Origin of the sequence: Alistipes sp. DJF_B185 (genome assembly GCF_964250025.1) — a bacterium.
Classification (GTDB): Bacteria; Bacteroidota; Bacteroidia; order Bacteroidales; family Rikenellaceae; genus Alistipes; species Alistipes finegoldii.
In genome coordinates, this window is sequence record NZ_CAXUDY010000003.1 from 57,672 (window position 1) to 114,197 (window position 56,526).

52 protein-coding genes and 1 tRNA gene (2 of these 53 running past the window's edge) are annotated in these 56,526 nt (G+C 59.0%); 34 read left to right on the plus strand and 19 right to left on the minus strand.

Features of this window, described 5'->3' with window-relative positions:
* A protein-coding gene (locus tag ACESTR_RS05350; protein WP_373178948.1) for a family 20 glycosylhydrolase crosses the window boundary here: on the plus strand, positions 1 to 22 show its 3' end. Its footprint begins 2,273 nt before the window's first position; only the last 22 of its 2,295 coding nucleotides appear in the window; the start codon falls outside the window, past its left edge; the stop codon is at positions 20 to 22.
* A 111-nt stretch (positions 23 to 133) separates the two neighbouring features.
* Here the strand turns inward: ACESTR_RS05350 and ACESTR_RS05355 are convergent.
* Positions 134 to 207 (minus strand) — tRNA-Ala (locus tag ACESTR_RS05355).
* A 596-nt stretch (positions 208 to 803) separates the two neighbouring features.
* Between ACESTR_RS05355 and ACESTR_RS05360 the strand changes: the two genes are divergently transcribed.
* Positions 804 to 1,163 (plus strand): thioredoxin family protein, encoded by a 360-nt coding sequence (locus ACESTR_RS05360; protein ID WP_278713811.1) that lies wholly within the window; start codon positions 804 to 806, stop codon positions 1,161 to 1,163.
* 536 nt (positions 1,164 to 1,699) lie between these two features.
* Here ACESTR_RS05360 and ACESTR_RS05365 read toward each other — a convergent pair.
* From ACESTR_RS05365 to ACESTR_RS05380, 4 genes are all read right to left on the minus strand, one after another.
* The gene (locus ACESTR_RS05365; protein WP_009596266.1) at positions 1,700 to 2,731 is read right to left on the minus strand and encodes a 2-oxoacid:ferredoxin oxidoreductase subunit beta; all 1,032 of its coding nucleotides are present in this window, start codon (positions 2,729 to 2,731) and stop codon (positions 1,700 to 1,702) included.
* A 4-nt stretch (positions 2,732 to 2,735) separates the two neighbouring features.
* A complete protein-coding gene (locus ACESTR_RS05370) occupies positions 2,736 to 4,580 on the minus strand; it encodes a 2-oxoacid:acceptor oxidoreductase subunit alpha (RefSeq protein ID WP_302575347.1) in 1,845 nt (614 codons plus the stop codon).
* Positions 4,581 to 5,078: 498 nt separating this feature from the next.
* Complete coding sequence (locus ACESTR_RS05375; protein WP_009596267.1) at positions 5,079 to 6,041, minus strand: NYN domain-containing protein; 963 nt, start codon at positions 6,039 to 6,041, stop codon at positions 5,079 to 5,081.
* Between the two features lie 363 nt (positions 6,042 to 6,404).
* Positions 6,405 to 7,076: an XRE family transcriptional regulator gene (locus ACESTR_RS05380; RefSeq protein ID WP_022043543.1), complete on the minus strand. Its 672-nt coding sequence runs from the start codon at positions 7,074 to 7,076 to the stop codon at positions 6,405 to 6,407.
* A gap of 143 nt (positions 7,077 to 7,219) precedes the next feature.
* Here ACESTR_RS05380 and ACESTR_RS05385 point away from each other — a divergent pair, with 143 nt between their 5' ends.
* Positions 7,220 to 7,504, plus strand: a complete 285-nt coding sequence (locus ACESTR_RS05385) for a hypothetical protein (protein ID WP_014774309.1) — start codon at positions 7,220 to 7,222, stop codon at positions 7,502 to 7,504.
* A 622-nt stretch (positions 7,505 to 8,126) separates the two neighbouring features.
* A complete protein-coding gene (terL, locus tag ACESTR_RS05390; RefSeq protein WP_373178951.1) occupies positions 8,127 to 9,581 on the plus strand; it encodes a phage terminase large subunit in 1,455 nt (484 codons plus the stop codon).
* Positions 9,582 to 9,603: 22 nt separating this feature from the next.
* Here terL and ACESTR_RS05395 read toward each other — a convergent pair whose 3' ends face one another.
* Complete coding sequence (locus ACESTR_RS05395) at positions 9,604 to 10,152, minus strand: outer membrane beta-barrel protein (protein WP_039939470.1); 549 nt, start codon at positions 10,150 to 10,152, stop codon at positions 9,604 to 9,606.
* Between the two features lie 17 nt (positions 10,153 to 10,169).
* Positions 10,170 to 10,391, minus strand: a complete 222-nt coding sequence (locus ACESTR_RS05400) for a hypothetical protein (RefSeq protein WP_130062973.1) — start codon at positions 10,389 to 10,391, stop codon at positions 10,170 to 10,172.
* 31 nt (positions 10,392 to 10,422) lie between these two features.
* On the opposite strand from ACESTR_RS05400, the gene ACESTR_RS05405 reads away from it, so the two are divergent.
* The 3 genes from ACESTR_RS05405 to ACESTR_RS05415 all read left to right on the plus strand — a co-directional run bounded on the left by ACESTR_RS05405 (position 10,423) and on the right by ACESTR_RS05415 (position 12,941).
* Positions 10,423 to 11,517 (plus strand): NAD(P)H-dependent flavin oxidoreductase, encoded by a 1,095-nt coding sequence (locus tag ACESTR_RS05405; protein WP_009596251.1) that lies wholly within the window; start codon positions 10,423 to 10,425, stop codon positions 11,515 to 11,517.
* Positions 11,518 to 11,790: 273 nt separating this feature from the next.
* Positions 11,791 to 11,979 carry a hypothetical protein gene (locus ACESTR_RS05410; RefSeq protein ID WP_373178954.1) on the plus strand — a complete coding sequence of 63 codons (189 nt, stop codon included), beginning with the start codon at positions 11,791 to 11,793 and terminating at the stop codon, positions 11,977 to 11,979.
* Complete coding sequence (locus ACESTR_RS05415; RefSeq protein WP_373179023.1) at positions 11,964 to 12,941, plus strand: Ig-like domain-containing protein; 978 nt, start codon at positions 11,964 to 11,966, stop codon at positions 12,939 to 12,941. The genes ACESTR_RS05410 and ACESTR_RS05415 overlap by 16 nt, the downstream gene beginning before the upstream one ends.
* A gap of 146 nt (positions 12,942 to 13,087) precedes the next feature.
* Here ACESTR_RS05415 and tsaD read toward each other — a convergent pair whose 3' ends face one another.
* A complete protein-coding gene (gene tsaD / locus ACESTR_RS05420) occupies positions 13,088 to 14,110 on the minus strand; it encodes a tRNA (adenosine(37)-N6)-threonylcarbamoyltransferase complex transferase subunit TsaD (RefSeq protein WP_373178956.1) in 1,023 nt (340 codons plus the stop codon).
* Positions 14,111 to 14,169: 59 nt separating this feature from the next.
* On the opposite strand from tsaD, the gene ACESTR_RS05425 reads away from it, so the two are divergent.
* The 8 genes from ACESTR_RS05425 to ACESTR_RS05460 all read left to right on the plus strand — a co-directional run bounded on the left by ACESTR_RS05425 (position 14,170) and on the right by ACESTR_RS05460 (position 24,175).
* Positions 14,170 to 18,753 carry a translocation/assembly module TamB domain-containing protein gene (locus ACESTR_RS05425; protein ID WP_410520970.1) on the plus strand — a complete coding sequence of 1,528 codons (4,584 nt, stop codon included), beginning with the start codon at positions 14,170 to 14,172 and terminating at the stop codon, positions 18,751 to 18,753.
* Between the two features lie 66 nt (positions 18,754 to 18,819).
* Positions 18,820 to 19,494 (plus strand): MotA/TolQ/ExbB proton channel family protein, encoded by a 675-nt coding sequence (locus ACESTR_RS05430; protein WP_039939472.1) that lies wholly within the window; start codon positions 18,820 to 18,822, stop codon positions 19,492 to 19,494.
* Between the two features lie 6 nt (positions 19,495 to 19,500).
* The gene (locus ACESTR_RS05435) at positions 19,501 to 19,908 is read left to right on the plus strand and encodes an ExbD/TolR family protein (RefSeq protein WP_009596235.1); all 408 of its coding nucleotides are present in this window, start codon (positions 19,501 to 19,503) and stop codon (positions 19,906 to 19,908) included.
* Positions 19,909 to 19,952: 44 nt separating this feature from the next.
* Complete coding sequence (locus tag ACESTR_RS05440; protein WP_279067215.1) at positions 19,953 to 20,642, plus strand: TonB family protein; 690 nt, start codon at positions 19,953 to 19,955, stop codon at positions 20,640 to 20,642.
* 18 nt (positions 20,643 to 20,660) lie between these two features.
* Positions 20,661 to 21,113, plus strand: coding sequence for a DUF1573 domain-containing protein (locus tag ACESTR_RS05445; RefSeq protein WP_276807603.1), 453 nt, complete (start codon positions 20,661 to 20,663; stop codon positions 21,111 to 21,113).
* Between the two features lie 247 nt (positions 21,114 to 21,360).
* Entirely contained in the window at positions 21,361 to 22,668 is a 1,308-nt protein-coding gene (locus ACESTR_RS05450) for an amidohydrolase (protein ID WP_278433164.1), read from the plus strand.
* Positions 22,669 to 22,678: 10 nt separating this feature from the next.
* Positions 22,679 to 23,128, plus strand: coding sequence for a GNAT family N-acetyltransferase (locus ACESTR_RS05455; RefSeq protein WP_279067025.1), 450 nt, complete (start codon positions 22,679 to 22,681; stop codon positions 23,126 to 23,128).
* Positions 23,129 to 23,149: 21 nt separating this feature from the next.
* On the plus strand, positions 23,150 to 24,175 hold the full coding sequence (locus tag ACESTR_RS05460; protein ID WP_302297913.1) for a Gfo/Idh/MocA family protein: 1,026 nt from the start codon (positions 23,150 to 23,152) through the stop codon (positions 24,173 to 24,175).
* A 55-nt stretch (positions 24,176 to 24,230) separates the two neighbouring features.
* Here ACESTR_RS05460 and ACESTR_RS05465 read toward each other — a convergent pair whose 3' ends face one another.
* Together ACESTR_RS05465 and ACESTR_RS05470 are read right to left on the minus strand one after the other, a co-directional pair.
* Positions 24,231 to 24,365 carry a hypothetical protein gene (locus ACESTR_RS05465; protein WP_262708619.1) on the minus strand — a complete coding sequence of 45 codons (135 nt, stop codon included), beginning with the start codon at positions 24,363 to 24,365 and terminating at the stop codon, positions 24,231 to 24,233.
* Positions 24,366 to 24,447: 82 nt separating this feature from the next.
* Entirely contained in the window at positions 24,448 to 26,511 is a 2,064-nt protein-coding gene (locus tag ACESTR_RS05470) for an alpha-amylase family glycosyl hydrolase (protein ID WP_373178960.1), read from the minus strand.
* Positions 26,512 to 26,608: 97 nt separating this feature from the next.
* Between ACESTR_RS05470 and ACESTR_RS05475 the strand changes: the two genes are divergently transcribed.
* The 10 genes from ACESTR_RS05475 (at position 26,609) to ACESTR_RS05520 (ending at position 39,323) form a co-directional block, all read left to right on the plus strand.
* Complete coding sequence (locus tag ACESTR_RS05475; protein ID WP_373178961.1) at positions 26,609 to 28,156, plus strand: peptide MFS transporter; 1,548 nt, start codon at positions 26,609 to 26,611, stop codon at positions 28,154 to 28,156.
* Between the two features lie 220 nt (positions 28,157 to 28,376).
* Positions 28,377 to 28,913: a hypothetical protein gene (locus ACESTR_RS05480; RefSeq protein ID WP_022044035.1), complete on the plus strand. Its 537-nt coding sequence runs from the start codon at positions 28,377 to 28,379 to the stop codon at positions 28,911 to 28,913.
* A gap of 3 nt (positions 28,914 to 28,916) precedes the next feature.
* Positions 28,917 to 30,428: a sensor histidine kinase gene (locus ACESTR_RS05485; protein ID WP_227042903.1), complete on the plus strand. Its 1,512-nt coding sequence runs from the start codon at positions 28,917 to 28,919 to the stop codon at positions 30,426 to 30,428.
* Positions 30,429 to 30,826: 398 nt separating this feature from the next.
* Positions 30,827 to 31,459: a TetR/AcrR family transcriptional regulator gene (locus ACESTR_RS05490; protein WP_009596261.1), complete on the plus strand. Its 633-nt coding sequence runs from the start codon at positions 30,827 to 30,829 to the stop codon at positions 31,457 to 31,459.
* A gap of 21 nt (positions 31,460 to 31,480) precedes the next feature.
* On the plus strand, positions 31,481 to 32,818 hold the full coding sequence (locus ACESTR_RS05495) for a TolC family protein (protein WP_175282382.1): 1,338 nt from the start codon (positions 31,481 to 31,483) through the stop codon (positions 32,816 to 32,818).
* A gap of 27 nt (positions 32,819 to 32,845) precedes the next feature.
* Complete coding sequence (locus tag ACESTR_RS05500; RefSeq protein ID WP_373178963.1) at positions 32,846 to 33,856, plus strand: efflux RND transporter periplasmic adaptor subunit; 1,011 nt, start codon at positions 32,846 to 32,848, stop codon at positions 33,854 to 33,856.
* A 14-nt stretch (positions 33,857 to 33,870) separates the two neighbouring features.
* A complete protein-coding gene (locus ACESTR_RS05505) occupies positions 33,871 to 37,011 on the plus strand; it encodes an efflux RND transporter permease subunit (RefSeq protein WP_195559230.1) in 3,141 nt (1,046 codons plus the stop codon).
* Positions 37,012 to 37,027: 16 nt separating this feature from the next.
* Positions 37,028 to 37,321 (plus strand): PG0541 family transporter-associated protein, encoded by a 294-nt coding sequence (locus tag ACESTR_RS05510; RefSeq protein ID WP_009596264.1) that lies wholly within the window; start codon positions 37,028 to 37,030, stop codon positions 37,319 to 37,321.
* A gap of 399 nt (positions 37,322 to 37,720) precedes the next feature.
* A complete protein-coding gene (locus ACESTR_RS05515; RefSeq protein WP_014776259.1) occupies positions 37,721 to 38,506 on the plus strand; it encodes an MBL fold metallo-hydrolase in 786 nt (261 codons plus the stop codon).
* 1 nt (position 38,507) lies between these two features.
* Positions 38,508 to 39,323, plus strand: a complete 816-nt coding sequence (locus ACESTR_RS05520; RefSeq protein WP_130062979.1) for an SDR family oxidoreductase — start codon at positions 38,508 to 38,510, stop codon at positions 39,321 to 39,323.
* Between the two features lie 112 nt (positions 39,324 to 39,435).
* On the opposite strand, the gene tatC is transcribed toward ACESTR_RS05520, so the two are convergent.
* From tatC to ACESTR_RS05545, 5 genes are all read right to left on the minus strand, one after another.
* On the minus strand, positions 39,436 to 40,272 hold the full coding sequence (gene tatC / locus ACESTR_RS05525; protein ID WP_278729302.1) for a twin-arginine translocase subunit TatC: 837 nt from the start codon (positions 40,270 to 40,272) through the stop codon (positions 39,436 to 39,438).
* A 6-nt stretch (positions 40,273 to 40,278) separates the two neighbouring features.
* A complete protein-coding gene (locus tag ACESTR_RS05530; RefSeq protein ID WP_130062981.1) occupies positions 40,279 to 40,521 on the minus strand; it encodes a twin-arginine translocase TatA/TatE family subunit in 243 nt (80 codons plus the stop codon).
* Positions 40,522 to 40,852: 331 nt separating this feature from the next.
* Positions 40,853 to 41,794 (minus strand): ribose-phosphate diphosphokinase, encoded by a 942-nt coding sequence (locus ACESTR_RS05535; RefSeq protein ID WP_014776260.1) that lies wholly within the window; start codon positions 41,792 to 41,794, stop codon positions 40,853 to 40,855.
* A gap of 83 nt (positions 41,795 to 41,877) precedes the next feature.
* Complete coding sequence (gene yihA / locus ACESTR_RS05540) at positions 41,878 to 42,471, minus strand: ribosome biogenesis GTP-binding protein YihA/YsxC (RefSeq protein WP_014776261.1); 594 nt, start codon at positions 42,469 to 42,471, stop codon at positions 41,878 to 41,880.
* Between the two features lie 274 nt (positions 42,472 to 42,745).
* Entirely contained in the window at positions 42,746 to 43,498 is a 753-nt protein-coding gene (locus ACESTR_RS05545; protein WP_278713799.1) for an endonuclease/exonuclease/phosphatase family protein, read from the minus strand.
* A gap of 412 nt (positions 43,499 to 43,910) precedes the next feature.
* Between ACESTR_RS05545 and ACESTR_RS05550 the strand changes: the two genes are divergently transcribed.
* The 3 genes from ACESTR_RS05550 (at position 43,911) to ACESTR_RS05560 (ending at position 45,813) form a co-directional block, all read left to right on the plus strand.
* Complete coding sequence (locus ACESTR_RS05550; RefSeq protein WP_175282383.1) at positions 43,911 to 44,954, plus strand: linear amide C-N hydrolase; 1,044 nt, start codon at positions 43,911 to 43,913, stop codon at positions 44,952 to 44,954.
* 95 nt (positions 44,955 to 45,049) lie between these two features.
* A complete protein-coding gene (locus tag ACESTR_RS05555; RefSeq protein WP_042494158.1) occupies positions 45,050 to 45,418 on the plus strand; it encodes a glycosyltransferase in 369 nt (122 codons plus the stop codon).
* Positions 45,419 to 45,447: 29 nt separating this feature from the next.
* On the plus strand, positions 45,448 to 45,813 hold the full coding sequence (locus tag ACESTR_RS05560) for a hypothetical protein (RefSeq protein WP_022044055.1): 366 nt from the start codon (positions 45,448 to 45,450) through the stop codon (positions 45,811 to 45,813).
* A gap of 115 nt (positions 45,814 to 45,928) precedes the next feature.
* Here ACESTR_RS05560 and ACESTR_RS05565 read toward each other — a convergent pair whose 3' ends face one another.
* The gene (locus tag ACESTR_RS05565; RefSeq protein ID WP_373178967.1) at positions 45,929 to 47,299 is read right to left on the minus strand and encodes an acyloxyacyl hydrolase; all 1,371 of its coding nucleotides are present in this window, start codon (positions 47,297 to 47,299) and stop codon (positions 45,929 to 45,931) included.
* A gap of 305 nt (positions 47,300 to 47,604) precedes the next feature.
* On the opposite strand from ACESTR_RS05565, the gene ACESTR_RS05570 reads away from it, so the two are divergent.
* Positions 47,605 to 49,191 carry an ATP-binding cassette domain-containing protein gene (locus ACESTR_RS05570; protein WP_373178968.1) on the plus strand — a complete coding sequence of 529 codons (1,587 nt, stop codon included), beginning with the start codon at positions 47,605 to 47,607 and terminating at the stop codon, positions 49,189 to 49,191.
* Positions 49,192 to 49,269: 78 nt separating this feature from the next.
* On the opposite strand, the gene ACESTR_RS05575 is transcribed toward ACESTR_RS05570, so the two are convergent.
* The 3 genes from ACESTR_RS05575 to ACESTR_RS05585 form a co-directional block, all read right to left on the minus strand.
* Entirely contained in the window at positions 49,270 to 49,812 is a 543-nt protein-coding gene (locus ACESTR_RS05575; RefSeq protein ID WP_130063211.1) for an acyloxyacyl hydrolase, read from the minus strand.
* Positions 49,813 to 51,315 carry a C10 family peptidase gene (locus ACESTR_RS05580; protein WP_130063209.1) on the minus strand — a complete coding sequence of 501 codons (1,503 nt, stop codon included), beginning with the start codon at positions 51,313 to 51,315 and terminating at the stop codon, positions 49,813 to 49,815.
* Between the two features lie 342 nt (positions 51,316 to 51,657).
* Positions 51,658 to 53,052, minus strand: coding sequence for a decarboxylase (locus ACESTR_RS05585; protein WP_009596543.1), 1,395 nt, complete (start codon positions 53,050 to 53,052; stop codon positions 51,658 to 51,660).
* A 193-nt stretch (positions 53,053 to 53,245) separates the two neighbouring features.
* Here ACESTR_RS05585 and ACESTR_RS05590 point away from each other — a divergent pair, with 193 nt between their 5' ends.
* The 5 genes from ACESTR_RS05590 to secG form a co-directional block, all read left to right on the plus strand.
* A complete protein-coding gene (locus tag ACESTR_RS05590) occupies positions 53,246 to 53,974 on the plus strand; it encodes a hypothetical protein (protein ID WP_227042388.1) in 729 nt (242 codons plus the stop codon).
* Complete coding sequence (locus tag ACESTR_RS05595) at positions 53,975 to 55,183, plus strand: sigma-54 interaction domain-containing protein (RefSeq protein ID WP_009596552.1); 1,209 nt, start codon at positions 53,975 to 53,977, stop codon at positions 55,181 to 55,183.
* A 78-nt stretch (positions 55,184 to 55,261) separates the two neighbouring features.
* Entirely contained in the window at positions 55,262 to 55,771 is a 510-nt protein-coding gene (locus tag ACESTR_RS05600; RefSeq protein ID WP_009596529.1) for an LptE family protein, read from the plus strand.
* Between the two features lie 12 nt (positions 55,772 to 55,783).
* Positions 55,784 to 56,272, plus strand: coding sequence for a hypothetical protein (locus tag ACESTR_RS05605; protein ID WP_302270130.1), 489 nt, complete (start codon positions 55,784 to 55,786; stop codon positions 56,270 to 56,272).
* 11 nt (positions 56,273 to 56,283) lie between these two features.
* Positions 56,284 to 56,526 carry the 5' portion of a preprotein translocase subunit SecG gene (gene secG / locus ACESTR_RS05610; protein WP_009596569.1) on the plus strand. It continues 123 nt past the right edge of the window, so 243 of the gene's 366 nt are visible here — the first part of the coding sequence; the start codon lies at positions 56,284 to 56,286; its stop codon lies off the right edge, out of view.

Below are 56,526 nucleotides of genomic sequence, written 5' to 3' on the forward strand. Positions count from 1 at the left end.
CCTGCTCCGCCACGATCCGTGAGGATTGTATTTTCGGTTTAAAGTCGTGTGATTGTCAATGCGTGTGCGAATTGTTTGCAGGAAGCTAAAAAACAAGGGGGCGCAATATTTTGCAACCCCTTGTTTACAATAGTGGAGAATACGAGAGTCGAACTCGTGACCTCTTGCATGCCATGCAAGCGCTCTAGCCAACTGAGCTAATCCCCCAATGCAGGTGCAAAGATAATCGGATTTTTTTATTTCTGCAATTTACGCTCGGAAAAAATCGCCGAAAATGAATTTTTACCGCAAAATCCGCCGCAGATCCGCATCTGGATCGTATCTGGACTGCGGGCAGAGCCGCTCTGGGCTGCATCAGGAGCGCATTCAGATGCGTTCATGACGGTATTCGGACCGCATACCGAGCCGCATCGACTGTGGCGGGACAGCTTCTGAACAGCATCCGAGCTGTAGCCGGCCTGTATACAGAGCTGCATTAACCGTAGCGAGACTGCATCCGAACTGTATCCGAACCGCATCCGAACCGCATCCAAATTGCATCCGATCTGTAGTCGGACTGCATGCAAAGCCGCATAGGGAGTGCCTTGACGGCTCTCGCCGGATATGTCGCCGAATATGTCGCCGGCTCATCGTTGACGGTCCCCGGCTGTCGCCGGGGCATATGAAATCTCCGATTTTTGCGTTATTGAATAGAGCCGGGGCCTGAAGACGATTCGGAAAGCAAGGATCGGAACGGCTGTTGCACTGATGCTCGGCATCGCAGCTTCGGCCGGCAGCCTGCGGCGACTGAAAAACAGCATACTATGAAAGCAATCGAACTGACGACAACGGAATTCCAGAAGCGGATTTATGACTTCCGGGCCAATCCGGATTGGAAATACGAGGGCGACCTGCCCGCCGTAATCGATTTTTACGCCCCGTGGTGCGGTCCCTGCAGGATGATGGGGGCGGTTATGGAGTCGCTGGCCGAAGAATATGCCGGGAAGGTCCGCATGTATAAGGTGAATGTGGACAAGGAAAAACGGCTTGCGGCGATATTCCGCGTGCGGAGCATTCCGACGTTCCTGTTTATTCCCGTGTCCGGTGAACCGAAGCACGCCAACGGAGCCATGGAGATCGCCCAAATGCGCCGGATCATCGACACCACGCTTCTCGAACACTGAATCGGCCCGCGGCTGCACGGACAAACGGCATGAAGACATGCGTCTTGCCCCTTATGACTTTGCGGAGAGGGGCAGGGGGCTGCAGCAGGCTGCGCCCGCTCTGCATAAAACCTCCGCCTTGTTGCGATGGATGCCGTTCGGACGCGGGACCTGTTCTTGCGAACGCTTCTCGAAGCCCTTTCACCCATATGCCTGCTGTCGGAACCAGCGTATGCGGCGCTTTGATTGCCGGAAACGGGAGATATGCTCTGAAATAAGAAACAGCCGGAATTTCCGGCTGTTTCTTGTTGAACTGTAACGAATTTTCAGGGACAGCATCCTTACGAGATCTTCCTGCGGACGTACCTGCTGCATCCCGCGATTTTCCGTGGTCCGGCCTTCCACCCTTGCGGTCTGTTGTCCCGCGATTTTCCGTGGCTCGGTCTTCCGTCTGCGCAGTTTGCCGTCTCGCTATTTTCCGTGGCTCGGTCTTCCGCCCTTGCGGCCTGCCGTCCCGCGATTTTAGTGGTCCGGTCTTCCGTCCTCGCTGTCTTCCGTTACTCGATCTCCCAAGTCGCGCCCGAATGCAGCAACTCGTCCACCGAGTGGATTTTGCTCTGGGCTTTGACCTCCTCGACCTGCCGGGCGACCTCGCGGTCGTAGACCGTGGCGTCCTCGACGGCCCGGATTACTCCCAAGGCGACGGGGTAGTCGGGGTACTTCATCGCCGCCAGCATCGAGTGGAGCGTCGTGTCGCGCTGGTGGGCGTCGTGCGTCAGCACGTCGTCCAGCGTGTAGCCGTCCTCACCGACGGTTACGACCTTCAGCTTCATGTTCTCGAAGACGATGCCTTTCTGCTTGTCGGCTCCGAACAGCATCTTCTCGCCGTGGCGCAGCGTTACGGTGCGCTCCGCACGCGTAGCCTTGTCGGCGGCGAACTCGCCGTGGGTCTTGTCGTTGAATATCACGCAGTTTTGCAGTACTTCGACTACCGACATGCCTTTGTGCATCGCGGCGGCCACCATGCACTCCTTCGAAAGTCCCACCTCCATGTCCACCGACCGGGCGAAGAACGTGCCCTTGGCGCCGATCACCAGTTCGCCGGGGTTGAACGGCTTCTCGACCGTGCCGTAAGGCGAGGTCTTGGTGATCTTGCCCAGCTTCGAAGTGGGGGAGTACTGGCCTTTGGTCAGACCGTAAATCTCGTTGTTGAACAGAATGACGTTGAGGTCCACGTTGCGGCGGATGGCGTGGATGAAGTGGTTGCCGCCGATGGCCAGCGAGTCGCCGTCGCCGGTGGTGACCCAGACGTTGAGCCGCGGGTTGGCGACCTTGACGCCCGTCGCCACGGCGTTTGCGCGGCCGTGTACGGAGTGGAACCCGTAGGTTTTCATGTAGTAGATGAAACGCGATGAGCATCCGATGCCCGACACGAACGTGAACATGTTGTGCGGCGTGTCTGTGGCGTCGGCTATTTCGGGCAGCGCGCGCTGCACGGCGTTGAGGATGGCGTGGTCACCGCATCCGGGGCACCAGCGTACCTCCTGATCGCTTTTGAAATCCGCTGGGGTGTATTTGTATTCTGCCATGGCGTTACTTCAATAAGGATTCGAATTTTTCTTTCAGTTCTACGACCGTGAAGGGCAGGCCCTCGCACTTGTTGTACTGTTCGTAGCGGAACTCCTGCAGGTTTTGGCGCAGGTAGTTGGCGAACTGACCTTCGTTCAGCTCGCAGACGACGATCCGGCGGAACTTCGCGAAGATGTCGCGCACGCCGTGCGGCAGCGGGTTGATGTAGTTGAAATGTGCGAGCGACACGCGTTTGCCTTCGGCGCGCATCTGATCGACGGCGTTCTGCAGGTGTCCGCGCGTTCCGCCCCATCCCACGACGAGCAGGTCGCCTTCCGGGTCGCCCCATACGGTTTGTGCGGGAATGTCGTCCGCGGCCTTGGCCACCTTTGCTGCGCGCGTCGAGACCATCTTCTGGTGGTTGGACGGGTCGTGCGAGATGCAGCCTTTCACGCAGTCTTTTTCCAGACCGCCCACGCGGTGCTCCAGTCCCACCTTGCCGGGGAACGCCCAGCCGCGGGCCAGCTTTTCGTCGCGCACGTAGGGCATGAATCCGCCTTCGGGCGCGTCGTCTACGATCGGCGGCTGGATTGCCGGGTAGTCCTTCATCGAGGGAATGCGCCACGGCTCCGAGCCGTTGGCGATGAAGCCGTCGGTGAGCAGGATCACGGGCGTCATGTGCTCCATCGCCAGCCGTCCGGCCTCGAACGCATAGTGGAAACAGTCGCTGGGCGACGATGCCGCCACGACGATCACCGGGCACTCTCCGTTGCGGCCGTAAAGGGCCTGCGAGAGGTCGCTCTGCTCGGTTTTGGTCGGCAGACCCGTCGAGGGGCCTCCGCGCTGTACGTCCACGACCACCAGCGGCAGCTCGGTCATCACGGCCAGTCCCAGCGCTTCGCTCTTGAGCGAGAGTCCGGGACCCGACGTGGTCGTCACCGCGAAATTGCCGGCGAATGCCGCGCCGATGGCGGTGCAGATGCCCGCGATCTCGTCTTCGGCCTGCACGGTCTTCACGCCGAGGTCCTTGCGCTTGGCGAGCTCTTCGAGAATGACCGTCGCCGGAGTGATCGGATACGAACCGCAGAAGAGCGGCAGCCCGGCTTTCTCGGCGGCGGCGCACAGGCCCCATGCCGTCGCCACGTTGCCGTTGACGGTGCGGTAGGTGCCCTTTTCGAGCGGCGCCGGGGCTACGGTGTAGGTGTTGGCGAACTGATGGGTGTTGGCCGCATAGTTATAGCCCGCGTCGATAGCCAGCTTGTTGGCTTGGGCCACGACCGGATTTTTCCGTGCGAATTTGGTCTCCAGATATTTGTATGCGTACGCTTCGGGGCGGTCGAAGAGGTAGAAGCAGATGCCCAGCGCGAACATGTTCTTGCACTTGACCACGGCCTTGTTGTCCAGTCCGGTCTCCTTGAGCGCTTCGCGCGTCATCGACGTGATGTCGGGGATGACGACGTTGTATTCGTCCAGTCCGAGCTCCGCGATCGGGTCGAGCGTGGCGAATCCCGCTTTCCTGAGATGCTCTTCGGTGATCGAATCGCCGTCGATGATCACCGTCGCGCCCTGCTTGAGCCATTTGCGGTTGGCTTTGAGCGCTGCGGGGTTCATGGCTACGAGCACGTCGCAGTAGTCGCCGGGGTTGAGTTCGCGGTGACTGCCGAAGTGTACCTGAAATCCCGATACGCCGGCCACGGTTCCCTGCGGCGCACGAATTTCGGCGGGGTAGTCCGGAAAGGTCGAGATGCCGTTTCCGAGCAGGGCCGAAGTGTCTGAAAAGAGCGTACCCGTGAGTTGCATGCCGTCTCCTGAGTCTCCTGAGAAGCGAATCACGACATCCTGCAACTCCCGTACATTGGTTTTCTCCATGTCTTGTTTCGGATTAGTAGGGTTTAGAAAAACAATATTGCAAATATATAAATTTATTGTCAGTTTGTTCCCCGGAGACGACTTTTTTCGGGGTTTTCCTGCGGCTTTTTGTGCGGGCGTTTTTGTTTTCGGTGATAATATGTGCGTAATTGGCGGATTCCGGCTTTTGTTTCGTTCGGAAAACGCCCGTTTCTGCATGAATTCGAAAGCGGGGAGTTTTTTAAATTTTTTTGGAATGCCGCCGTCCAGTGTCGAAGAACGGGAAGGCGTGATCCGTATGAATCATGCGAAGGCGCTTGCTGTCGCGTTGGACTGTTGATTTGTTTCGATACTCAGACCGCCGGGCTGTTTTGCCCGGCGGTTTGCGTATTATGGTCATGGCAGGGGCGGAACGGTTCCGGCTGGCGGAAAATCCCGCAACTTCTTTTTGCCGCGTAATTGTGCGGCTGGGGTTGAGGAGTATCCTTCCGCCGGACGGGTGGTCGGCGGAAGGAGCGTTTACCTTGTTCTGTTCCGGACGTAAATGAACTTCTGCTCTTTGTTTGCGGACAGTCGTTCTTCGGTTTCGATTGCCTCGGAGAGGGCTTTCACCAGCAGCGAAAGTTTTTTGTAACCGTAGTTGCGGGGGTCGAAGTCGGGCATTTTCTTGGTCAGGACACTGCCGACGATGCCGAGGAATGCCCAGCCGCTGTCGTCGGCGGCGTCTTCTATGGTATTGGCGAGCAGGTCTTTGAAATCGTCGTCTATCGGACGGATGATCGATTGGGACTGCGCAGGGTCCAGAGTCTGAGCCTGAACCGTAACCTGAGGCAGCTCCGAAGCGGGAACCACACCCGGAGTCTGTCCCGGAGCCGGAGCGGTTTTTTTGCCTGCGGCGGCTTCCGGCGTTCCGGGGGCCTGCGTGTCAGACGTCTGACGTCTTTTGGCGGATGTCTTTTTTTGTGCGGCTTTCGCTGCCGGGGCCTGTGTCGCAGCCGGAGCGGTACCCGGTGCAGGCGCAAGTGCCGGCGTCGGAGCGGCAGGCTGTCCGAGAATCTCGACGTAGATGAATTTGTCGCACGATTTGATGAACGGTTTCGGCGTTTTCTTTTCGCCGAAGCCCAGCACCTCGCGGCCCGATTCGCGGATGCGGCTCGCCAGACGCGTATAGTCGCTGTCACTCGATACGATGCAGAAACCGTTGACCGACTCCTTGTGCAGGATGTCCATCGCGTCGATTATCAGCGCCGAATCCGTTGCGTTCTTGCCTGTGGTGTAGGCATACTGCTGAATCGGGGTGATCGAGTTCTCCAGCAGAATGCTTTTCCATGCCGCGAATTTCGGATCGGTGAAGTCGCCGTAGATCCGCTTGATCGTCGGCGTTCCGTAATTGGCTATTTCGTCGAGTATGTCTTTGATTTTCCGGTGTGAGATATTGTCCGCATCGATCAGCACCGCGAATTTTTTATCGGAGAGTTCCATATTGGGTCGTCTTTGTTTCCGGCAAGATACGAATTTTTTCCTCAGGTTGTTGCTCCGGTTGGACCGTTCCGGTCTTTTCGGCTTGTGTTGCTCTGTTTGTTCTGCTCTGTTTTGTCCTGTTTTCCAGCCGCCGTTTCGCTGCCTTTTGGGCGGTTCTTCCGCATTTCCGCATCGTTCCCGTTCCGAATTTTCGTTCCCGGCCTTTTCGGATCCCGTCCCGGCTTCTCCCTGATCTGCCTCGATTCTTCTCTGATTCTTGCCCGGTCCTTTCCCGGCCCCACCCACACGAATGCCTCCCCCCCCCCTCGGATTTTTACGGCGTGAATTTTTTGCGGGCCTTCGGTGCCGGTCAGCGGGCCGCCGCTATCGGATCGAATTCATCCGGATGCTCGCCTTGACCAGCGCGATCGCGCGGATGCGGCTGAGCGCAACCTCCTTGTCGGCGTGGTGGGGATTCTGGCTGACGAGTTTGACGTAACCCTCGCGGTCGGATTTCTGGATGTATTTCACCGTGACGTACTCTTCGCCGTCGATGTCGATCGACAGCAGGTACATGTCGCCCCAGAATATGTCGTCGATGTTGCCCAGCTGCTTGTACAGCACGATGTCGCCGCTTTTGAGCAGCGGATACATCGAGTCGCCCACTATATATATCGCGCCGTCGCATTTCGGCAGGTTGGGGATGTGGATGAAGTTCACGGGTTTGGCCTGCGCCTGATCCGTGAACAGCGGCACCAGTCCCGCCGTTCCCTCGATCGAGTAGAGCGGCACGCTCTGCAGCGGCAGCGAATTGTCCGTGCGGAGTCTGTAGGCCGTCAGGTCGGGTTCGGCGTTGAACATGTTGCCTTTGCCGCTCTCCAGCCATTCGGGGTTTACGTTCAATTCCTGAACCAATATGTTGCGGTTCCGGGCCGAGAGTCCGGCTTTCCCCGTTTCGATCATCGAAAGGGCCGCTTTGCCGATGCCAAGATGCTGAGCCAATTGTTCTTGCGTCATGCCCAGCTGTTTTCGTATCAATTTTACCCGCGTGTTCATAGCTTTTAATCGGAAAATTTTATATCAAAAAATTGTATTTTTCGATTGGAAATTCAAATTTTGAACCTATATTTGTGCTGTAAAGTTAAACAATTTATTTGTACATGCAAATTATTTTGCAAAAATCCTGCTAATTATCAACTATGTATTCGGTTTCACCTGAACTTTATCAAGAGGTGGCGGCGCGTTTGGCGGATGCTGTCGACGGGGAAAACTACTTTTCGGGATCGCTCGCATTCCGTTTCGGCGATACGGACTGCCGTTTTACGGCGTCGGTCATCGTCTACCGGACGCGGCTCTCGCAGCCCGAAGGCGATGCGGAGCCTGTTTCGGACCTCGTGCCCGTATGGTGGGAGTTTCACACCTTCTCGGCGGAGGGCGAAATGCTGAACGACTTCGATTTTTCCGAGATGAAGCGCTTTGTCTGATCCCTGCTGTGGGCATGTCCTGCCGCCGGCGTGCGCAACCGTCCGGTCCCCGCTTTGCATCGGGCCGCTCCCCGGCCGCAGGCCGTGCGCCCTCCGGCTCCCCGCCTTGTTCGTTCCGGCATTTATCCTTCCTTGGTGCGGCGCAGCCCGCCGGAACGCTCTTTTTCTCTTCGAACCTCCCGCCGCGGCGCCGCGCATGGGTTCAAAATTTCTACAAATGGTCTTGAAATCCAAATTGTCCTCTGCGGAAGCCGATTCCGCAGAGGTTTTTGTTCCGGCCGGCATTCTCGCGCCGGATTATCCTGCAAATCCTCTCGCCGGCGAATTTTTGCTCCGCGATCCGCTTTCCGGCGACCCGCTTTCCGGTGCATCTTTTTCCGGTGAATCTCTCCCCGGTGATCTTCTCCCCGGCGAACCTCTCCCCGGCTCCGATGTTTTGGCTTCCGGTGCTTGCGGCTCCGGTTCCGCTTCGTCCGGTTTCGTGCCGTCTGATTCCGTTCTTCCCGATTCTGCGCCGTCGGATTTCGTTCCTTCCGGTTCTGCTCTGTCCGGTGCAGTTCCATCCGGTGTTGTGCCGTCGGATTTCGTCCCTTCAGGTTCCGCTCACTCTGCTTCTGCCTCCTTGTCCTCGCTTTCCGGCGTCACCTCGGCAGTTTCCGGCTCGGCCGACCTTCCTCCGTTCGAGCGGTTCGCCCTCGGAGTCTATCCCTTTCTGGAGTTGCAGCCTTTCCACCGGGCCTATTACCGCGTGCTCGAAGCTTTCGCCGCGGGCCGTGTCCGGCGGCTGATCGTCACCATGCCGCCCCAGCACGGCAAAAGCGTCGGTGCCACGACCCTGCTTCCGGCCTATGTGCTGGGGCTGGACCCCGATCAGCGCGTGGCGATCGCCTCCTATTCCGGGGCGCTGGCGTCGAAATTCAACCGCCGTGTCCAGCGTATCATCGAGTCGCGCGAGTACGCCGCGTTCTTCCCCGCGACGACCATCAAGCAGGGTTCCAAGCCGCCCAGCTATATCCGCACGGCCGACGAGGTCGAGATCATCGGCTGCCGGGGCGGCCTGCTTTCGGTGGGCCGCGAAGGTTCGCTCACGGGCAACCGCGTCGATTGTTTTATCCTCGACGACCTCTACAAGGACGCCCTCGAAGCCAATTCGCCGCTCATCCGCGCCAACTGCTGGGAGTGGTATACGTCGGTGGTCCGCACCCGCATGCACAACGCTTCGCGTGAGCTGATCGTCTTCACCCGCTGGCACGAAGAGGACCTGATCGGCACGCTCACTGCCCGCGAACCGGTCGCGGAGCTGAGGGAGTGGGCGCAGCTCGACGGCCTGCCCGCCGACACGTGGCTGCACCTGAACTTCGAAGCGCTCAAATCCTCGCCCCCGACCGGAATCGACCCGCGCATGCCGGGCGAGGCGTTGTGGGAGCAGCAGCAGGGCGCGGCCCTGCTCGAAGCCAAGCGGCGGCTCGATCCGCTGCAGTTCGAAAGCATGTATCAGGGGCATCCCTCCTCGCGCGAGGGGCTTTTATACGGGCTGAATTTCGCCGAGTACGACGACCTGCCGCACGAGATCGTCCGCCGCGGCAACTATACCGACACGGCCGATACGGGCGACGACTACCTCTGTTCGCTCTCGTACGCGGTCGATGCCGACGGGGCTATCTACATCACCGACGCCGTCTATACGCGCGAACCGATGGAGGTCTCCGAACCGCTGGTCGCCGAGATGCTGCTGCGCTCCGACACGCGGCAGGCGGCCGTCGAGAGCAACAACGGCGGCCGCGGCTTCGCCCGCGCCGTGCAGTCGCTCTCGCCCGGCGTGCGCATCGAATGGTTTCATCAGGGAGGCAACAAGGAGGCCCGCATCCTCTCCAATTCGGCCACTGCGCTTCACCTCCTGCGGTGGCCGCGGGGCTGGAATTTCCGCTGGCCCGAACTCTACGCCCACCTGACCACCTACCGTCGCCGTTTTCGTGCCAACCGCTGGCACGATGCCGCCGACGTGGTGACGGGGATCGTCGAACGCGAAGCCGCCGACCGCAGCCGGAGCCGCGTGCGGGGCGTGCGGTTTCTGTAGGTCGGGATCGGGTTTTTGCGGCCTAAAAGTAGTATTTGAAACCGACCGTCGGGCTGATTCCGAGCTGGAAAGAGACCCCGTTCACACCCGTTCCCGAATATGACAGGTAGCTGTAGTCCAACGTCAGAAGGCTGACTGAGAGTCCGATATGGGCCGACGGCCTGATTTCGAACGCTCCGAGCGACAATCCTGCATCGAAGCCGTATCCGCTGGTCCCGTCCGTCGATGCGAACGCGAATCCCACGGCCAGCTGCGGCGTGTAGTAGAAGCGGTCGCACAGTCTGACGTAATAGGCGAGGCTGGGACCTGCCGTCAGCCCGTGCGTCGTTTCGCCGTCGGATGAAATCAGTTGGTAGCCGATCGAGCCGCCGACGCGCAGTCGGTCGGATGCGAAATAACCGAATTCGGGTGCAAATCCGAATGTCGTCTGCGATGCGGAGGAGCCGTCGATGCTGATCGACGTCGTCGTTATGCCGATTATTCCGCCGACATATTTGTCACCCCTGCTTTGGGCGGAGAGGGTCGGAATACACAGCATAAGGGCCAGAGCCGGAAAGAGAAGTTTTTTCATGCTTGTCGATTTAAAGGTTAGCGGTTGAGTGACGTTTGCGCTTCCAAGTTAGAAAAAAAAGCGATATCCGCCGTTTTTTTTGCCTGTAAAAAATGCCGCTTTTCACTTCCGGACAGCCGGCCGGCCGCGGCTTCTCGCCCCGAAAAGGCGGCCGCTGCGGCGACGCAATGTGAAGCCTGCGTTAAATTATCTTCCCGTGCGGAACCAATCGCCCCGATTTTTCGTACCTTTGGCCCCATGGTTATTTAGTTCGCACTAATCCCAATTTAAATGAAAGCATTGAAAATCGGAAATTTGCTCGCCACCGTCCCCATCGTGCAGGGCGGCATGGGCGTAGGCATATCCCTCTCCGGACTGGCTTCGGCCGTTGCCAATCAGGGCGGCGTCGGCGTCATTTCGTCGGCAGGTCTCGGAGCCATCTACAACAACTATTCGAAAGACTACCGCGCAGCCTCGATCTGGGGGCTTAAGGAGGAGCTTCGCAAGGCCCGCGAAGCCACGCGGGGCATCGTCGGCGTAAACGTTATGGTCGCCATGTCGAATTTCGCCGACATGGTGAAGACCGCCGTCGCCGAGAAGGCCGACATCATCTTTTCGGGCGCCGGCCTGCCGCTCAACCTGCCGTCGTTCCTCACGGAGGGCGCCAAGACCAAGCTGGCCCCGATCGTGTCGTCGGCGCGTGCGGCGAAACTGTTGTGTCAGAAGTGGTTCTCGGAGTACAGGTACATTCCCGACGCCATCGTCGTCGAAGGCCCCAAGGCGGGCGGTCACCTCGGATACAAGGAGGAGCAGCTCGCCGACGAGCATTTTTCGCTCGAAGCCCTCGTTCCCGAAATCGTCGCCGAGGTGCGCGCTTTCGGTGCCGAACACGACTGCCATATTCCCGTCATCGCGGGCGGCGGCATCTACACCGGCGAGGATATCTACCGTATCATGCAGCTGGGCGCCGACGGCGTGCAGATGGGCACGCGCTTCGTGACCACCGAGGAGTGCGACGCCGATCCGGCCTTCAAGCAGACCTATCTCGACGCCAAACCGCAGGACATCGAGATCATCAAAAGTCCCGTCGGCATGCCGGGACGGGCTATCCACAGCTCGTTCCTCGATAGGGTGAAAGAGGGGCTTAAACGCCCCAAGAACTGTCCGTTCGACTGCATCAAGACCTGCGACGTGACGCACAGTCCCTACTGCATCATGCTGGCGCTCTACAACGCATTCAAAGGCAAGCTGCAGAACGGCTACGCCTTCTGCGGCGCCAACGCATGGCGCGCCGAGAAGATTCAGTCGGTGCGCGACCTGATGGCCGCGCTCAGAGACGAGTACGATAACTTTTCGCTGAAGGAAAAACTCTTCGGCGCAAGATAAGCCCCCTCCCGGTTTGCCGGGATAATATTTCGGCAGGCGTTTCCGGACGCCTGCCTTTTCAGCCCCTAATTTATTAGGGGCTTTTTATTTGACCGTGAATTTTTTCCGGCATCCGCGTTCCACCGGGTTGATTTTTTATTATATTTGACTCCCGGTTAGGTTATTGATGGTGTTTTGCCGGACGATCATCGAAAACATTACTGGGCTTTTTGTCGTGAGTCCGGAGAGACTGCTGTCGGTACTGCCGTATTATTAATTCTTAAAACTTGGTTTATGAGAAACTTTTTAAGGAAGTCAGCTTTGCTGACGGCTGCATCGCTGGTGTTTTTCGCCTGCGACGACGATGAGAAGAAGGTCCCCGAAACGGTCGTGACGCTCGACCGGACGGAATTGAATCTCAATGTCGGGTTTTCCGAAACGCTCGTAGCGACCGTTACCCCCCCCCCCTGCAGGACGGCGTAGCGGTAGTTTGGTCTTCTGACGACGAGGTAGTTGCGACGGTCGAGGACGGTGTCGTCACCGCTCTTGCCGCCGGTGAGGCCACTATTACCGCCAGCGTGGGCGAGAGCAAGGCGACCTGCACGGTGACGGTGGCTTACGTTGCGCCGAAGATCGGCGACTATTACTATTCCGACGGTACGTGGAGCGACGGCGGACTGGTAAGCATCGAGGCCGACGGACTGAATCCCGTCTGGGCCGACACCAAACCCGCTCCCGTCGCCGGTAAGACCGTTATCGGCATCGTCTGCCAGACGGACGAAAACCGGATCGCCGCCGGCGACAAGGAGAAGGGCTATACGCACGGGTATGTCGTGGCTGTGAAAAATGCCCATAGCGCCGACAGCCAGACGGTTCAGTATTCTACCGACAATGATTTCGCAAGCACTCCGAAAGCGAAAATTGCAAGCACGTGGTATGGCAATGTCAATGGTTACGAAGAGACGATGAAAACCGTATCCGATTATGGACCGAACCTTGCTACATGGTGCCCTGCTTTCGATTTGACGGTTAATAATTTCTCGCTCCCGGCTTCCGAAACGTCGAGCGGCTGGTTCCTGCCGAGCACCGGGCAGTTATGGGATATGGTGGCCAATCTCTGCGGCCATGAAGCTGCTCTGCTTCTGAAAGAGTGGCAGACTTCGAGTTATAATGTCTATTACGGTTACAACTCCGAAAATGTAAGCTATGACGTGATTGCGAAATTCAACGAGACGCTTGCGATGATTCCCGCCGATCAGAAGGAGGAGCTGTTCGTGACGGACGGCACCCATTACAATACCTGTACGCTGTGGGCTACGACCTGCTTTGAACCCGGCGAGACGGCATGTATCATTCATATCGGCGGTTCCGAGAAACATCTGGTGGAGCTTATGTGCGAGTATATCGATTACGACGGTATCGCCCGTCCGATCCTTGCATTCTAAATAGATCGCTTTTGTGGAAGCGCGGAGTGCTTTTCCGCGTCTTCCGGACCTGCTCCCGGCCGTTCGGCCGGGAGCTTTTTTGTGGCCGGCTGCATCCGGCTCATGCGGCTTCGGCGTCCGGTTTCTGCCGTTTCCGCGTCCGGCTCCTACAGCTCCTGCAGCCGCGCCACGGGCGAGACGCCGAGCGACGAGAAGTCGCCGTGCTGGTAGCGGTAGTAACCCGCCATGGCGATCATCGCCGCGTTGTCCGTCGTGAACTTGAATTCGGGCAGGAACGTGCGCCAGCCGCGCCTGCGGCCCTCTTCGACGATCCCGTTGCGCAGTCCTGAGTTGGCCGAAACGCCGCCCGCGATGGCGATGTCGCGGATGCCGAGGTCCTTCGAGGCCCGCACCAGCTTGTCCAGCAGGATTTCGACGATCGTCTTCTGCAGCGAAGCGCAGAGCGAGGCCTTGTTGTTCTCGATGAAACCGGGATCGTTGGCCACGGCGTCGCGCAGCGTGTAGAGGAACGAGGTTTTGAGCCCCGAAAACGAGTAGTCGTATCCGTCTACGTGGGGCCGTGCGAACCGGAACGCCTTCGGATCGCCCTCCTTGGCCAGTTTGTCGATTACCGGGCCGCCGGGGTAGGGCAGTCCCATCACTTTGGCACATTTGTCGAAGGCTTCGCCCGCGGCGTCGTCGATCGTCGTGCCGATGATCTCCATTTCGAGGGGAGAATCCACGCGCACGATCTGCGTGTGGCCGCCGCTCACGAGCAGGCAGAGGAACGGGAATCCGGGGTGCGGCAGCGCGTGGTCCTGAAGGTCGATGAAATGCGAAAGTATGTGTCCCTGAAGGTGATTGACCTCGACCATCGGGATGTTGTGCGCGATGGAAAGCCCCTTGGCGAACGACACGCCCACCAGCAGCGAACCCAGCAGTCCGGGGCCGCGCGTGAAGGCGATGGCGTCGATCTCTTCGGGCGTCAGTCCGGCCTCCTTGAGCGCCGTGTCCACCACGGGAATGATGTTCTGCTGGTGCGCCCGCGAAGCCAGTTCGGGGATCACGCCGCCGTATTTGATGTGGACAGCCTGCGAGGCGATGACGTTCGACAGCAGCACGTTGTTGCGTATCACGGCGGCGGATGTGTCGTCGCACGAGGATTCGATGCCCAGAATAGTAATATCCATGCGGTTTTTCGTTTTTTTAACTAATTATAGTTAAATTTGCAGGTTATAACGACCTATCAATGCGCAAAGGTATAAAAATATTGGGAAAGGTGTTATCGGCCGCGGTATTGTTGCTGATAATTCTGCCTCTGGCGCTCTCGTTGCTGCTCGACATTCCGGCCGTGCAGAACTACGTGGTGCAGAAAGCCGTGCGCATGGCGTCGAAGAAGCTCGAAACCACCGTCAGCATCGACCGCGTGGACATCGGGCTTTTCAGCAGGGTCAAGATCAAGGGTTTCTATGTCGAGGATTACCAGCGCGACACGCTGCTCTACGTGGGCCGTCTCGACGCCTTTGTCACCGGACTGGGCATCTTCGGCGGGGGACTTGCACTGAGCCGCGGCGAAATCGCCGACGCCAAGCTCTACCTGCGCGAGACGCCCGGCGGGGAGATGAACATCAAGCAGATCGTCAATCGTATCAGCAACCCCGACAAACCCAAGAAAGGCAACTTCCGCCTGTCGCTGCGCAAGGCGTCGATCGAGAATATGGACCTCTGTCTGGAGCGGCTCGACCGCCGCGACCCGGAGTTCGGCATCGACTTCAGCCATATGCACCTCTACGGCATCACGGCATATGTGAACGACTTCACCATCGACGGGCAGTCCATCTACACCACCATCGAAACCCTCTCGGCGCGCGAGCGCAGCGGCTTCGCCCTCGACCGCTTCGCCGGGCGGTTCTACCTGACCAACGGCTGCATGGGTTTCGAGGACGTCTCGGTCGTGACGGGCCGTTCGAACGTCCAGATTCCCTATATCTCGCTGGCGGGCGATTCGTGGGCCGAGTACAAGGACTTCATCGGCGAGGTGCGCATCGACGGCGCGCTGCGCAATACGACCGTTTCGACGGACGACATCGCCTATTTCGCCCCCAAGCTGCGCGGCTGGCATACCGATTTCAGCAATGTCAATGTCGAGGTCGCGGGCGTGGTCGCCGATTTCACGGCCAAGGTCAAAAGCATGCAGATCGGCGAGGGTACGTGGCTCATCGCCGACGCTTCGGTCCGGGGGCTTCCCGACATCCGGCAGACCCGTTTCGACCTGAACGTTCCGCGGCTCAAATCCTCCGCTGAAGCCGTCGACGAACTGGCTGCGGGGATCGGCGGCCGCGAGTTGTCCGACAAGCTGGTCGGCATACTGGGCAACACGGGGCAGATCGACATCAACGCCCGCTTCAAGGGGCTGCTTTCGTCGTTCGACATGCAGCTCGGCGCCTCGACCGGCGTGGGCGAGGTGACCTGCAACCTGCGGATGACGCCGCTTAAGGCGGGGCGCAGCAGCGTGCGGGGCGACGTGGAGACGCACAACCTGCGTCTGGGCGAGCTGCTCGGCCGCCGCGACCTGCTGGGCAACGCGACCCTCTCGGCCTATATCGACGGAGTGGTCGGCAAAGGCTATACCGACGCCAACGTCGTGGGCAACGTCACGCAGCTGGGCTTCAACGACTATATCTACGACTCGCTGCGGCTCGACGGCCGCCTGCGCAACCGCCAGTTCGACGGCCGCATCACGGCCCGCGATCCCAACCTCGATTTCGATTTTTCGGGGCTGGTGGATTTCAACGACTCGATTCCGCGCTACGACTTCACGATGGACCTGCGCCATGCCGACCTCGCCCGGCTCCATATCAACCGCCGCGACTCCGTCTCGCAGCTCGCGGCGCGTATCGAGGCCAATGCCGGGGGACGCTCGCTGGACGACCTGAACGGCCGTATCCACGTCACCGACGCCGTATACCGCTACAACGACAAGCGGATCACCTCGAAGACCATGACCGTCACGGGCGAGAACTCGGCGCGGAGCAAACTCGTCGAACTGCGCTCGGACTTCGCCGACGCCACGTTCCGCAGCAAGACCAGCTACCGCGAAGTCTTCGAATACCTGCGCCGCAGCGCATGGAAATACCTGCCCCTGCTGCGCCGCGGCGAGGGCGACCCGACGCCCCGCGGCCGCAAGACGGCCGTGGCCAACGACTATTCGCTGCTGTCGGTCAATATCCGTCACATAGACCCCATCACCGACGCCATCACGGCCGGCCTGCAGATCGCCGACGGGTCGTCGATGCAGCTGCTTTTCAATCCGGCCAGCGACCAGCTTTCGCTCAAGGCGACGTCGGAATACGTCGAGCGCAAACGCATGCTGGCCACACGCCTGAGCATCAACGCCTCCAACCGGGGCGACTCGCTCACGGTCTACGCTTCGGCCGAGGATCTCTACGCCGGGGTGCTGCACCTGCCGCAACTGTCGCTCACGGGCGGCGCCAAGCAGGGCCGCATGCAGGTTTCGGCGGGTTTCAACGATACGCTGCGCAAGGTGTCGGGACTGCTGGGCGTGCAGGCGCACGTGGTGGACGAACACGGCCCCAACGGCCGCGTCGTGGACCTGCGTATCCTGCCTTCGCACGTCACCCGCGGTTCGAAGACGTGGCAGATTTACGCCCGCAAGATACAGCTCGACACGGCGCAGGTCGTGATCGACCGGTTTTTCGTGATGAACCGCGAGCAGGAGCTGCTGCTGGACGGCGTCGCCTCGCGTAGCCGCGAGGATTCGGTGACCCTGTGCCTGCGCAACTTCGACCTCGCGCCTTTCATGCAGGTTGCCGAGCGCTTGGGGTACGTCGTCGAGGGGCGCACCAACGGTTCCGCGACGATGAAATCCGTGCTCCATGCGGGCGAAATCTCCGCCGACATCCTGCTCGACAGTCTGGAGGTCAACGACATTCCGGCTCCTCCGCTGCGGCTCTCTTCGCGCTGGGATTTCTCGCGCAACCGCGCCGGAGTGACCGTCACCGACCGCAACAAGCGCGATACGCTTATCCGGGGCTTCTACGCCCCTTCGCAGGTGCGCTACTACGCCCGGCTGGACATCGACAGTCTCGACATGGGGCTGCTCGACCCGATGCTTTCGGGCGTGATTTCCCAGACCGAGGGGCTCGCTTCGGCCGAACTGGTGCTGCAGGGCCAGCGCCGGGATGCCGACCTGACGGGACGGATTCACGTCACGGGACTCTCGACGAAAGTCGATTTTACACAGGTGGCCTATTCGATGCCCGAAGCCGTTCTCGACGTGCGGGGCAACCGCTTCCGCGCGTCGAACGTTCCGGTCTTCGACCCCGAAGGCAACCGGGGCCGTTTCGACATCGACCTGAGTCTGCAGCACCTCTCCAATATCGCCTATGACGTGCGTGTCGCACCCCAGCAGATGCTAGTGCTCAACACCACGGCGCAGGACAACGATTTCTTCTACGGCAAGGTCTACGCTTCGGGCACGGCGAGCATTTCGGGCGACAAGGGCGCAGTCAATATGGACATCGCCGCCTCCACCGACGACCATTCGTCGTTCTTCATGCCGCTGTCGAACAAGTCCAATATCTCGTACGCCGATTTCGTGACCTTCAAGGAGAAGCCCAAGGTCGATACGGTGGACAATCTGGCGCGGCGGAAGATGATGTTCGAACGTCGGCGGCAGCAGAAGACGGTGGCCGGCAGCCAGATGAACATTGCGCTGGCGCTCAACGTACGGCCCGGCGTCGAGGTCGAGCTGAGCGTGTCGGGCAATACGCTCAAGGGCCGCGGCGACGGAACGCTCAACCTGCAGATCAATCCCCGCTCGAACGTCTTCGAAATGTACGGCGACTATACCATCACCGAGGGAAGCTTCCTTTTCTCGCTCCAGAACATCATCAACAAGAAGTTCATTATCGAAAACGGCTCGACGATCCAGTGGACCGGTGCGCCGATGGACGCCATGCTCAATATCGACGCCATCTATAAGTTGAAAGCCTCGCTGCAGCCGCTGCTGCAGGGCACGGCCGAAAACGTGACGGCCGACCGCTCGGTGCCCGTCGAGTGCATCATCCACCTCGGCGACCGGCTTTCGAACCCGGCCATCACCTTCGACGTGAACGTGCCCGGCACCGACCCTGAGACGCAGGCCGTGGTCGCCAATGCGCTGACCACCCCTGAGACGGTCGATACGCAGTTCGCCTACCTGCTGCTGTTCAACAGCTTCATGTCCGAGAACAACGCCGCCTCGTCGAACATCGGCGCGTCGGTTTCGGCCGCGACGGGGCTGGAGTTCCTCTCGAACATGGTCAGCAACCTGCTTTCGAACGACGACTACAACATTGTCATCCGCTACCGCCCCAAGTCGGAGCTGACCAGCGACGAAGTGGATTTCGGCCTTTCGAAGAGCCTGATAAACAACCGTCTGTTCGTCGAGGTCGAGGGCAACTACCTGATCGACAACAAACAGGCCATCAACAGCTCGATGTCCAACTTCATGGGCGAAGCCTACATCACCTACCTGATCGACCGGGCGGGAACGCTCAAGGCCAAGGCCTTTACGCAGACCATCGACCGCTTCGACGAGAATCAGGGTCTTCAGGAGACCGGCGTCGGCATCTACTTCAAGGAGGATTTCGACAACTTCCGCGACCTGCGGCGGCGCATCCGGGAGCGTTTCACCAACAAGAAGCGCAAGGCCCGGCGCGAAGCGCGCCGCGAGGCCGCCCGCCGGGAAAAGGAGCTTCGGCGTGCGGCGGCGGATACGCTGCAGGCGTTCCGATACGTTAAACATGAAAAGGATGCGCCCGCGCCGTGAAACGGATCGGCCGGAACCGGAAACAGAAAAAATTCAATGACAAACTTCTATAATTTCTAAAACACTATGATGACTTTTTTGCAGGCTGCCGAGGCGGTGGCCACCAGTGAGGAGACCCGTATGGGACTGTGGACGCTGTTTACCAAAGGCGGTTGGCTGATGTGGCCGCTGCTGGCTCTGGGCGGGGTGACGATCTTTATCTTCGTGGAGCGCTTCATGGCTATCCGCAAGGCTTCGGTGCTGGACATGAACTTCATGAACCGCATCCGCGACTACATTTCCGACGGCAAGATCCAGACGGCCGTGAATCTGTGCAAGAAGACCGACACGCCGATCGCCCGCATGATCGAGAAGGGCATCGAGCGCATCGGACGCCCGATGAGCGACGTGCAGACGGCCATCGAGAACGTCGCCAACCTCGAAGTCTCGAAGCTCGAAAACGGCCTGCCGTTTCTGGCGACGATCGCCGGCGGCGCCCCGATGATCGGTTTTCTGGGTACGGTGCTCGGTATGGTGCAGACCTTCATGGACATGTCGGCCGCAGGCGGCACGGTGGATCTGGGACTGCTTTCGAGCGGTATGTATGTGGCGATGGTGACCACCGTGATGGGTCTTATCGTCGGCATCCCGGCCTACTTCGGCTACAACTACCTCGTCGCGCGCATCGAGAAGCTGGTGTTCCAGATGGAGGCCAACTCGATCGCATTCATGGACATTCTGAATCAACCCGTTCAAAAATAACGCGCTATGGCAATTAAACACGGATCGAAGGTCGATAAGTCCTTCTCGGCATCGTCGATGACCGACCTGATGTTCCTGCTGCTGCTGTTTCTGCTGATCGCTACGACGCTGATCAATCCCAATGCCCTGAAGCTGATGCTGCCGAAAAGCTCCAACCAGCTCAAGGACAAGGCGATGACCACGGTTTCGATACAGGATGCGGGCCACGGCAAGTACCGCTATTACGTCGAACTGCAGGAGGTCGGCTCGATCGAGGGCGTGGAGCGTGCGCTCAAGACGCGTCTCGACGGACAGAAGGACGCCACCGTGTCGCTGCACTGCGACGAGACGGTAGCCGTGGGCGAGACGGTCAAGGTGATGAATATCGCCAAGGACAACAATTACAAGTTAATTCTGGCGACGGCGCCGAATTGACGGACGCCGTCCGGCGGCGGCAGCCGTCGCCAAAATCAGGTTTTATGTATTATTACGATCCAAATAACAGGAATCCCCGCAGGTGGGCGACGGTTGCGACGGCGGTCTACGCGCTGCTGCTGATCGGTTCGTTCGCGCTGGTCTCGTTCGACTTCCGGCAGATCCACGACAAGCCGGGCGATACGATCACGATCGACTTCACCGAGCCGCCTGCGCTCGAACCGCCCAAGCCGCGCGTCAGGACGGCCACCGAGCCGCGCGTGCACGACCGCACGGCTCCCGTCGAGCAGACGGCGCAGGTCTCCGGCAAGGACGAGACGACGCAGACGCCCAATCCCCGCGCGCTGTTCAACATGAACAAGGGCGGCGCCGACGAACCCGACAACGCGGGCAATCCCCGTGCTCCCGAAGGCGAGGACAGGGCCAGCGGCACCGGTCCGGGACTCAATCCCGACGGGCTGGACCAGCTGGATCAGGGCTTGCAGGGGCGCGGGCTGGTGGGCGACCTGCCCAAACCTTCGTACCCCGGTTCGAAGAGCGGCAAGGTGATCGTCCGCGTGACGGTCGATGCTTCGGGACGGGTCACGAGTGCGGCCTACGAACCGAAAGGCTCGACCACCGCCGCCGCCGAACTGGTCGAAGCCGCCAAAGCCGCGGCGCGCAAGGCGCGCTTTACCGAGAGCCGCGCGGCGGTGCAGGGCGGAACGATCACCTATGTTTTCCGTATGGAGTAATTTTTGAAACGAAAGACAATGCGATTTTTATTACTGACACTTTTCGGATGCCTGACCTTTGCGGCGGGCCGCGCCCAGCAGCCCGCGAAGATCGAGGGGGCGCATCTGCATATGGAGGTCGCGAGCCACGATTTCGGCGACGTGCCCCGCAAGGGCGGCGATCTGGTGCGCGAATTCACCTTCACCAACGACGGCACGGTGCCGCTGGTCGTGACGCGCGTCATCTCCTCGTGTTCGTGTCTCAAGGCGTCGTACTCCAAACGGCCGGTCGCTCCGGGCGAGAGCGGAACCATCAGCATCATCTACGAACCCCACAAGAGCGAACCGGGCGTCTTCAACAAGGTGATTCAGATTTACTCGAATTCGGTGGACGGCCGCGACGTAATCACCGTGCAGGGCAACTCGATCGATCCGGGACCCCGCAAGGTCAAGACCGGGGAGGTGAAGATAAAGTATAAGAAAGATAAGTAGGACTGCCTTTCCGGGTCGGGGCGGGGTTTCCGGGGACTGGTGGTTTCGGGTTTCCGGGGGCTTGACGGTTTCGGGGGGCGGCTGAAGTTTCCGCCCGCAATCCGCCCGCATGCGGGAAGTCTTCTCCGAGGAGGGGATTCAGGGAAGGGCAGACTTGCAAACGCCGCCTTTGGCGGCGGCAACGACCGTCGGAGTCGATCCGCGGGCCGAATAATACATACACTACAATAAAGTAACTACGCTATTTATGGCAATTCTTTTTTCCAACGCCACGATTCTGCCGATGACGGCGGACGAAGGCAGTCCCAAAACCTTTACGGGTTTCGTGGGCGTCGCGGGCAGCCGCATCGCGCTGGTCACGGAGTCCGCGTCCGAAGCCGACGCATTCCGCGCCGCACACCCCGACGCACGGATCATCGACTGCACGGGCCGGCTGCTGATGCCGGGGCTTGTCAATACCCACTGCCACGCCGCCATGACGCTGCAGCGCAGTTATGCCGACGATATCGCCTTGATGGAGTGGCTCCACGACTATATCTGGCCGTTCGAAGCGCGCCAGACGGCCGACGACGTGGCGTTGGGAATGACGCTCGGCATTGTCGAGATGCTGCTGGGCGGCGTGACCTCGTTCGTGGATATGTATTACCACGAAAACCGCTGCGTCGAAGTGGCCGAGCGGCTGGGCATCCGCGCGATGCTGGGCTGCAACTATTTTGACAGCAACGTCGAAGAGGTGCTTCCCGAAGTGGGGCAGGCGGTGGAACTCGCCGCCGGCTGCGACCGGATCCGGATCGCCCTCGCGCCCCATTCGCCCTACACCGTGTCGCCCGAAAACCTGCGGCGCGGCAAAGAGACGGCCGAGCGGTACGGACTGCACCTGATGACCCATATCGCTGAGACGCAGGACGAGGTGCGCATCGTGCGCGAGAAATACGGCATGACGCCCGTCGAACACCTCGACGCGCTGGGCATGCTCGACGCCCGCACCATCGGCGCACACTGCATCTATTTGACCGACACCGACATTGCGACGCTGGCCGCGCGCGGCGTGGCCGTGTCGCACAACCCGCAGAGCAACATGAAGATTTCGAGCGGCGTGGCGCCCGTCGAGCGGCTGCGCGCCGCGGGTGCGCTGGTGACCATCGGCACCGACGGCACCTGCTCCAACAACGATCTCGACATGTTCGAGGAGGTGCGCACGGCGGCCTTCCTGCAGAAATCCGCCACGGGCGACCCCGTCGCGCTCCCGGCTTACGAAGCGCTGAAGCTGGCGACGGTCAACGGCGCCCGCGCTTTGGGCTACGCCGAAGGCGAACTGGGCGTGGTCCGCGAGGGCGCATTGGCCGACCTGATCGTCGTGGACCTCCAGAAACCCCATTTGCAGCCCGTTCACGATCTGGTGTCGAACATCGTCTACTGCGGCAAGGCGTCGGATGTCGATACGGTCATGGTCGACGGCCGCATCGTGGTCGAAAACCGCCGTGTGGCGGGCGTGAACCTGCCTGCGCTCTATGCCGCAGTCGCCGCCGCCGTGAAACGCATCACGGCGAAATAACCGTCCGACCATGAAAATCGTCTCCGTCAGGGAGCACCCCGAATTCGCGGATGCCGCGATCGGCTATATTTCGGCCTGCTGGCCCGAAGTGCCGCCCGTTCTTTATGAGGACTGCATCCGCCACGCTGTCAGCGCCGCAGGTCCGCTTCCGCAGTGGTATCTGCTGATGTCGGGCAGCGAGCCGGTCGGTTGTGCAGGGTTGATCGCCAACGACTTTATCAGCCGCATGGACCTGTGGCCGTGGGCCTGCGCCCTCTATGTCGAGGAGCGTCTGCGCGGACACGCCTACGGACGGCTGCTGCTCGACCGTGCGGCCGAAGACGCCCGCCGCGCAGGATTCGGCAAGCTCTACCTCAGCACCGATCACGCCGGGCTGTACGAAAAGTGGGGCTTCCGTTATCTCGGACAGGGCTATCACCCGTGGGGTGCGGAGTCCCGGATTTACGAACGTACTCTATAACAATATATTGACAGCATAGGTATGAAAGGAAAGATTCGTTTCGGAATGGTCGGTACGGGCTTTATCGCCGACTGGGTGCTTGCCGGCGCCCGGCAGGACCCGCGCTTCGAGGCGGCGGCGATCTGTTCGCGCAATCAGGCTACGGCCGATGCCTTCGCCGCGAAGCACGGGATTCCGCATACGTTCACCTCGCTCGAAGAGATGGCCCGCAGTCCGCTCGTCGATGCCGTCTATATCGCCTCGCCCAACGCCCTGCATGCGTCGCAGAGCATCCTCTGCATGAGCTGCGGCAAACACGTGCTGTGCGAGAAGCCGCTGGCCTCCAATGCGCGCGAAGCCCGTGCGATGATCGAAGCCGCGCGCAGATACGGCGTCGTGCTGATGGAGGCCATGATTGCGACGCTCAATCCCAATTTCCGGATCGTGCGCGAGCAGCTTCCCCGTCTGGGAACGATCCGCCGCTACTTCGCCAGCTACTGCCAGTACTCCTCGCGCTATGACAAGTTCAGGGAGGGCGTCGTGCTCAACGCCTTCGATCCGTCGCTTTCCAACGGCGCCATGATGGACATCGGCGTCTATACGGTTTACCCGATGGTCGCGCTTTTCGGGCGGCCGCAGGCCGTCGATGCGCAGGGTGTCGTGCTCTCTTCGGGGGCGGACGGTCAGGGAGCCGTCAACTTCCGTTACGAGGGGATGAACGCCACGGTGCTCTACTCCAAGATCGCCGATTCGCGCCTGCCCTCCGAGATCGAAGGGGAGGAGGGTACGCTGCTGCTGGATACGATCCACGACATACGCTGTGTGACCCGTTTCCCGCGCCGAGGCGCCGCTTCGGGCCGCGGCCCGGAGACTGTCGGCGAATCGGTCGGTGTGGAGCCGGACCGGGACCGTTACTATTACGAAATCGCGGAGTTCATTGATTTGATCGAACAGGGCCGCCCGGAATCGGCGGTCAACAGCCACGCCAATTCGCTTGCGACGCTGGAGATCATCGATGAAGTGCGCCGCCAGTTGGGCGTGGTCTATCCCGCCGACGGGGCGCGCTGACTTCCGCCGATTCGTGTTGCTCGGTAACGATTAACGGCAGGGATATTCCCTGCCGTTAATCGTTATCGTTTTTTTTGCGGTCTTCCAGCCCCGTTCCTCCCCGGCTTTTGCGGCCTTGTTTCCTCTCCGTGCTTTTGCTTTCCAGCCTTGTTTTTTCGGCGTTTCCCTTTACCGCAATAGGATTTTCCATCGCCGTTCCGTTCCGGTTTCCTCCCGGCCTCTTGCTTCCTCTCCGTGCTGTTGCTCCCGGCCTCGTCCTTTCTCCGGACCGTTCACTTCCCGGTCACGGCGGAGGGTTGTCGTCCGTCGGTTCTCAGATATACCGTCGCCGTGCGCGAAGTATTGTAGATGCGGATATGCGGCCGCTCGGTGTTATCCCCGTCCTGCGCCGGGAACGAGAAGTGCTCGCCGTCCATCGCCTGCCGCTCCTGCCCGCCGAAACGCCGTTCGTCGGTCGAGAGCAGGGGCACGTATTTGCCGGGCGCCTGCACGGGCAGCTCGTAGTCGGGAATCGACGCCGAGGGGTGCCAGTTGAAGACGAACAGCAGGTCGCCATGCGCGAAGGCCATCGTCTTGTTGCACTCGTCCATCACGAGATTCCACGCGTAGCCGTCGGCCAGCACCCTGTACCGCTTCACCAGTTTGATCATCGCCTTGTCGAAATCCCCCAGCCATGCATAGCGCAGAAACCCGTTCCCGGCCAGCGACCACTGCCGCCGGGCGTGGGCGTAGCTCCAGCCGTTGCCTTCGCGCGGGAAGTCGATCCATTCGGGATGCCCGAACTCGTTGCCCATGAAGTTGAGGTAGGCCTGCCCGCCCGTAGAAATGGTCATCAGGCGTATCATCTTGTGCAGCGCCATGCCGCGGTCGATCACCACGCTCTGCGACGCGCGGTCCATGTTGAAATACATCTCCTTGTCCATCAGTCTGAACGCCAGCGTCTTGTCGCCCACCAGCGCCTGATCGTGCGACTCGGCGTAGGCCACCGTCTTCACTTCGGGCAGGCGGTCGGTCATCACGTTCCACATCTCCCAGATGTTCCACTCCTCGTCGGGCACCTCCTTGAGCTGCTTGATCCAGAAATCGGGAATCGCCATCCCCAGCCGGTAGTCGAAGCCGATGCCTCCGTCCGTGTCGGGAATGCACATCCCCGGCATGCCCGACACGTCCTCGGCGATGGTCACGTCGCCCGCGCGGAAGTCGTGCACCAGCCGGTTGGCCAGCGTCAGATAGGTCAGCGCGTCGCCGTTCACCCCCGCGTCGAAGAAACGTTCGCGGCAGTCGAAATCGACGTAGCCGTGGTGGTGGTAGATCATCGAGGTCACGCCGTCGAAGCGGTAGCCGTCGAAATGGAATTCGTCGAGCCAGTATTTGACGTTCGAAAGCAGGAAATGCTGCACCTCGTCCTTGCCGTAGTCGAAGAGCATCGAGTCCCAATAGGGCTGGTAGCCCGCCTTTCCGGGCAGCGAATAGTGGTGGTCTGTGCCGTCCAGCTCGTTGATGCCTTCGTTGAGGTTCTTCACGTAGTGGGCGTGTACGAGGTCCATGATGACTCCCAGCCCCAGCTCGTGGGCGCGGCGCACCAGCTCCTTCAGCTCTTCGGGCGTGCCGCAGCGCGATGCCGGGGCGAAGAAACTCGACACATGATAGCCGAACGACCCGTAATAGGGGTGTTCGGCGATGGCCATGAGCTGCACGGCGTTGTAGCCGTCCTTTTTTATTATAGGTAATATCTTCTCCGTGAATTCGCGGTAGGTCCCGACGCCCTCCTTCTCCTGCGCCATGCCCACGTGTGCCTCGTAGATGAGCAGGTTCCCGTTTTTTGAAATGTCGAATGCGTCGCCCCGCCAGTCGAACGGCTCCGGCGCCCAGAACTGCGCCGTGTAGTTTTTCGTCTCCTCGTCCTGCACTACGCGCGTCGCGTAGGCCGGAATGCGGTCCAGCCAGCCGTTGTCGCCATGGACGTGGAGCTTGTAGAGCGAGCCGTGCACCAGCCTGTCGCGGTACATCGCCGTGGGGAAGAAGGCGCTCCATACGCCGTGGCGGTCGCGCTGCATGCGGATTTCGGTCCGCTGCCAGTTGTTGAAATCGCCGAAGACGTAGACGTCGTGCGCTCCGGGCAGCCATTCGCGCAGCCACCAGCCGTCGAGCGTCTCGTCGCGCTGCCAGCCGAAATAGCGGTAGCCGTTGGCGTAATCGACGAGCGACCCCGCCGCCTGCACGATTGCATTCATTTTGTCCATATACCGCTCGTAACGGTTATTGAGCTCCTGCTCTGCGGGGAGCAGCCACTCGTCGCGTTCGACGATCGGAAGCCTGCGGGTCGTTTTTTCCATAACCGGTTTTGTGTTTATACAAATATATGGAAAATTTTTCTATCTTTGTCAGCAAACAAAAAACGAATCATTTATTACTAACACCAAAAATTAACTTATGAAAGGACAACCCCAAGGACTGATCGCCGCGGCTTTGGCCAATATGGGCGAGCGATTCGGTTTCTACATCATGATGGCGATCCTGACCCTGTTCATCTCCGCCAAGTTCGGTCTCGACGAGGCCACGGCGGGTTACATCTATTCGGGATTCTACGCTTCGATCTACCTGCTGGCGCTTGTCGGCGGTATCATCGCCGACAAGACCAAGAACTACAAGGGCACCATCATGTGGGGGCTGGTGGTGATGTCGCTGGGTTACCTGCTGATCGCCATTCCCACGCCCACGCCGGTTCCCAGCCTGCCGCTCTATCTGACGCTGACCTGCCTCGGACTGCTGGTCATCGCCTTCGGCAACGGCCTTTTCAAGGGCAATCTCCAAGCGTTGGTGGGGCAGATGTACGACAACAAGGAGTTCAGCGCCAAGCGCGAGTCGGGTTTCCAGATCTTCTACATGTTCATCAACATCGGCGGCTTCTTCGCGCCGTTCGTCGCCATCGGCGTGCGCAACTGGTGGCTCAAGGTCAATAATTTCGACTACAACGCCAAGCTGCCCGAACTCTGCCACGAATACCTCAAAGGTCAGGACATGGCCGGCGAGGGGCTTGCCAATCTCACCTCGTATGCCAATTCGGCTTACCTCGACGGGTCGCCCGTCGGTGACCTGCACGCTTTCTGCAACAGCTACCTCGACGTTTTCAACCGCGGTTTCCACTACGCCTTCATCGCCGCTATCGTGATGATGCTCGTTTCGCTGATGATCTACATGTCGAACAAGAAACGCTTCCCCGATCCCTCGCAGAAGGCTGCGGCCAAGGGCGGGAAGGCTTCCGCCGCCGAGATCACGATGTCGGCGCAGGAGATCCGCCAGCGCATCTATGCGCTTTTCGCCGTGTTCGGCGTGGTGATCTTCTTCTGGGTTTCGTTCCATCAGAACGGCTATTCGCTGACCTACTTCGCCCGTGACTACGTGAATCTGGACGTCATCAACATCGACTTGGGCTTCACGGTCATCAAGGGCGCCGAAATCTTCCAGAGCGTCAACCCGTTCTTCGTGGTGACCCTCACGCCGCTGATCATGTGGTTCTTCGGCTGGCTGCGCAAACGCAACGTCGAGGTCTCGACGCCGATGAAGATCGCCATCGGTATGGGTATCGCCGCCACGGCCTACCTCTTCCTGATGTTCTTCTCGCTGGCGCTGCCCGACAAGGCCGCCCTCGCAGGCATGAAGGCCGACGAAATGCAGTCGATTCTGGTTACGCCGTGGGTGATGGTGGGACTCTACTTCATCCTGACGGTCGCCGAGCTGTTCATCTCGCCGCTCGGACTGGCCTTCGTGTCGAAGGTCGCGCCGCCGCACATGCAGGGTCTGATGCAGGGCTTCTGGCTGGCTGCCACGGCCGTGGGCAACGCACTGTTGTTCGTGGGCGGATGGCTCTATCTGCACACCCCGATGTGGGCTACGTGGTTCGTCTTTGTGGCCGCCTGCGGATTGTCGATGCTCGTCATGCTGTCGATGGTACGCTGGCTCGAACGGGTCACCCGATAATAGGACGGGAGCGTTTCGCGGGACCGGACGGGACGTCGGAAAGGACGGCTCTGTTTTACGGCTCCGAACGGAACGCCCGATGGTCGGAACGCAGTTCCGCCGAGTTTGCCGCCGCGTAATTTTACGCGGCGGTTTTTTTGCAAATTCGATAAAATGGACTTTTTCTGTTGATTCTCCGGTTGAAAATGCTATCTTTGTAGCGCTTAACGTCACTTTATACATGCGCATTCCGTCATCTCTCGCCGCTTTTGCGGTCTGCATCCTCATGGCTTTCTCCCATGCCTTCCCGATGCGGGCGGGCGAACGGGCTTTGCAGACTCCTTCACAACCGGCGGACAGCGCTTTGACGGCGTATTACAAACTCTGCAAGGCGCACCGCGCCGATGCCGAAGCCCCTGCAATGTGCGACACGCTCTTTCGGCGGGCCGAAGCCGCGCGCAACGTAAGGATGCAGGCTATCGCGCTTTGCGTCCGTCTCGACCATTTCTACTACAAGAACGACCGGGCGGAAATCCTCGAAGGCGTGCGGCGCGTGCAGGAATTCTGCCGCAGGCATCCCAAGGAAGACCTGCGCTATTTCTATTATTTCGTCTGGTCGAGCCGCCTGATTACCTATTATATCAAGCAGAACCAGTCCAACACGGCGATTTACGAGACCCGCAAGATGCTCGCCGAAGCCGAGGACGACGATTACCCCGAAGGCGTCGCCTCCTGCTACCGGATGCTCGGCAACCTCTACCTGACGCAGGGCGCGTAGCGGATGGCTTACGACAACTTCCGCCGCCAGATCGAGGTGCTCGAACACAACGGCATCGACGACATCAACTTGCCGACGCAGTACGCTTCGCTGGCGCAGTGCGCGCTGGAGCTGGATATGCCCGATTCGGCGTTCGTCGCGCTGCAGAAGGCCGCGTCGCTGCCCAAGCGGACCACCTATCAGGAATTTACCGTCAATAAGGGCTTCGGCCTTTACTATATCCGGACTGAAAATTTCGCGGAGGCGAAGAAACGGCTGGAGGCTTCGGAGGAGCTGTTCCGCCGCGACCCCTCGCTGCGGTTCCATACGGCCGGGCTGAGCTATCTGCGAACGGCCTATTTCAAGGCTTCGGGCCAGTACGGGAAGGCGTTGGAGACGATTCTGGAGACGCAGCGCGACACGGTGATCCGCAGTTCCGGGTTCAACAACTATGCGCTGACCAAGGAGCTTGGCGACGTCTACTGGCACCTGCGTGAGATGGAGCGGGCCGCGGCCAATTACCGGGAATACATCCGTCTGTCGGACTCGGTGCGCAACCGCGAAATCCGCACTGCGACGGACGATTTTTCGGGAATTCTCGAAATCAGCCGCCTGCACAACGAAACCAAGGAGCTGCAGTACGACCTCCAGCGCAAACGCCTGCGCAACACCTATCTGATTATCTGCCTGCTGGCGGGAGTGCTGGTGACGGGCGGCGTGGGATATGCGCGCATGATGAAGCTCAACCGGCGTCTCAAGGCCTCCGAAGCGACGGTGCTGGCCCAGAACGAGCATCTGCGGATCAGCGGCGAAGAGCTTCTCGAAGCCAAGGAGCAGGCCGAGCAGGCCAGCCGCATGAAGACCGAATTTATCCAGCATATGTCGCACGAGGTGCGCACGCCCCTCAATTCGATCGTCGGATTTTCGCAGGTGCTGGCGTCCGAATTCCGCGACAAGCCCGCCACGGGCGAGTATGCCTCCATCATCGAAGCCAACAGTGCGACCCTGCTGCGGCTTTTCGACGACGTGCTCGAAGTCGCCTACCTCGACCAGACGGGCGACCTGCCTCGCTGCGACGTCACGGCGCTGAACAACCTCTGCAACGACTGCGTGGAGAGCACCCTGCCGGAACTGCATCCCGGCGTGAGCCTGCTGGACGAACTTCCGGTCTCCGATCCCGTGGTGCGCACCAACCTCAAGCGTATCGAGCAGGTGCTGCTGCATCTGCTCCGCAACGCTGCCAAATTCACGCGCTCCGGGCGTATCGTGCTGACGTACGAATGCCTGCCCGCGGAGCGTCTGCTGCGGTTTGCCGTGACCGATACCGGACCGGGCATTCCCGCCGGTCGGCACGAAGAGGTCTTCAGACGTTTCGTGAAAATCGATCCCTTTTCGCAGGGGACGGGACTCGGCCTGCCCATCTGCCGGCTTATCGCCGCTAAACTGGGCGGACGTTTGTTCGTCGATCCGGAGTATGCGTCGGGCTGCCGCATGATTTTCGAAGTGCCGTTCGACCTGCCCGAAACGTCTGCCTGATCCGGAATCCGTAACGCCGAAGCGCCGGTTTCTCGCCCCGTTGCCCTCTCAGTTCGTTAGTCTCTCGGCCCGTTGCCTTTTCGGCCCGTTGCCTTTTCGGCCCGTTGGCTTTTTGGTCTGTTGCCTTTTCGGTCCGTTAGCTGCTCGGTTCGTCGGCTTGTAACCCCGCCGCTCTCTTGTTGCCTTGCCGAAGCCACCTCTTGCAATCTCTTTCCTTTCCTGTTTTATTATTCGATACGTCTCCTTTCCGGCCCTTCTTCCCGGTCCGGATTGTTCTGTTTGTCTCCGTTTCTGCTTGTTCGGGACATAATCGGCTGGAAAAACTGCAAAAAACAGAAAACTTTTTTGGTTCCGTGAGTTTTCTTGTTATATTTGTCTCGAATAAAACGACTGAAGACATGACCCCTCCCCAGAAAGAACGCATTATCGACCAGGCGATGCAGATGTTCGCCACGCAGGGCATCAAATCCGTGCGCATGGACGATATCGCACAGCATCTCGGCGTATCGAAGCGTACGCTGTACGAACTGTTCGGCGACAAGGAAGGGCTGCTCTATCTGGCGATGGAGCGCTACTTCCAGCGTGACCGGCAGCGTTGGACCGAACTTACTGCCAACGCCCGCAACGTCCTCGAAGCCATGTTCATGGTGCTGGCGCAGGTGATGGACAAGGCCGAGGTGTCCAGCCGCATGATGGACAATCTCAAGAAATTCTATCCCGCCGTCCATGACAAACTGACGCGCGAAGGCATGGAAAAGAACCGGCGCAGCCTGCGCGGCATGCTCGATCAGGGTATCGTCGACGGCCTGTTCGTCGATAACATCAATATCGATCTGGCGATCTCGGTGCTTTATTACACGGCCTCCGCGCTGGTGACCCGCAAGGAGCTGATGCTGCCCGCCGGAATGACCGAACGCGAAGCCTTCGTGCAGATAATCAGCAATTTCTTCCGCGGCATTTCGACGGCCAAGGGGCTGCGGCTGATCGACGACAACCTGAAAAGATACGAACTGACCAAGTACGGCAAATAAAAATTGAATTTGGGATATTTTATGAAAAAACTGATTTTAACCGTGTGTCTTGCTGCGACGGGCGTTTTCGGCGCTGCGGCACAAATGCGTCTCACGCTCGGTGAGGCCCTCGATCTGGCGCTGAGCGAGAACCCGACCGTCAAGGTCGCCGAAATGGAGGTGCAGCGCTTCGACTATGTGAAGCGGCAGACGTGGGGGAGCTGGATACCTCAGATTTCGGTCGGCGGCACCTATACCCGCTCGATCGTCAAGCAGAGCATGACCAAGGGGCTTTCGTTCGGAGCCGACAATACGCTGGCGGCACAGGGCGACGCCACGTGGACGCTCTTCGCTCCGGCGGTGTTCCGCACGCTGAAGATGAACGACGTCCAGCGGGCCGCCGCCGTGGAGTCGGCGCGCTCGTCGCGGATTACGCTGGTCGCCGAAGTCAAAAAGGCCTTCTATAACATTCTGCTGGCCGAGCAGTCGCTCGAAGTGCTCCGCGAATCTCAGGCCACCGTGCAGCGCACCGTGGACGACACCAGATTGCAGTACGACAACGGACTTGCGTCGGAATACGACCTGCTTACGGCGCAGGTGCAGCTGAGCAACCTGAAGCCCTCGATCCTGCAGACCGAGAATTCGATCCGCTTGGCCAAGCTGATGCTCAAAATGTACCTTTCGATCCCTGAGAACGTCGAAATCGAAGTCGTCGGAGAGCTGGACGCCATGCGCGACGCGGTGCTGGCGGGAACCGACGGCCTGACGACCGACGTGCAGGATAACTCCGACCTGCGTACGCTCGAACTGCAGGAGGATCTGCTCAAACGTCAGCTCAAAGTGGCGAACGCCGGACGCATGCCCACGGTCACCGCATTCTTTACGGCGACCTATACCGGTAACGATATCGACATGACGAAGCTCAATTTCGGCGGCGCGGAGGGAGGACAGCCGGGCGACGTGCTCGACGGTTCCAAATTCTGGTGGCAGCACCCGATGTCGGCCGGCCTGCAGGTTTCGATCCCTATTTTTTCGGGCCTTACGAAGATGAACAGGTCGCGCGAGATCAAGAACCAGATTTCGCAGATCGGTCTCCAGCGGGATTATGCCCGGCAGCAGATCGACGTCGAGGTCCGCGCGGCCCTGAACGACCTGCTCACCGCGCGCGAGACGATGTATGCGCAGGAGCTGACCGTCGCGCAGGCCCGCAAGGCCTACAGCATCTCCGACACCCGCTACCGTGCGGGCGCGGGAACGATCCTCGAACTGAACAGCGCGCAGCTGGCGCAGACGCAGGCTGAGTTGAACTTTTCGCAGGCGATTTTCGACTACCTGACCGCCAAGGCCGAGTACGACCGCATCGTCGGCAAGGAGAATTAGCATAAAATCGAAAAACAGATAAAACCTATGAAGAATTTAACAGTTATGTTGATCGCCGCCGCAGCCCTCGCCGGCTGCACGGGCAAAAAAACCGCCGACGTCCAGCAGGAGACCCGTGTGCTGACCAAAACCGAGACGGCCGTCTCAGCTCCGGTGCAGCTTGCCGAGGAGTTCACCTCCGAAATCGAACCTTACAAGCAGAACGACATCACGCCCGCGGCGTCGGGCGTGCATATCGACCGGATTCTGGTCGAGGTGGGCGATCCCGTGCGTCAGGGTCAGCTGATCGTGACGCTCGACCCCACGCAGTACACCCAGCAGCTCGTGCAGCTGAAGACCGTCGAGGACGACTACAACCGCCTGCTTCCGGTCTACGAGGCGGGGGGAATCTCGGCCCAGCAGATCGAGCAGGCCAAGGCCCAGCTCGACGTGCAGCGCGAAGTGGTCGCCAACCTCAGGAAGAATATCGAGGTCCATTCGCCCATTACGGGCGTCGTCACGGCCCGCAACTACGAGTCGGGCGACCTGTTCGCCGCGCAGCCTATCCTGCATATCATGCAGATCGATCCGCTGAAGGTCGTCGCCAACATTTCGGAGCAGTATTTCCGCAACGTGAAGGTCGGCATGCCCGTCGATCTGAAGGTCGATATCTTCCCCGGCGAGACCTTCCCCGGCACCGTGTCGCTGATCTATCCGGCGCTCGATCCCGCGACCCGCACGTTCAAGGTCGAGGTGAAGGTGCCCAACGCCAAGCGTACGCTGCGTCCGGGCATGTTCGCCCGCACGGGATTCAACATGGGCGAGAAAGAGGGTGTCATGGTGCCCGACGTGGCGGTCCAGAAACAGGTGGGCACCGCCGAGCGGTTCCTCTATGTCATCAAGGGTGACAGCGTCGCCGAACGCCGCCGGGTCGAGGTGGGCCGTCAGGTCGGCGACCGCGTGGACATCCTTTCGGGCGTCGCTCCGGGCGAGCGGGTTGCCGTGACGGCTTTGTCGAAGCTTTTCGACGGCGCCAAGGTCGAAGTCAAACAGAATTAAACGCCCCGACGCATATGAAAATTTACGAAAGTGCGGTCCGCAAACCGGTCTCCACGGTGCTGCTGTTCGTCGGCGTGATGGTCTTCGGACTCTTCTCGCTGATGAATCTGGCTGTGGACCAGTATCCTGAGATCGAGATTCCGCAGATTTCGGTCATCACGATGTACCCCGGCGCCAACGCCGCGGAGATCGAGACCAACATCACCCGCGTGCTGGAGGACAACCTCAATACGGTGAGCAACCTCAAGAAACTGACCTCCAAATCGCAGGACAACGTGTCGATGATTACCGTCGAGTTCGAGTACGGCTCCGACCTCAATGAGGGTGCCAACGAGATCCGCGACGTGGTGAGCCGCGTGCAGTCCATGCTGCCCGACGACATCGACTATCCGACGATCTTCAAGTTCTCGACCTCGATGATCCCCGTGATGATGATCGCCGTCACGGCCGAGGAGAGCTATCCGGCCCTTAGCAAACTGCTCGACGACAAGCTGGTCAACGTGCTGAACCGCGTGGACGGCGTGGGTGCCGTCTCCGTTATCGGTGCGCCCGAACGCGAGGTGCAGGTCAATGTCGATCCCGCCAAGCTCGACGCCTACAACCTGACGGTCGAGCAGTTGGGCCAGATCATCGCCGCCGAGAACGTCAATATTCCGAGCGGCACGATCGACATCGGCAACAACACCTTCAACATCAAGGCCGACGGCGAGTTCAAACTCAGCGACGAGCTGCGCAAGGTCGTGGTGTCGAACGCCGGGGGCCGCACGGTGATGCTCTCCGACGTGGCCGAAATCCGCGACACGCTCGAAAAATTCACCATGGACGAACGTGTGAACGGCCAGCGCGGCGTGCGCGTGATGTTCCAGAAACAGTCGGGCGCCAATACCGTGAATATCGTCCACGAAATCCAGAAGCGTCTGCCCGAAATCCAGAAGACGCTGCCCAAGGACGTGAAGATGGAGCTGATTTTCGAAGGCTCGCAGGAGATCACCGACGCCATCGGGTCGCTCTCGGAGACCATCATGTACGCCTTTATCTTCGTGGTGCTGGTGGTGATGATCTTCCTCGGACGCTGGCGGGCGACGCTTATCATCTGCATGACGATCCCCGTCTCGCTGATCTGCTCGTTCATCTACCTCTTCGCCACGGGATCGACGCTGAACATCATTTCGCTCTCGTCGCTCTCGATCGCCATCGGTATGGTCGTCGATGACGCCATCGTGGTGCTGGAGAACATTACGACCCATATCGAGCGGGGATCGAGTCCCAAGGAGGCCGCCATCTACGCCACCAACGAGGTGTGGCTGTCGGTCATCGCCACCACGCTGGTGGTCGTCGCCGTGTTCCTGCCGCTGACGATGGTGCCGGGCATGGCCGGTATCCTCTTCCGCGAGCTGGGCTGGATCGTGACGATCGTGGTCTGCGTCTCGACGACGGCGGCCATCTCGCTCACGCCGATGATGTCGGCCTACCTCCTCAAACTCGACGGAGGCGTACACGACTACAAAGGCGTCGGCATCGTCTACAAGCCGATCGACCGTGCGCTCGAATGGCTCGACGACATCTACGCCCGTTCATTGAACTGGGTGGTCCGCCACCGCCGCATCACGATCTTCTCGATGATGGGCCTTTTCGTCGTTTCGCTGGGACTGATCACCCGCGTGCCGACCGAGTTCTTCCCGCCTTCGGACAACAGCCGTATCTCGGCGATGGTCGAGCTGGAGCAGAATATCGGCGTGGAGTATACGGCGCGCATCGCCCGGCAGATCGACAGCATCATCTATGCGAAATATCCTGAGATCGTGCTGGTGTCGGCTTCGGCCGGAGCCAACTCTTCGGACAACGCCTTCGCCGCGATGCAGACCACCGGCTCGCATATCATCAACTACAACATGCGTCTGACGGATGTCGAGGGGCGCGAGCGTTCGATCTACGTCGTTTCCGACCTGCTGCGCGAAGACCTCGACCGGATTCCCGAAGTGCGTCAGTACACGGTGACGCCGGGCGGCATGTCGGGCAGCATGAGTGGCTCGGCAACGGTCAATGTCAAGGTCTTCGGCTATGATATGGACGTCACGAACGCCATCGCCAACGACCTGAAGGAGAAGATGCGCGGGATGAAGGGCGTGCGCGACGTGAAACTTTCGCGCGACGACCTGCGCCCCGAATACAACGTGGTCTTCGACCGCGACCGCCTGTCGTATTACGGGATGAACAGCGCCACTGCGTCGCAGGCCGTGAAAAACCGGATCGACGGTCTCGTGGCGTCGAAATACCGCGAGGACGGCGATGAATACGACATCGTCGTACGCTACGGCGAGCCGTTCCGCACCTCGGTCGATGACGTGGAGAACATCACGCTTTACAACGCGCAGGGCCGCCCCGTGAAACTCAAGGAGGTCGGCCGGGTGCAGGAGGAGTATGCCGCTCCGATGATCGAGCGCGAGAACCGCCAGCGTGTGATCTCGGTGCAATCGACGCTGGGCGCCGGCGTCGCGCTGGGCGATGTGGTGGCCGAGGTCGAAAAGCTGATCTCCGAATACCACACCCCCGACGGCGTGGACCTCGAAGTGGGCGGCACGGTCGAGGATCAGGGCGACGCCTTCGGCGATTTGGGTGTGCTGTTCATCCTGATCGTCATTCTGGTCTATATCGTGATGGCCACGCAGTTCGAGTCGCTGCTGTTCCCGTTCATCATCATGTTCACCATTCCGTTCGCCTTCACGGGCGTGTTCCTCGCGCTGTGGATGACTTCCACGCCGCTGTCGCTCATCGCCCTGATCGGCGCCATCATGCTGGTGGGTATCGTGACCAAGAACGGTATCGTGATGGTGGACTACATGAACCTGCTGGTCGAGCGCGGTTCGGGCGTCTTCGACGCCGTGATCGCCGGCGGCAAGAGCCGTCTGCGTCCCGTGCTGATGACTTCGTTCACGACCATTCTGGGTATGCTGCCGCTGGCGATCGGTACGGGCGCAGGCTCGGAGACGTGGCAGCCGATGGGTATCGCCGTGATCGGCGGTCTGACCTGTTCGACCCTGCTGACGCTGTTTATCATTCCTGCGCTCTATTCGGTATTCGTGAACCGTTCCCAGCGCAAGGAGAAGGAGAAACTGGCCCGTCTGTCGGCCGAACATCAGGCGAGTGTGCATTAAAAAAACTAAAACGATTATGAAAGCAGTATTCTTATCCTATAATCAGGCGCTTACCGACCGTGTGAACGCCATCCTCGACGAGCAGGGCATCCGCGGCTTCACCCGCTGGGCGCTGACCGAGGGCCGCGGCTCCGTCGACGGCGAACCGCATTACGGCACGCATGCGTGGCCGTCGATGAATGCTTCGATCATGGCGATCGTCGACGACGAAAAGGTCGCGCCGCTGATGGCGGCCTTCCGTGAAATGGACGCCGCCACCAAACTGCAGGGCTCGCGGGCCTTCGTCTGGAATATCGAGCAGACCTACTGATCGCCGGGCGTTCCGCCCGCTGTCCGGAAATGCTGAAAAGCCGCAGGAAACATCCTGCGGCTTTTTTCGCTTTCGCCGCCTGTTCCCGCCGAGGGGTGTTTGGTTTTATGCTCCGCCTTTTCTCCGGCTGATGCTCCGCCCGCTTTTCTCCTGCCGACGTTCCGCCCGCTTTTCCCTGCTGACGATTTGTCCGCTTTCTCCGGCTGACGGTTCCTCGTTTCTTCTCGGCTGACGATTTGTCCGCTTTTCTTCGGCCGGCGCTCCGCCCGCTTCCCATGCACCGCCCCTCCTTGACGCTCCGTTCTTTCATATCCGGTTTTGCGCCTTATCCGAAAATCCGTGCGGAGAATCTTTCCGGCGCGGGTGCGCAGTCGCCATATTTTTACTATTTTTGTCTGCATGAAACTTACCTTTCTGGGAACGGGCACCTCGCAGGGTGTCCCTGTCATCGGATGCCGCTGCCGGGTCTGCACTTCGTCCGACCGGCGCGACGACCGTCTGCGCACCTCGGCCATGGTCGAGGCGGGGGACGTGCGCATCGTCATCGACGCCGGACCCGATTTCCGCTGTCAGATGCTGCGCACCGGCGTCCGCCGTATCGACGCCATTCTGCTGACGCACGAACATAAGGACCATATCGGCGGGCTGGACGACGTGCGGGCCTTCAATTTCGTCGATTACCCGCCGACGATCCACCGCATCGACCTCTATGCGGCTCCCCGCACCCTCGATGTCGTGCGCAAGGATTTCGACTACGCCTTCGCGCAGGACAAGTACCGGGGCGTTCCGGAAATCGAACTGCACGAGATCGACGTTACGCGGCCTTTCAGCGTCAAAGGTGTCGAAATCCTCCCCGTTTCGGGACACCATTCGGAACGCTTTGCAGTGACGGGATTCCGCATCGGCAGGCTGGCCTACCTGACCGACTTCAAGACCATTGCGGACGCCGAAGTCGAAAAACTGACCGGTCTCGACGTGTTGGTGGTCAATGCGCTCCGTTTTGCCGAGCATTATTCGCACTTCAATGTGGCCGAGGCGCTGGAGCTGATCGCCCGTGTCTCGCCGCGCGAAGCCTACCTGACCCATATGTCCCACGACATCGGCCTGCACGCCGAGACGGAGCCGACGCTTCCGCCCCATGTGCATATGGCCTACGATACTTTGGAAATTGAAATAAACGATTGATATGAAAAACTTTAAGGATAAAGTCGTCATCGTGACGGGCGCTTCGTCGGGCATCGGCGAGGCGATGGCACGCGAATTCGCCGCGCAGGGCGCGCGGGTAGTGCTGGGTGCGCGCAGCGTGCAGAAACTGCAGCTCATCGCGGGCGAAATCCGCTCACAGGGCGGGCAGGCCGCCTACTGCGGCGTCGATGTGACGAACGTCGACGAGTGCCGCCGGTTGATCGAGACCGCCGTGAACGAGTTCGGCGGAATCGACGTGCTGGTCTGCAATGCCGGGCTTTCGATGCGTGCGATCTTCGACGATGTGGACCTCGGCGTGCTTCACCGCCTGATGGACGTCAACTTCTGGGGAACGGTCAACTGCTGCAAATTCGCACTTCCGTATCTCCAGCGGTCACGCGGCTCCATCGTCGGCATCTCGTCCGTCGCGGGGCTGCACGGTCTTCCGGGGCGGACGGGCTATTCGGCGTCGAAATACGCCATGACGGGTTTTCTCGAAACCCTGCGCATCGAGAATCTCAAAAAGGGCCTGCACGTCATGATCGCCTGCCCCGGCTTCACGGCTTCGAACGTCCGCTTCTCGGCCCTCACGGCCGACGGGTCGGCGCAGGGCGAAACCCCGCGCAACGAGGCCAAGATGATGACTTCCGCCGAGGTCGCCCGGATCGTCGCCCGCGGCGTCCTGAAGCGCAAGCGTCTCTGCCTGATGGAGAGCGAGGGGCGCGCCACCCATTTCGTCAAGAAATTCGCGCCGGGTTTCCTCGACAGAATGTTCTATCTGGTGATGTCCAAAGAACCCGATTCGCCCCTGAAATAGCTCCGGACTCCGGCGAAAAATGGAGCGGAAATGGACTGGGCGGTTGCATGTCCGGCACGGCTGAAAGAAAAGGCGTCCTGAAAACAGGACGCCTCTTTTGTTTGTTCGGAGTCTATTTCCCCTCCGTTGTTACTCCCTCCGTTCCGGAGCTTCTCCGCAGTGTCCGTTCCGAAATCCGGATGCTGTATTCGTACAATCCGAACAACGGCAGCAGGACCAGAATCATGCTGAATACGTCGGGCGGGGTGATGACCGCCGAGAGAATCGCCAGCGCGACGAGGGCGTGGCGGCGGTAGCGGCGCAGGAAATCGGGGCTTACGAGTCCCATGCGGGTCAGGAAATAGACCAGCAGCGGCAGCTGGAACACCACGGCGCAGGCGATCGAGACGTTGAGCACGGTCGAGAGGTAGGAGCTGACGTCGATCATGTTGGTCACCTGCTCGCTGACGCTGTACTGAGACAGGAATCCGATCGTCAGCGGCGCGATTATGAAGTAGCCGAACAGCAGCCCCGCGAAAAATCCCGCCGAGACATAGAACACGAACCTCCGGCATCCGCGCAGTTCACGCTCGGTGAGCGCCGGACGCGCGAAGCGCCACAACTCCCACAGCAGGTAGGGGAATCCGATGCAGAAGGCCGCGACCATCGAGATTTTGAGGTGCAGGTTGAACTGCCCGGCCATCGCCGTGTTGATGAGCTGCATGCGCTCGATCCCCGGCACGAATTCGATCCCTGCCAGTCCGGCCATCCATACCAGCAGCCGGTTGGTCGGAAATCCGGCCGACATAGGGCCGAACAGCACTCCGTCGATCAGCAGCCCTTTGCAGAGGAATGCGGCCACGGCCAGCGCCAGTATCGCCAGCACACCGCGCACCAAATGGGGCCGGAGCGCGTCAATGTGCTCGGCAAAGGTCATTTCGTCCGTGTCGCTGCGTTTTTGGCCGGACATGCGGGCTTATTTCTTTTCTTCGGGGGTTTCTTTCCGGGATTCTTGCGGCGCGGCCGGCTCTTTTCCGTTCTTCTCGTCGTTTGCCGCGGGATTTTCCATGGCGTCCTTGAACTCCCTGACGCCGCGGCCCATGCCGCGCATCAGTTCGGGTATTTTCTTGCCGCCGAAGAAGATGACGACGATCAGCAGGATGACCAGTATTTCCGTCAGGCCGATTTTGCCCAGAAACAGCGGGTGGATGAACATCATTGTTTTATCGGTTTTCGTTCGTTGCGGGGCGGAGTCTCCGCCTCAGCGCAAATGTAATAAGAATTTCCGAAACCTCCCTCTTCCGGTTGAAAAAAGCGGAACGCATTTGTGATGCGTCCCGCCCTGTACGGTTTGCGAAATGCGTTCCGGCTCCGAAACGCATTTACGCTGAATCTTCTCTTTGGAGTTGCCGGCCGAATCTCCGCCGAACCGCTCCTTTGCCGGATTGCCTTCTCCGAATGGACGTTTCGTCCGGATCTCCGCCGCAGTGCACGGGCCGAATCTCCGCTACAATGCACCCGCCCGAACCGGTTCGTCTTCCGGGGTATTCCTATTTGAAGAATATCGACGAAATTTCCTTGTAGTTGTGTACGCGCTCGATCACGTCGGCGAACATGTCGGCGATGGTCAGCACCGTGAATTTGTGCAGGTCCTTGTCGGGGTTGAGCGGAATGGTGTCCGTCACGATTACCTCCTCCAGCGCGCTGTCGTTGATGCGCTCGTAAGCCGGGCCCGAAAGCACGGGGTGGGTGATGGCGGCGCGGACGCTCTTCGCCCCGCGCGACATGAGCATGTCGGCGGCCATGCAGATCGTGCCTGCCGTGTCGATCATGTCGTCCACGATCAGGATGTTGCGGCCTTCGACCTCGCCGATGGCGGTCATTTTGCCCACGACGTTGGCCTTGGCGCGCTCCTTGTGCGAAATGATGATCGGGGTGCCGAGCAGCTTGGCGTAGGTGTTGGCGCGTTTGGCGCCGCCCATGTCGGGAGCGGCGATCGAGAGGTCCTCGATTTTCAGGCTTTTGATATAGGGAATGAAGATGCCGCTGGCATAGAGCGCATCGACCGGAACGTCGAAGAATCCCTGAATCTGGTCGGCGTGAAGGTCCATCGTCATCACGCGGTCCACGCCTGCGGCCATCAGCAGGTTGGCTACCAGTTTGGCGCCGATCGGCACGCGGGGACGGTCCTTGCGGTCCTGCCGCGCCCACCCGAAGTAGGGGATCACGGCCACGACCTTGTAGGCCGAGGCGCGGCGTGCGGCGTCGATCATCATCAACAGCTCCATCAGGTTGTCCGAGGGCGGGAACGTGGACTGGATGATGAATACCGTGCAGCCGCGGATCGACTCGTTGTAGCAGGGCTGGAATTCACCGTCGCTGAAGCGCAGGACTTCCGATTGTCCGAGCGTCGTACCGAAACTTGCCGCGATTTTCTCGGCCAGATATTCCGAGCCGCGACCTGAGAAAATTTTGATTTTGTGGATAGCCATAGAAGATGGATTTTTGATGGTGCAAATATAGGACAACGCGGCGAAAAAACGTTCCCTCCGGACGACCTTTTTTCAACAATCGGTTAAACATTCAGGCATTCGCCGATAAAACCGAGTATCTCCTCGCGTCCCGTGCCGTGCTGGCTCGACGAGACGAACATCCGGGGCAGCTCCTCCCACTGCTCCGCGAGCGCCGCCCGGTAGCGTTCGACGCTCTTTTCGCGCTGCGTTTTCGAGAGTTTGTCGGCCTTGGTGAATATCACGGCGAACGGAATGCCGTTCATGCCGAGCATTTCGATGAACTGCAGGTCGATCTTCTGGGGTTCGAGCCGGATGTCCGCCAATACGAACAGGAAGTGCATCTTCTCGCACTTGAGCACATAGTCGGTGATGATTTTGGAGAACTCGCTGCGTTTGGTTTTCGACGTGCGGGCGTATCCGTAGCCGGGCAGATCCACCAGATACCATGCGTTGTCGATCAGGAAGTGGTTGATGAGCCGTGTCTTGCCTGGCGTTCCCGATACTTTGGCCAGCCCCTGCCGTCCGGTGAGCATGTTGATGAGCGACGACTTGCCGACGTTGCTGCGCCCGATGAAGGCGATGTCTTTCAGCGCGTCTTTGGGCACCTGCGAAATACGCTCGGAACTGCACTTGAATTCGGCTTTGTTGATCTGCATGTTGTCGGAGTTTGCGGCAAAGACAGTGCGGGCCGGGCGCCGGGCCGCTGTCTGTCTGAGCGGATGTCTGCTGCAAAGATAGCATTTTAGCATCTATATACAAATTATACCGCATGGGAAAACCGCCGGTCGTTTTCGCCGCCTTCGGCGTCGTTTGCAATTCTGACCCACCCCCAAACCCCCGCCTCAGGCAGGAGCTTAGTGCCGCGAAGCGGCAAAATAGGTGCTGACGAACGGTCGTGTAAAATGGTATATGGGGGCCCTGCTCCGGAGTCTACCAGACGAGCGACACCCACAGCGGGCAGTGGTCCGAAGCGACGGTGGTGTAATCCACCGTGCGTTCGGCGATTTTCGCCGACTGCGGCAGGCCGCGGCCCAGTATGTAGTCGATGCGTATCGAAGGACGGTCCGAGGGGAACGTAAGCTGCGCGGTGTCCGACAGCGGCCTGAATTCGCCGCCCAGCCCGCCGATTACCTTCCCGGCGTCGTCCATGTTGAAGTCGCCCGCCAGCAGCACGGGTTTGCGGCAGGTGTCGGTGGCTTGACGGATGATCGGCAGCGATGCGCGCTGGTCTTCGGGCGTGAGCGATAGGTGCGTGACGCAGACCACATAGCCGGGAAATTCCGCCATCAGCAGCACGCGCGCCTCTTCGCGCCCCGGAAGCGGGATGCGGCGCACCGAGAGCGGCTCGGCGCGCGACAGCAGCCCGATGCCGTAACCTCCGCCGTCGTAATCAATCGCGCGGCAGAAACGGGCGTGCATGCCCGTCATCCGGCCCAGCTCTTCGGGGATGAAGCGGCCGTTCATGCGTCCCGTCACGCTGTCCACCTCCTGCAGGGCCACCACGTCGGGCACGACCCGGCCGATGACCTCGGCGATGCGGCCGAGGTCCTGTACGTCGTCCGCTCCGCGGCCGTTTCGGATGTTGTAACTCATGAATTTCACGGCCGTGGTCTGCGTCGTGCAGGCCGCCGGCATCAGGGCGCAGAACAGAACTGCCAGTGCGACGGAAAAATATTGCTTCATGACTTTTCGGGATTTTCCGCAAAGGTAATACAACCTCCCCTGAATGCCAAATAATCCGGACCGCCGTTGCGTCCGGCGTTCCTGTCTTCCGTTCCTGTCTTCCGTTCCTGTCTTCCGTTCCTGTCTTCCGTTCCTGTCTTCCGTTCCTGTCTTCCGTTCCTATCCGGCATTCCCGTCCGCCGTTGCGTCCGCCGTTGTATCCGGCATTCCCGTCCGCCGTTGTGTTCGCCGTTGCGTCCGGCGTTCCCGTCCCATGCGACCGCGCGGTGTGGGCTCCGGCGGCGATGGTAAATGCAGACTAAAAACCGGATATTCAGATTTTTCGGACTTTTTCCGTTGTTATTCCCGGTAATTTTTCGTACCTTTTAGCATCCGATTTGCATCTTGCATCGGAGTAAATACATCTATGCTTATGAAAACACAATTTCTGACCGTGTTCGGCGCCGCTGCGCTGGCCGTTTTTCCCGCAGAGCCGGAAGCCTGCACGCGCGCCGTCTATCTCGGTCCCGACGGCATGACTGTCACGGGACGCACCATGGACTGGCGCGAAGACCCTCTGACCAACCTCTATATTTTCCCGCGCGGCACCGCCCGCCGCGGAGCCAATACGGACGACACCGTCTTCTGGACCTCGAAATACGGCTCCCTTTCGGCCGCGGGCTACGACATCGGCATCACCGACGGCATGAACGAGGCCGGGCTGGTCGCCAACCTGCTCTTCCTGCCCGAATCGGTCTACGAGCGGCCGGGCGACACGCGGCCCGTCATGGGACTGAGCATCTGGACGCAGTACGTACTCGACAATTTCGCCACGGTGGACGAGGCGGTCGCCGAACTCTCGAAGGAGAAATTCCGCATCGACGCGCCCGACCTTCCGAACGGTGTGCAGTCGCGCCTGCATCTGGCCGTCTCCGATCCTTCGGGCGACAGCGCCATCTTCGAATACATCGACGGCCGGCTGGTGATTCACCACGGCCGCCAGTATCAGGTGATGACCAATTCGCCCTTCTACGACCAGCAGCTGGCGATCCTCGACTATTGGCGGCAGATCGGCGGCCTGACGATGCTTCCCGGCACCAACCGCGCTCCGGACCGCTTCGTGCGCGCGTCGTTCTACATCAACGCCGTCGTGAAGAGTCCCGATCCTAAGATCGCCGTCCCGGCCGTGATGTCGGTCATGCGCAACGTCTCGGTGCCTTACGGTATCTCGACGCCCGACAAGCCCCACATCTCCTCGACGCGCTGGCGCACGGTCTGCGACCAGAAAAACCGGGTCTACTATTTTGAGCCGACGCTGGCCATGGAGACCTTCCGGGTCGATCTGGCGAAGATCGACTTCGGCAAGGGCACGCCCGAACGGGTGTTGAAGCTGGTCGGCGGCCGGACCTACACGGGCGACGCCACGGCCGAATTCCGCAGGAGCGACAAACCCTTCGTCTTCCTGTTCGGGGTCTGACGGGCCGGAATATCCGACCGATCCGCATGTGCCGTGCAGTTCCCTGTCCGGCGCATGCGGATTTTTCGTATATTTGTCCGCTCAATAAACACAATATGAAAAGTTTCGAACATTTAATCATCACGCGGTTCAATCTGAACCTCTATGCGCGGGACAAACACGACGCTCCGACGCGCACCGAACGGTGGCTCGAACATCGTTTCGAGATCTTCGAACGCTATTGCCTGCCTTCGGTGGCGGCGCAGACCAACCCGAATTTCAGGTGGCTCTGTCTTTTCGACGCGGCGACGCCCGCGGCTTACCGCCGCCGCATCGGCGGTTACCAGTCCGTCTGTCCGCAGTTCCGGTCCGTATTTTACAGCGCCGGGCAGGCCGGACGCCTGACCGAAAGTCTGCGCACTACGATTTCAGGCCTGCTGGCCGGGCGTGAAGAGCTGGCCACCCCCCCCCTCCGCAGCTGCTGATTACTACCAATCTCGATAACGACGACGCATTGGCCGCCGACGCCGTCGAACTGCTTCAGCGCGAAATCCGCTTCTCCTCCGGCAAACGCATCTACAGCCTTCTTTACGGTTACCAGTATTTCACCGACCGGCGCTTCGCGCTCAAAATGCGCTACACGAACAATCACTTCCTGACGCTCGTCGAGCCGTTCGATGCGCACTCCGAAACCATCGTTTCCTACCGTCATACCAAAGCCATCCGCCAGCAGCCCACGGTCTACCTCGCCACCGATAAGGGCAAGTGGCTCGAAATCGTGCACGAGGACAACGTCAGCAACGATTTTCGAATCAATATCAAAGTTGTGGTATATTCCCCTGCTCTGGGGCCGCCGGTTCGCCGATTTCGGCCTGCCTGACCTCCATGTTCCGGGACTGCGGCAGTGGTTCTGCACGCTGTGCGTCGTTCCCGCGCGGTTTCTGGTCACGGCGGTCCTGCGCCTGCGCCGCAAGTGGGCGCTGCGGCGGGCTGCGTTACCTTAGTACCGGGTATTTGTTGTTGAAGCGGAATCCCACGCCCAGCATCAGGTAGTTCGGGGTCTGGAAATCCTTGAGACAGTAGCCTATGTGGACGAACGTGCGCCGTGTGGCAGCGATCTTGAGCGTCAGCATCTGATAGAACGACTTGAGGTCGCCGCCCTTGTGCAGGACGTTGACTCCCAGTCCGATGCCGACCGTGAAGTAGGGCATGACGAATTCGGCGCGTCCCGATATTCCCAGTGCGATCTGCCGGTCGATCGACGGGGTGTAGAACGTGTAGCCGGGATCGCGGCCTCCGACCTCGACGATATAATCTTCGGTGTAGACGTTGGCGCTGCCGTCGTAGACGCCGTCCAGCGAGAGACCCGCGCGGAATTTATAACCGAAGTTGTACATCGTCGCGAAGTTGAAGCCCGCCACGCCGTAGGCGTTGGGCGAAGCGTACTGCTTGTCGCCGACCTCCACACCCTTGCGGCGCCACGATCCGAACAGCACCAGATCGTAGCTGAAATGGCGGGGGAAATCGGGCGCGAGAAGCGGCCTGCGCGGTTTTACGAGCGGATCGTCGGCCCGGCCGAAACAGTAGAGCAGGCCGAACTTCATGCCGATCGAGTTGAGTCCCGCATTGGGAAATTTGGTGTTGCCGTTCGAAAAGTGGGTCATCGAGAGTCCCGCCGAGAAATCCAGCTCGCGCGTGAGCGTCACGTTGAGGTAGAAATCGGCGTTGATGTAGGCGTTTATCTTCGACCCCATCATTATGTTGGCCGGGTTCATCTGCGCGTCGTAGGGTTTCCAGCCGAACGACAGTCCGAAATTCCACTCGTAGTTGAACGACAGCCGCCGGCTTATCCGTGCGATGCGCGCCCCTTGGAAAATATACAACGCGACGGGGCTGCCCAGCTCCTCCCTGTTTTCGAAACTGTAGTAGGAGAACCCGATTCCCTGATAGGCGCCTCCGTATATCCGGTCGGGACGCGATCCGGGCTGGAAGCGGAACGAGTAGCGCAGGTGGGCGGCCAGCAACAGGTCGATCGGCTGCCGGGCCAGATTGTCGCCCGCGAGGAACGGATTGGTCGGACACACGTATTCCGGACGGAGTTCCAGCCCGATACCGTGGACGAAGCGGCGGCGGGGGAATGCTGCCGTACTGTCCGTGCGGGTGTTGCCGTTCGTTTCGGAACTTGTGTCGAAACCGCTTGCTGCGGAGTTTCCGCCCGCCTGAACGGCCGGAATTTCCGTTGCATCTTGCGCTGCCGGGTATCCGCGGCTCTCGTCCGCCGCTTCTCCGGCTCTGGCGAAGCCGGACAGAAAGAGCATGCTTCCCGCAAGAAGTCCGGTCAGTCCTTTCCGTATTGTGCAATCCATAATGGCCTATCCCCGTTTTGACCGCACAAGATACGAATTTTTGCCGGAGCGCAAAGCGATAACCCGAAAAAATCCCGCCTGCGATGCGATATTCTGCCCGCTCCGATCGCATTGCCGGAGCCGGAGCGCCGGCAATTTGGTTTCTTCGATTATTGTCCCTATCTTTGTTCCCGAACCAATATCCGCTCCGATGAGAATAAACGATTAGTAGGTCGGTTTCATTAAACCGACGCCGTGCCGTAAAGCAACCCGGTCTGAGGTTTAACAGGTCCCTTTTCTGCGGGACCGCTATTAATCGTTTTCATATGAGTATTATCCTTAGCGGTGTTTCGTACCGCTACCGCAATCAGCAATTTCTGTTCGAAGGAATAGACCTGTCCGTCGCCGCGGGCGCCAAAGCCGCCGTCGTGGGCGACAACGGCGCCGGCAAATCGACGCTCCTTAAACTTATCGCGGGCGAACTCGCTCCCGCCGCGGGAAGCATCGCCTGCTCCTCGCATCCCTACTATGTGCCCCAGCAGCTTGTCGCCGCCGGCATCTCCGCCGCCTGCGTTTTGGGCGTCGCAGACAAGCTCGGTGCGCTCCGCGCCATCTGCGGCGGCAGCGCCGATTCCCGCTGTTACGACATTCTGGCCGACGATTGGGACGTCGAAGCCCGCTGCCGCGCCGCCCTCGACCATTGGGGACTGCCGCATGTCGGCCTGACCGATCCGGTCGATGCGCTGAGCGGCGGCGAAAAGACGAAACTCTGTCTGGCGGGAATTCTGGTCCATAAACCTGCTGTCATCCTGCTCGACGAGCCGACCAACCACCTCGACACGTCGGGCCGCCGCAGGCTCTATGACCTGATCCGTGCCAGCCGTGCGGCGATCGTCGCGGTGAGCCACGACGTCGCGCTGCTCAACCTGCTCGGCACGACCTGCGAACTCTCTCCGAAGGGGCTGAAAATCTACGGCGGCAACTATGATTTTTACCGCGAACGCAAACGGATCGAGGAGGAGGCGCTGGCGCAGCAGGTCGATTCCGAACAGACGGCCCTGCGGCTGGCCCGCAAAAAGGCGCAGGAGGTCCGCGAGCGACAGGAGCGGCGGATGCGTCAGGGCGAGCGGCACAAGGACCAGCTTCCGCGCATCCTGCGCCGGACGATGAAGGACAGCGGCGAACGGACCGAGGCGCAGCTCGTCGGGAAACATGCGGAGCTGATCGACGGCAGCCGGGAGCGGCTGGACGAACTGCGCCGCCGGCAGCGGACGCAGTGCGAGCTGAAAATAGATTTCGACGACGCGCAGCTTCACGAAGGCAAACTGCTGGTCCGGGTCGACGGCCTGAATTTCGAATATGCGCCCGGCCGCCCGTTGTGGCGCGAACCGCTTTCGCTGGAGATCCGCAGCGGCGAGCGCATCCGCCTGACCGGCGACAACGGTACCGGCAAAACGACCCTTGTCCGGCTGCTGACCGGCGAACTGGAACCCACTGCCGGGCGCATCGGCCGGGCGGACTTCTCCTATGTCTGTCTCGATCAGCAATACAGCCGGGTGAACACCCCGCAGAGCGTGCTGGAGCTGGCGCAGAGCTGCAATCACGGCAATCTGCAGGACCACGAACTCAAACTGCGGCTTCACCGTGCGCTGTTTGGGCAGCAGATGTGGGACAAGCGGTGCGACACGCTGAGCGGCGGCGAACGGATGCGGCTCTGCCTTTGCAGCCTGATGATCGCCAACCACGTTCCCGATCTCTTTGTCCTCGACGAGCCGACCAACAACCTCGACCTTTCGAGCCTTGCGATCCTGACCCGCACGGTCCGCAATTACCGCGGCACCCTGCTGGTCGTCTCCCACGACGGTCACTTCACCGATCAGATCGGCATCACAAGGACCGTCGAACTGGAATAGGGTATAACCGGGCGGTGTCGAGTGAATTCATTTATTTTGAAGGAGCCGGATGTCTGACATCCGGCTCCTTCAATAAAATTATCTTCGACCGCCTCCGAAAACAATTCCAAGCGATATTTCTGCGTTACTGTACTCTTTATTCATCAACCGATAGCCGATAGAAAGCCGAAGATGATGAAAAAATTCTATACCGGCGCGGGGCATGACGCATGCTGAAAAGTTATGCTCGTATGTTTTTGCCTGAAGGTCGGAATGATCGACTTTGACGATTGAAAATCCGGCTCCGCATCCGACAAATAGTGCTATGTTCTTCGTTCGTCTGAAGTTGTAATCCGACACGAATAATATTTGTCCGAAATGATAGTCTCTGTCTATACCGTTTTTGCTCCAACTGCGATAGAAAGCCCCGTATTGTATTTGAAGGCCGAAATCTATCGGATATGTTGCAATATTATAACGACCTTCCGCATAAATATTCCATGCGGTCTCGAATTTGCCGCCGTATTTTTTTGCGATTAACGGAATAGCAGCCCCGACTTCAACTTCGTAACGGGCGACCTCTTGTGCATTGACAGGTGTGGATAAAAGTAGCCACAGACCTATAGCTAAAATATATTTCATTTAGTAGCTCGGTTTAATATCGACAATCGCATAGTTCTTATTCCTGTTATTCGTTTTATAATCGTATCGGAACCAGCCATCGTATTCCTCGTTATAATATTGACCTTTCTTCTTAGAATAGGCATTCATGGAACTAATATAGTGAAAATAGTCACGATAATAGTAGTAAGTGCGTTTTTTATAACAAATACCGATAAAATACCATTTTTTTACGACTTTCACTCGAATTTCCTGATAACCGTCAACAATCCAAGAATCGCCCATATGCTGTGTTGAATTTAAGTTATAATAGGACGGAATAGCACAAAATAGTACAGGATGGTAACATCTTAACGAATTGTAAACTGATAAAAAGGTACTCTCGTCATTTTTGTATTGAACCAACGTCCCACCGGAAGTATATTCGAATTTTGTTTTCAATGCATTCGGAATATTAGATATCCTGTTGCATGGTAAATCATATGAATACGATCCACTTCTGGTACATCCGATATTCTCTGAAATGTCTTTTAACATGCTACTTACAAGTGATTTCTGCCCGGCAGGTACTTGTCGTGGCATATACATCCAATTAAACCGGGACGGCCACCAATGACGATACATGATTTTACTTAAGGCTACAGAAATACTCGGAACCGCTATATGTGCTCCGCCATACTCATAAGGCATTTCAATATTATAGGGATTGCTTCGATGCCATTTTAATCCCCAAATTCCTACTAAAGGATATCTGGATGGTCTGTTTTTCGGCTTGCTTCGGTCTGCAATTGCCCGGGTTGCTTCCGCGTGTGGGATATCTTCGGAAATGGTGGTCAGATCGTCTGCAATTAGAACACTGTCTCTATCGTTGGCTTCTTCAAGAGAATCGACCGGTTGAAATTCAATCGTTGTAACACAAACACTATCAGTCGAATTTACCGGTATTCCATCGTCATTCAATTCTGGATTATTCATACAATCGACAATATCGTCCCATATATTTATTTTTTCGCCGTTACATTCGACCACATAGCTGACGTATTGTTCCTGAAATTCGATTTTTTGAAGAGAATCCAATTCATTGAAATGAAAACTACCCTTGCTGTTGAAACTTATGATCGGGAAGTTATTTTCATTCATATCTACAATCAGGTAACCGTTGTCTTCAGCATAATTAACTACATATAATACGGGAACCTTGTCGGCATCTATTGAATCAGTAATTTTCCCCTTCGAATCTATGAGTTCAATTGGGGTAATTGATTCTACCTCCTTGGATGAAAAATCTGTGCTGTCACTACCTTCAACCGATAGTTCGACTCGTGTTGAATTTTCAAGAGATGGTGATGCAATATTCTTTTCGCCAAATAAGAGAGCTAATTTTGCAATTGCATTTTTCGAGATTTTAGTCTCTTTTGGACCTGTTTGTGTGATTTTACTTTGTTCATTGATTTCATCTTTGGCACACGATAACATAGCAGAGGCGATCATGCAAAATGTAATCCATTGTCTAATTGTTTTCATGAGAAGATAATTTTAGTTGGCTAATAGTTGTGGGAACGGAACTCGGACATATGACTTTTAGAAAGAGAATCTCATACAGCTAGTTTTATATATTAAAGATATAATGGATCAATTTATATTGTTACTTAACATTCTCGTTTTTTTATAGAAAGTATCTGTACGGAATATGAATAGGGCGTTGTAGAATATTTTGTGATCTGAGACTTGCTATCCGAGTCTTCGCAGTAACAATGATACGACTGCTCGTTGACGAACCGGCGGGAATAAAAAATCCCCTTTGAAAAGGGGATTTAGAGGGATTGTCTGTACGGTGTATTATCCGCGCCGCGCCGACACGACGGGCTAGTAACCGAGTATTCGGAGCATCGACCGATACGACTGCTCCTTGGCGAACAGGCGCGTGTAATACTCGTTGTCGCTCTTGTCGCGGTCGATGATGATGTGCTTGGGCGCGGGAATCAGACAGTGCTGGATGCCGCCGAAGCCGCCCAGCGACTCCTGATAGGCTCCCGTGTGGAAAAATCCGATGTACTGCGTGTTGCCCGGTTCGAGCTTGGGCAGGAAGATGGCGTTGGTGTGCGACTCGGCGTTGTAGAAATCCTCGCTGTCGCAGGTCAGTCCTCCGAGCAGTACGCGCTGGTACTCCTTGTCCCAGTTGTTCACCGCCAGCATGATGTAACGCTGGTTGATGCCCCATGTGTCGGGCAGGGTAGTGATGAACGACGAGTCGATCATGTACCAGTTCTCGCGGTCGTTCTGCTGTTTCTGGTTGACGATCGAATAGAGCGATGCGCCGCTTTCGCCCACCGTGAAGGAGCCGAACTCGGTGAAGATGTTGGGCTCTTCGGTGTCGTTGCGCTGGCAGATGTTCTTGATCTGGGCGATGATCTCTTCGGTCAGGTACTCGTAGTCGTACTCGAAGTTGAGCGAGTTCTTGATCGGGAATCCGCCGCCGATGTTGAGGCTGTCCAATTCGGGGCAGATGGCCTTCAGCTCGCAGTAGACGTTGATGCACTTCGACAACTCGTTCCAGTAGTAGGCCGTGTCCTTGATGCCGGTATTGATGAAGAAGTGCAGCATCTTGAGCTGGAACTTCTTGCTGTTCTTGAGTTTGGCCTTGTAGAAGTCGATGATGTCGTTGTAGCGGATGCCCAGACGCGAGGTATAGAACTCGAACTTGGGTTCCTCCTCGCAGGCGATGCGGATGCCGACCTTGCATTTCTTGGTGAACGAATCCTCGAACAGCTCCAGCTCCTCCTTGTTGTCGAGCACAGGAATGGTGTTCACGAAGCCGTCGTTGACCAGCTGGGCGATGTTCTCCACATACTGCGGCCGCTTGAAACCGTTGCAGATGATGTAGCGGTCCTTGTCGATGATTCCGCTGTCGTAGAGCGCGTTGATGATATGAATGTCGTATGCCGACGACGTTTCGAGATGAATGTCGTTCTTCATTGCCTCCTCCAGCACGAATGAGAAGTGGCTCGACTTGGTGCAGTAACAATAGTTGTACGAGCCCTTGTAGTCCACCTTGGCCATCGCCACGTTGAACATACGCTTGGCCCGGTTGATCTGCTGCGAGATCTTCGGCAGGTAGGTTATCTTGAGCGGCGTGCCGTACTGTTTTATCAACTCCATGAGCGGAATGTCGTGGAAATTCAGCTCGTTGTCTTCGACCGAGAACTCATCCTGCGGGAAGTCGAACGTCTGTTCGATGAGGTCGATGTACTTGTCTTTCATGGCTCGTTTGTCGTGGTTTTTGCAATCCGTCCCGTCTACATCCGAAATTTTCGGGCAATGTAGCTCGTCCGGATTTTCCGAAAAAACGGGATGCAAAGTAGGCGAATATTTTTCGTATAACCAACACTTTGCCGGATTATTTTGAAAAACTCCCCCCGAATTTTGGTTTTTTCTTCGAAAAAAGGTACTTTTGGTGCAAATTTCAAGCAAGATTTCAATCGTGTTGATTCACACCATATCGCAATATCTGGAGTCGCACAAACGGCTCGTCGTTCCCCAGCTTGGGACGTTTATCGTCAAGGAGCCGGGCGTAAGCATCGTTTTCTCGGAACTTCTGAAACGTGACGACGGAACGCTCCGCCGTCTGCTTATCGGCGGGGGGCTGAGCGAACTGGAAGCGGCGGGGGAGATCGACCGCTTCGTCTTCGAGGTGCGCCACGCCGTGGAGCACGGCGCCGAATTCCGGCTCGACGGTTTCGGCGTGATGAAGCCCGGTCCCAACGGCACCATCGCCTTCGTCTTCGAATCCCGCATTGCCGGGGCTGCTCCCGTAATCGCCGACAAGGCGCCTGCGGCCGGCGGGAAGCCGGAACCCGTCGGTAAACCCATCGACGAACCTCGCGTTTCGATTTCGGCCAAGATGGCTCCCGACCCTTCGGTGCGCGGCCTGCGCTACGGCAAGCCGCCCAAAAACACCGACGCCTATACTTACGTGGACCGTCCTCCGCGCCGCCGCAAGGCGGACCGCTTCATCTGGATCGCCCTGATCGCCGCGGCCCTCGCCGTCGCGGCCATCGCGTTCGGCTATCTGCGCGAGGCGAAGGACCGGGAGACCGAGATGCAGTACCTCGAACAGCCTGCCGACACCCATACCGCGGCGTCCGGCGATGCGGCACAACCAGAACAACCCATTACGGAATAAATGACGGATATCACCACAGTCAAACAACGCTTCGGCATCATCGGCGCTTCGGAACTTCTGGACCGGGCGCTGGAGGTCGCCGTGCGCGTGGCTCCGACCGACCTGACGGTACTCGTCACGGGCGAAAGCGGCGTGGGCAAGGAGTTTTTCCCGCAGGTCATCCACGCTTACTCGGCCCGCAAACACAATAAATATATAGCCGTCAACTGCGCGGCCATTCCCGAAGGCACGATCGACTCGGAGCTTTTCGGCCACGAGAAAGGCTCCTTCACCGGAGCGCTCGAAGCCCGCAAGGGCTACTTCGAGGAGGCCGACGGGGGAACGATCTTCCTCGACGAGGTCGCCGAACTGCCGCATCCGACGCAGGCGCGCCTGCTGCGCGTGCTGCAGACGGGCGAATTCATCCGCGTCGGTTCGTCGAAGGTCCAGAAGACCGACGTCCGCGTCGTCGCGGCCACGAACATGAATTTGCAGCAGGCCATCGCTTCGGGCCGCTTCCGCGAGGATCTCTATTACCGCCTGAGCACGGTGCCGATCACCGTCCCGGCGCTGCGCGAGCGTCCGCAGGACATTCCGCTGCTGTTCCGCAAATTCGCCGCCGACGTGGCTGTGCAGTACCGCATGCCCGCCGTGACGCTCGATCCCGCGGCGCGCGAGATGCTGATGCATTATTACTGGCGGGGCAATATCCGCCAGCTGAAAAACGTTGCTGAACAGATATCGGCCATCGAGCAGACGCGTCTCATTACGCCCGACGTGCTGGCCAAATACCTGCCGCCGCAGGGCGGGGGCGCTCCCGTCATGATGGGCGGGGCGCCGGTCGACGATGCGATGTCCACCGAACGCGAACTGCTCTACAAGGTGCTTTTCGACATGCGCGCCGACATCAACGACCTGAAGCGGATGATGTCCGAGCTGCTGCACAACCCCTGTCAGGAGCCGGTCCGCGACGTCAAGGCGCTGCTGTCGACCACGGCGCAAAGCTCCGCGCCCGTCTATGCAGCAGGCTCGGTTCCGGTCTTCGCCGAGAGCGAGGAGGTGACCGACGAGCCGCCGCGCGAGATGACCAAGGCTGACATGCAGCGCGAGCAGATCATCCGCGCCCTGCGCCGCAACAACGGCCGCCGCCGCGAAGCCGCCGCCGAGCTGTTCATGTCCGAGCGCACGCTCTACCGCAAGATCAAGGAGCTGGGCATCGAAGAGAACTGACGGCCCTCCCCGGATCGTCCGGCGGAGTGCACTGAAAATAACCGGTTCCGAACCGGAGTAAAACGATAGAATTTCGGCATGAAGATAAAATTCGCAATCACGGCCCTTTGCGCCGCCCTGCTGACGGGCTGCGGCGTGGCCATCAAATATTCGCTTTCGGGCGCTTCGATTCCGCCCGACGCCAAGACCTTCAGCGTGGCCTATTTCCCCAACAACGCCACGATGGTCGCGCCGATCCTCAGTTCGACGCTCACCGATGCGCTGGTCGACATGTTCACCCGCCGTACCCGCCTGATGCAGGTCGAGGAGGGCGGCGACTTCGCCTTCGAGGGCGAGATCACCAACTACATGTCGGCGACCTCGTCGGTTTCGACCGACGACTACGCGGTGCTCAACCGCCTTTCGATCACCGTCAAGGTGCGCTTCACGAATGCGCTCGACGAAAAAATGTCGTTCAACCGGACGTTCACGGCTTTCGAGGATTACGAATCCACGCGGCTGCTCTCCGAGGTCGAGGGCGAGCTGATCCCCCAGATCGTCGATAAACTGGTTACGGATATTTTTCAGGCTTCGGCCTCCAACTGGTAAAACCTGCGCGGCATGACGGATTTCAGACAATACCTCGCATCGCCCGCCACCGCGGAGCGCCCTTCCGCCGGGGAGCTGGACGCCCTCGCGGCGCGTTACGAATGGTTCGCTCCGGTCCGTATCGCACGGGAGAGCGTAACCGGGATATGCGATCCGCGGCTGGCCGTCACGGCCCCGTGGCGGGCGCAGAGTTCGCTGCTGCGCCGACCGATCGATGCGGAGGCCGTCCTGCGGCTTTCGTCGGACGACATCATCGACCGCTTTCTGCAGGAGGACGACCTGCGCATCGTCGCGGCCGACGGCGAACCGGAGGAGGAGGTCCGCACGGCCGCCGAGCTGGACGACGACGACGAGGTCGTGAGCGAAGAGCTGGCCGAAATCTATCTCGCGCAGGGGCTTTGTGACAAAGCAATAGCGATTTATCGCAAATTAAGTTTGCTAAATCCCGAAAAAAGTGTTTACTTTGCCGAGCTAATTGGCAAATTGGAAAACAATAATTAAAATTCAACGATATGTTATACACGATTTGCATTGCCCTGATACTCATCGCGAGCGTATTGATCATCCTTGCGGTATTGGTGCAGAACCCCAAGAGCGGCATGGCCGCCAACTTCGGCGCGTCGAACCAAGTGATGGGCGTGCGCGAGACTTCGGACTTTTTGGAGAAATTCACGTGGACGATGGCCATTGCTATCGTCGTGCTGAGTCTGGTCGCTACGCTGGCTATGGACAAAGGCCTTGTCGCCGAGAGCAAC

Excerpts from the sequence above, each read along its gene's own strand:
- ACESTR_RS05360 (WP_278713811.1), top strand. The coding sequence starts at position 804 with ATGAAAGCAATCGAACTGACGACAACGGAATTCCAGAAGCGGATTTAT.
- ACESTR_RS05365 (WP_009596266.1), bottom strand. The coding sequence starts at position 2,731 with ATGGCAGAATACAAATACACCCCAGCGGATTTCAAAAGCGATCAGGAG.
- ACESTR_RS05370 (WP_302575347.1), bottom strand. The coding sequence starts at position 4,580 with ATGGAGAAAACCAATGTACGGGAGTTGCAGGATGTCGTGATTCGCTTC.
- ACESTR_RS05375 (WP_009596267.1), bottom strand. The coding sequence starts at position 6,041 with ATGGAACTCTCCGATAAAAAATTCGCGGTGCTGATCGATGCGGACAAT.
- ACESTR_RS05380 (WP_022043543.1), bottom strand. The coding sequence starts at position 7,076 with ATGAACACGCGGGTAAAATTGATACGAAAACAGCTGGGCATGACGCAA.
- ACESTR_RS05385 (WP_014774309.1), top strand. The coding sequence starts at position 7,220 with ATGTATTCGGTTTCACCTGAACTTTATCAAGAGGTGGCGGCGCGTTTG.
- ACESTR_RS05395 (WP_039939470.1), bottom strand. The coding sequence starts at position 10,152 with ATGAAAAAACTTCTCTTTCCGGCTCTGGCCCTTATGCTGTGTATTCCG.
- ACESTR_RS05400 (WP_130062973.1), bottom strand. The coding sequence starts at position 10,391 with ATGGGGCCAAAGGTACGAAAAATCGGGGCGATTGGTTCCGCACGGGAA.
- ACESTR_RS05405 (WP_009596251.1), top strand. The coding sequence starts at position 10,423 with ATGAAAGCATTGAAAATCGGAAATTTGCTCGCCACCGTCCCCATCGTG.
- ACESTR_RS05410 (WP_373178954.1), top strand. The coding sequence starts at position 11,791 with ATGAGAAACTTTTTAAGGAAGTCAGCTTTGCTGACGGCTGCATCGCTG.
- tsaD (WP_373178956.1), bottom strand. The coding sequence starts at position 14,110 with ATGGATATTACTATTCTGGGCATCGAATCCTCGTGCGACGACACATCC.
- ACESTR_RS05425 (WP_410520970.1), top strand. The coding sequence starts at position 14,170 with ATGCGCAAAGGTATAAAAATATTGGGAAAGGTGTTATCGGCCGCGGTA.
- ACESTR_RS05430 (WP_039939472.1), top strand. The coding sequence starts at position 18,820 with ATGATGACTTTTTTGCAGGCTGCCGAGGCGGTGGCCACCAGTGAGGAG.
- ACESTR_RS05435 (WP_009596235.1), top strand. The coding sequence starts at position 19,501 with ATGGCAATTAAACACGGATCGAAGGTCGATAAGTCCTTCTCGGCATCG.
- ACESTR_RS05440 (WP_279067215.1), top strand. The coding sequence starts at position 19,953 with ATGTATTATTACGATCCAAATAACAGGAATCCCCGCAGGTGGGCGACG.
- ACESTR_RS05445 (WP_276807603.1), top strand. The coding sequence starts at position 20,661 with ATGCGATTTTTATTACTGACACTTTTCGGATGCCTGACCTTTGCGGCG.
- ACESTR_RS05450 (WP_278433164.1), top strand. The coding sequence starts at position 21,361 with ATGGCAATTCTTTTTTCCAACGCCACGATTCTGCCGATGACGGCGGAC.
- ACESTR_RS05455 (WP_279067025.1), top strand. The coding sequence starts at position 22,679 with ATGAAAATCGTCTCCGTCAGGGAGCACCCCGAATTCGCGGATGCCGCG.
- ACESTR_RS05460 (WP_302297913.1), top strand. The coding sequence starts at position 23,150 with ATGAAAGGAAAGATTCGTTTCGGAATGGTCGGTACGGGCTTTATCGCC.
- ACESTR_RS05465 (WP_262708619.1), bottom strand. The coding sequence starts at position 24,365 with ATGGAAAATCCTATTGCGGTAAAGGGAAACGCCGAAAAAACAAGGCTG.
- ACESTR_RS05470 (WP_373178960.1), bottom strand. The coding sequence starts at position 26,511 with ATGGAAAAAACGACCCGCAGGCTTCCGATCGTCGAACGCGACGAGTGG.
- ACESTR_RS05475 (WP_373178961.1), top strand. The coding sequence starts at position 26,609 with ATGAAAGGACAACCCCAAGGACTGATCGCCGCGGCTTTGGCCAATATG.
- ACESTR_RS05480 (WP_022044035.1), top strand. The coding sequence starts at position 28,377 with ATGCGCATTCCGTCATCTCTCGCCGCTTTTGCGGTCTGCATCCTCATG.
- ACESTR_RS05485 (WP_227042903.1), top strand. The coding sequence starts at position 28,917 with ATGGCTTACGACAACTTCCGCCGCCAGATCGAGGTGCTCGAACACAAC.
- ACESTR_RS05490 (WP_009596261.1), top strand. The coding sequence starts at position 30,827 with ATGACCCCTCCCCAGAAAGAACGCATTATCGACCAGGCGATGCAGATG.
- ACESTR_RS05495 (WP_175282382.1), top strand. The coding sequence starts at position 31,481 with ATGAAAAAACTGATTTTAACCGTGTGTCTTGCTGCGACGGGCGTTTTC.
- ACESTR_RS05500 (WP_373178963.1), top strand. The coding sequence starts at position 32,846 with ATGAAGAATTTAACAGTTATGTTGATCGCCGCCGCAGCCCTCGCCGGC.
- ACESTR_RS05505 (WP_195559230.1), top strand. The coding sequence starts at position 33,871 with ATGAAAATTTACGAAAGTGCGGTCCGCAAACCGGTCTCCACGGTGCTG.
- ACESTR_RS05510 (WP_009596264.1), top strand. The coding sequence starts at position 37,028 with ATGAAAGCAGTATTCTTATCCTATAATCAGGCGCTTACCGACCGTGTG.
- ACESTR_RS05515 (WP_014776259.1), top strand. The coding sequence starts at position 37,721 with ATGAAACTTACCTTTCTGGGAACGGGCACCTCGCAGGGTGTCCCTGTC.
- ACESTR_RS05520 (WP_130062979.1), top strand. The coding sequence starts at position 38,508 with ATGAAAAACTTTAAGGATAAAGTCGTCATCGTGACGGGCGCTTCGTCG.
- tatC (WP_278729302.1), bottom strand. The coding sequence starts at position 40,272 with ATGTCCGGCCAAAAACGCAGCGACACGGACGAAATGACCTTTGCCGAG.
- ACESTR_RS05530 (WP_130062981.1), bottom strand. The coding sequence starts at position 40,521 with ATGATGTTCATCCACCCGCTGTTTCTGGGCAAAATCGGCCTGACGGAA.
- ACESTR_RS05535 (WP_014776260.1), bottom strand. The coding sequence starts at position 41,794 with ATGGCTATCCACAAAATCAAAATTTTCTCAGGTCGCGGCTCGGAATAT.
- yihA (WP_014776261.1), bottom strand. The coding sequence starts at position 42,471 with ATGCAGATCAACAAAGCCGAATTCAAGTGCAGTTCCGAGCGTATTTCG.
- ACESTR_RS05545 (WP_278713799.1), bottom strand. The coding sequence starts at position 43,498 with ATGAAGCAATATTTTTCCGTCGCACTGGCAGTTCTGTTCTGCGCCCTG.
- ACESTR_RS05550 (WP_175282383.1), top strand. The coding sequence starts at position 43,911 with ATGAAAACACAATTTCTGACCGTGTTCGGCGCCGCTGCGCTGGCCGTT.
- ACESTR_RS05555 (WP_042494158.1), top strand. The coding sequence starts at position 45,050 with ATGAAAAGTTTCGAACATTTAATCATCACGCGGTTCAATCTGAACCTC.
- ACESTR_RS05565 (WP_373178967.1), bottom strand. The coding sequence starts at position 47,299 with ATGGATTGCACAATACGGAAAGGACTGACCGGACTTCTTGCGGGAAGC.
- ACESTR_RS05570 (WP_373178968.1), top strand. The coding sequence starts at position 47,605 with ATGAGTATTATCCTTAGCGGTGTTTCGTACCGCTACCGCAATCAGCAA.
- ACESTR_RS05575 (WP_130063211.1), bottom strand. The coding sequence starts at position 49,812 with ATGAAATATATTTTAGCTATAGGTCTGTGGCTACTTTTATCCACACCT.
- ACESTR_RS05580 (WP_130063209.1), bottom strand. The coding sequence starts at position 51,315 with ATGAAAACAATTAGACAATGGATTACATTTTGCATGATCGCCTCTGCT.
- ACESTR_RS05585 (WP_009596543.1), bottom strand. The coding sequence starts at position 53,052 with ATGAAAGACAAGTACATCGACCTCATCGAACAGACGTTCGACTTCCCG.
- ACESTR_RS05595 (WP_009596552.1), top strand. The coding sequence starts at position 53,975 with ATGACGGATATCACCACAGTCAAACAACGCTTCGGCATCATCGGCGCT.
- ACESTR_RS05600 (WP_009596529.1), top strand. The coding sequence starts at position 55,262 with ATGAAGATAAAATTCGCAATCACGGCCCTTTGCGCCGCCCTGCTGACG.
- ACESTR_RS05605 (WP_302270130.1), top strand. The coding sequence starts at position 55,784 with ATGACGGATTTCAGACAATACCTCGCATCGCCCGCCACCGCGGAGCGC.